Source organism: Bacteroidota bacterium (genome assembly GCA_018698135.1).
GTDB lineage: Bacteria > Bacteroidota > Bacteroidia > CAILMK01 > JAAYUY01 > JABINZ01.
Window position 1 is genome coordinate 1 of the sequence record JABINZ010000266.1, and the last position, 41160, is coordinate 41160.

Consider the following 41160-nt stretch of genomic DNA (forward strand, 5'->3'; position numbering starts at 1 on the left):
AACGATCTAATCTTGAAATAATTTGTGAGAATAAATTTATATTTGTCATTAGGGGCGGTGTTTTTGTTGTGCAACTCAAAGGTATTTGAGATACTTTAATTCTGCCCCTCTTTTTTTTAATCGTTTAGGACGCTATTGGTTCAAAAATATTAAATGAAGATTATCTGTCAAGCTAGAATCCTTATATTTGCACATGTATCAATTTGCTAAATGTGAATTTCAATACCATTCAAACAAAGTTTTCGTTTACTACAATAAAAGATCAAATTAAAACATATGGATTTACTCGATCAGGATTTTGATAATTCAGAACACCAGGATTTCAAACATGTAGCTATTGCCGGGAATATTGGCTCAGGAAAAACCACGCTTACTGAAGCATTGGCAAAACACTATGAGTGGGAGCCTCATTTTGAAGAAGTTGCAAACAATCCTTACATTGATGATTTTTATAAGGATATGAGAACCTGGTCTTTTCATATGCAGATCTATTATTTGAATTTAAGATTCCAACAGATAATGGAAATTCGAGAAGGGAGTAAAACGGTTATTCAAGATCGTACAATTTATGAAGATGCCTATATTTTTGCACCCAACCTGCATAGCATGGGTTTAATGAGCAAACGTGATTTTGGTAACTACCTCAACCTGTTCGAAACAATTGAGCGATATGTTACTCCACCCGATTTATTGATTTACCTCCGTGGAACAATTCCCGCTTTGGTGAACCAAATTCAGCGAAGAGGACGAGAATTTGAAGATTCATTGCGCCTCGATTACCTGAAAAAACTCAACGAAAGATACGAAGCCTGGATTAAGGATTTCAAAAACACCAAGAACTCCAAAATCATGATTATTGATATTGATAAATACAATTTTGCTGATAATCCTGAAGATTTAGGAGAGATTATTGATAAAATCAATATTGAGCGATTAGGACTCTTTAATATTTCTTAATCAAATTGACAAGCATGATTAAAAAAAACATACATCTACTTTTAATAATTGCTTTGATATGCTTGCTTTCCATTCCTGCCTCAGCTCAAAAGGGTCAATACATTAACCCTTACGGAATTTATCAATCAACCAGTATTAACAATAGGAAAGACTATTTTACAAGCGATGATATTTTAAACCTTAAAAACAGTTATCATTTTGCTTACGGTATTCAATACATTAATAATTTTACCGATATTTTTGGTATTGAAACAGGTTTAAAGCATTCCACTACAGGACAGAAGTATTATGGTTTCATTGATTATGATGCAAATACGCAAATTACAGAAGATATTAACTATACATCCGAAGTCCTTTTCAATTTTTATCACGTCCCATTTTTACTTCGTTTTAATAGTCCGTTGGATGAAGACAGAATTTTCCTCACTATTGCAGCAGGATTTCAAGCTGATATTCTGAGTAAAACACAAGTAATAACGGATCCTGCTCCAGTGATTCCACCAGCTGGAATAATCAATTACAATGAGTTATTCTCATCGTTTAATGTCAGTTTTGTATCAAATGCGATGTTCACCATAAGTATTACTGAAAAAATACATACGTCTATTGGTTTTCAAATGGCCCGATCAATTGGAGATGTTGAAAATAAAAAATTTGAATTTGATAAAACAATACATCCTGTGGAATATTATTTTCCAGTAAGCACGAAAAAAAATGATCGACCAGTTTTTAGTCCGAATAGCAGTAGTGGACGCCAAAAATCAAAACTCACAAATTATGGTTTATTAGTTGGTTTGTCCTTTCTTATCAAATCTTAAGCGCCTCAAAAACCATATCTTTATGGCCATGCATCCTGTCAAGTTATCAGTAGTCATCATCACTAAAAATGAAGACAAAAATATTGGCAGATGTATTGAAAGTGTTCAAAACATTGCAGATGAAATTGTCGTAATCGACTCATTTTCTACCGATAAGACTGAAGAAATTTGCAAAAAACACCAAGTAGTTTTTATCAAACATGCTTTTGAAGGGCATATTGAGCAAAAGAATTTCGCCCTCACATGTGCCAAATACAAGCATGTTCTATCGCTAGATGCTGACGAAGCACTTTCTGAAGAATTACAAAAATCTATCGTTCAAGCTAAAGCTGATTTTTCCAAAGATGGTTATTTCCTCAATCGTATGACCAATTATTGTGGAAAATGGATCAAACATTCCGGCTGGTATCCTGATCGAAAATTAAGATTATTCGACAAAACAAAAGGACAATGGGGAGGCGAAAATCCACACGACAAATATGAGCTGTTCAGTAATGGACAATCGTCCCGTTTAAGTGGAGATATTCTTCACTATTCATTTTACAGCATCGATCAACATTTGGATACAATTAAAAAATTCTCTAGCATTAGCGCTCAAACTAAATTCGATAAAGGGAAAAAAGCCTCGCTTTACGATTTGATAATCAGACCTGTTTGGAAGTTCAAAAGAAATTATTTTTTTAAAGCTGGTTTTTTAGATGGCTATTATGGATTTGTAATTTGTGTGTTATCATCATATGCTACTTTTCTGCGTTATGCAAAATTGAAACAACTTAATAAGCAAAGTCTTGGATAAAATTAAAGATATATATCAACTTTTTATCAAGTATCCTGTCATTTCAACAGATAGTCGCACGGATTTAACCAATTCGATTTTTTTTGCGATTAAAGGCGATAATTTTGATGGCAATGCATATGCCTTGAAGGCTATCGAAAAAGGAGCAGCATATGCTATTGTTGATGATCAAAATCTTACTAAGCACCCAAAACTGATTCTTGTAGACAATAGTTTGAACTGCCTGCAAAAACTCGCTACTCATCATAGGAAACAGCTCAACATCCCCATCATTGCTGTTAGTGGCTCAAACGGAAAAACAACAACCAAAGAACTTATTACACTGGTTTTACAAAAAAAATACAAGGTTTTTGCAACACCTGGGAATTTAAATAATCATATTGGGCTTCCTTTAAGTCTTCTCCAAATAAATGCTCAGCACGAAATAGCAATTCTGGAATTGGGTGCAAACCACATAGGTGAAAATAAAATGCTGATTGACATCTGTTTACCATCGCATGGAATAGTTACCAATATTGGCAAAGATCATATGGGTGAGTTTGGCAGTTGGGAAGGCATTGTTGAAGCATACAAAGAAATATTGGATTACTTTAATCAAGATGAGAGTTGCACATTTTTCCTTAACACGGACGACACTTCACTTACTAGTTTAGTAAAAAGTCAGAATGTTATTTCCTATAGCTACAAAGACCAAGTAGAAACGCATATTAAAGGCAATTTACTTAACGATGAATTGCTTTGCAAAGTTGTTGTTAAAAGTAGTATTCAAAACGAAAAATCTGTTGTGTCGAGCAAATTATTTGGCTCCTACAATATTTACAATATATTAGCAGCTTGGGCTATTGGTGAATACTTCCAAATTGAATCCAAGCTAATTATTCAAGCTTTAGAAAACTATAATCCAAAGAATAATCGGTCTCAAATTATCAAGTGGAAAAGCAATACACTGATTTTTGATGCCTATAATGCAAATCCTTCCAGCTTGAGTTTAGCATTACATGATTTTGGTAATCTGGCAGTTAATAACAAAAGCATTATCTTTGGAGATATGCATGAACTGGGTGCATATAGCAAAACTGAACACGAAAACATTATTAAACAATTAAGTAAGTATAATTTTAATCATGTTATGCTTGTGGGGAAATACTTTACAGATGCATGTAATAACGAAAATTACCTTTGTTTTCCGAATGTGCTATCTTTACAAAGTTGGATGAAAAATCAGAAATTTAAGGATGCATACATCTTGCTTAAAGGGTCACGAAGTGAACAAATTGAAACAGCATTTGAAGGCATTTTATAGCGCATGAAAAAAACTAGAAACAACCTGACAATAATCTTCCTGATATTTTGCATGGCAATGAATGTACATGCAAAAGTGGATCCCCGACCCTATCAATACGGGAATTATTTTGTTTCTAAGAAAGAAATACTCGAAGACCCAAAATTGAAGTTAATTATACGAAATGCAGGATTTCAAAAAAACGACAAAATAGCTGACATTGGTTCCGAAAATGGTTGTGTACCCGCTATCCTTTCGATGTTTTACGACCAACTTTCTTTTCACTTAGAGGATATAAATCCTGCAACCTTAAATGACATTGAGTTTAATAAAGTTCGCAACTATTATGAGAAATTAAGTGCAAGCACATTTAATTCGGATTTCACCCTTCATATAGGTCAGCAAAGTCAAACATTGTTGCCAACTGATTATTTTGATCATGTAATGCTTAATGATGTTATTCATCAAGCCTACTATCCTGATAGTTTGATGTCAGATATTTATCGGATTTTGAAAACTGATGGAAAAGTCTTAATCGGACAATATAATAATAATGGGATAAGTGAAAAAAATATTCAATTTTTTGCCCAAAGAAATGGATTTGAATTGCTTTCAAAATATCAAGAAGGCAACTACAATCTGTACATATTTCAGAAATCAACAAAGCAAGCTTCTATTCAGCTAAATATTCATCTGGCAGCAATAATTGGAGACAAGCAACTCCTGTCTGAATATGTTCAAAATGACTTTCATGCTGTAAACCAGATTGATGAATTAGGTTTTACACCTTTAATGTATGCAGCAAAATATGGACATTATGATTGTGTAGAGTATTTAACAACCAATCATGCTGAAGTTGATTTTAAAAGTGCAATATACCCTGTTACACCTCTTCTACTATCCATTCGAAATAACCATTATGAAATAACCAAGTTTTTGTTAAACCGCGAAGCTCATGTAAATCAGACTTTTTATGGAAAATCTGCATTGATGATTGCCGCTGAAAATGGAAACGCAGAAATGGTCAATTTACTTGTAAATCATACAGCCGATTTAAACTATAGCTTTGAAGGAAGAGATGTTGTTTACTATGCAGTTCAAAGTGGCAACCTTTATTTGGTAAAGTATTTCTTTACTATTTCAAAAGTAAAAATTAATAAAAAAGATAAAGTAGGACGTACTCTTCTATCCTATGCAGCAACTTCTAGTAACCCGGGTATTATTCGCTATTTGATTGAAGATAAAAAAGCAAAAAAGAATACCATGGATAAATGGGGCAACAAGCCATCAGACTATGCATGGAATCGGGATGTTGCCAACTATCTTACATCAAATGCAGGTTAAATTTTTCGAAATGAATAAGGAGCACAAAAGCCATTTATCGAATTTAATATCACTCGCATATGCAGATGGCAAATTTGTAGAGAAAGAAAAGGTACTACTTTACGCTTTCGGTCATAAAATGGGATTAAGCAAAGCTGAAATTAACGACAGCATTATCAATTTCAATGTTGATAATTTTGTCATGCCTGATTCTTGTTCAGAACGATATAACCAACTCTATGAATTAATTACGATGATTCTTATTGACGGGGATGTTCACGAACACGAAGTTAGCTTGCTTAAAAAATATGCAAACAAGCTTGGATTTTCTGAATCGCTAGTTGATAAAGTTGCTCAAAAAATTCGCGAATTTTTGCTCAAAGGTTATTCAACAAATAAAATTGCTGACGATCTGCCTAATCTAATATCAAAATTTTGACAGCTCATGTTTAACAAAGTAGTTCAATATTTAGACAAGAAAGGTTGGAAATATCAACTTGAATCCGATCAGAATCGAGTAGTATTTGGAATTCAAGCCAATCATGCCAATATTGATTGTATTGCCAATGTGAGGACAGAAAAAAAACAATTTATCTTTTTATCGATTTGTAATTGCAATGCATTTCAGGATAAATATGATGATGTGGTGGAGTTTATAACACGGGCCAATTTTGGCCTTGTTAATGGTTGCTTTGAGTTCGATTTTAAAAGCGGAACAATTCGTTTTAAAACAACGATAATTTATGACCAGGAGAATGAGATTCCAGACAATATATTAGACAAATATATTGTCACCAATTTATTTACAATGGATCATTATATTCCTGGAATTATGAGCATCATTTATGGAGACAATACTGCTTATAAAGCGATCACCGAAATAGAAGGTATTCCGGGACTAAATTTTAACTAAAATCTGGTTCCACTGGTTTTATCTCAACTGATATTTCATCTAATTTTTCTCTTATATCATTCCGCAATTCGAATATTTGTTCTTTCTCTGATTTCGAAATTCCAAATGAAAAGCGCAATAGGGCCCATATTTTTTTTGACCATTTATAATAAGAGAAAGCAAACAAACCTGTTAATGGCAAACTAAGCACATAAGCTGTTCGCCAAATAGGATCCGGTATTAACATAAAAAATACGATCGAGAAAATAAGATAAAAGATGGGAAAAGTGATCAAACCAACTACATAACGAAATGAACTGATGAACTGTTCATCTTTAACTTTCTTAGTTACCAACTCCGGAATTTTATAGGGCAAATAATTATTTATCACACCAAAAATATAAATAGGAAGCAGTGGCAATAATAGGAGAATTCTTAACCCAATATTCAAAATTGAATGCGATTTTTTCTTAAAAACCCAATCACGCAAATTCAGTTTTTCAACTCCTTTTGTATATTCTTTTACTAATTCATCTACTGCTTCAAATTCCTCTGGCTTTCTATCAATATATTCATCAAGCATCACATTCAGCGATTTATCACATATAAATTTCCCAGGTTGTTTGCACGAATTCAAATTTAAATGATCCCCTATCCTATCTCTGTAAATCTCTCTTAATGCATAACATGTCTCATAATACTTCTCCGTTCTAATATCCAACATCACTTTGGAAAGTTGTTCAGCTACTTTCAACTTAAGATCATTCATCCCCTTCTGGGGATTCTCCTTATAGGTATCATAAAAATCTGACACTTCAATGGCTGGACCATAATTAATAAATAAGTCGCTTCGGAATTTATAATAATGGGAATAATCAATACCAACAGGTATAATTTTAATACCCAATTTAAAATCAGCAGCTTCCTCAGCTTGAAACGCGATTCTAGATATGCCTTTCTGAAGGGGGCGCAATCTCCTGAAACCTGCATGATTTCCTTCAGGAAGAATTGTTAAGCGCATATTCGATTTCAGAATTTGGACTGTTTTATCAAATACTTTTTTATTCTTCATCACTTCTGAAGCGCCATCTCTAATTCGGTAGATTGGTAGAATTTTCATTAAATAAAGAATCCTGGCTGTACTCTTTTTCTTGAAAATATCAGAGCGTGCAAGAAAGACTATTGCTTCTTTATGGTTATTCGCAACTGCCAATGCATCCATTAAAGCGTTCTGATGATTAGGTGCCATAATAATTGCTCCTTCAGGAGGAACATTTTGTCTGTTGTGTGATATTATCCTACGATAAAACATATAATTACCTAAAGCACTATATACTTTCATCAAAAAATAACCCACAGAAAATTTCTCCACATTGTGAAATGCCATACTTATAATTTACTAGTTTATTATTTTGATTTTTAGTTAATCTTAGCTCTCGACCAAAAGAATGCAATGGTTAAACCGGCTAAAATATGCCATATCCCCCACCAAGCTGTAATAAATGCCATACCACCAACTGCTAATTCTGGTGGAAATATTTTTTCGTTAAACAGCAATACCAGACCCAATCCTGAATTTTGAATTCCCGTTTCAATGGTAATAGATCTCCGGTCCAGTTTTGGTAATTTGAAAATTGAAGCAATGGTATATCCAGTAGTCAGCGCAAAGAAATTATGAATTAATACGATGATGAAAACATACTTAATGTAGGTTACAAAATGAGTCTTGTTATTCATAAAGGAAACAATGACAATTGCTGAGAAGAATAATATTGAGAATATTTTTATCGGCTTCACGATTTTCAACGTGAGCTTTGGCATTTTCCACTTAAACAATATGCCCAATAATACAGGCAATCCCAGAATCAGGAATACAGTAATAAACACCTGATTAAGAGGAATATCAAGAGGTCTGACTAAATCGGTACCTATGGAAGATAAGAATCGGGTATACATTCTTCCATAAAACATAAAATTGATAGGTGTAAGAAATAATGAAGCGACTGTTGCAAAAGCTGTTAAGCTTACCGATAAGGCAATATTTCCTTTTGCCAATGACGAAATAAAATTAGAAATATTACCGCCAGGACAAGCTGCGACCAATATCATTCCTAAAGCCACTGTTGGAGTAATCCATTTGTGAAGTAAAACAGCTACTAAAAAAGTAACTAAAGGAAGCAATACAAACTGAGAAACAATTCCAACAATTGCAGATTTTGGACTTTTAAATATATTTTTAAAATTTTCAGGTTTTATCTCAAGTGCTACTCCAAACATGATAAAGGCTAGGGTCACATTAAGAACCATCAATCCTCCGGGATCAAAATTTAATCGGATAGTATCTAACTGTTGTAAAGTTTCAAACATAGTATATTATTTAGTTAAACAAAAAGTTTAAAGAGCCGCATTAATACCGTAAATTTACTAAAACGAATTGGAGTAAATCTAAATTAAAATGAAAAACATATTGTAAAAGTAAAATATATAACACTATTGTCTCCACTGGCATATTTTATGCAAAAAAAGATTGCAAAGCAGATTCATGAGAAGTAAAATCAATTTCTTATTTAATAATTAGTATTTTTATTTATTTAGCAAAATTTGCAATTATCATTAGATTCGAATAAACACTAGGATTCAATTAAAATTTATGCGATTTGTAATATTTTTTCCAACTTCGCACAGACAATTTAAATCAATACGCATGAAGAAAACCTTATCTATACTCCTGTTATTAATTCCATTTTATATTTTTTCACAAAACGATCAAGTTAGAGAGCAAAGCAGTAAATACAAACTTGGAGTTAATATTGGAACCGTTTGGGAAGTTGACGATGTTAGATGGGAATCTGGTAGAGGATGGGGCGTAAGATTTCATCGTATTTTAAACCCATACATTGATGCCCCCCTTCACTTTTCACTTGGAGTGCGTTATTTAAAAGGTGAAAGCATAGGAATCGACTGGCAAGTAGATTCAGCTTTGTCCAATAATCTTACATTAAACGGTGTTTACGAACCCAAATTGGATTACAATAACTCAATAGGTTATGTTTACCAAAATCATTTCACAGAATTTAAAGAATGGGCTTTTGAAGGGGAAATAGGATTCAATAAATTAAAAATAAATCACAATATCGATTTATATCTTTTTGGAGGGCTGGGAATAAGCAGTTATTATTCTTATACCAATCAATTGAATTCAAGTAGAGATCAGTATACTTATAATGATATTATTTCCACAGAAAAAAAAGCAGTGTTGCAACAATTAGAAGCATTGCGTGATAATTCCTACGAAAGTCCATCTTTTGGGAGTTCAGGACATGAAGTAGTATTTACTCCAAGTGTAGGAATTGGATTAGGTTACATGCTTACTAAAAATATTTCTATCGGATTTGAACATAAAATTTCGTTTCCAAACACCGATTTATTTGATGGACGACAAGAATGGAACAATCAGAACATATTAATAGGTGATAACGACATTTATCATTATAGCTCACTGGGCATTAATTTATGGTTGGGAAAAGCTAAAAAAGAGAAAAGAAAAACAAGTCCAAAACCTTATAAGGCAACAGAAAATTCAAAACCAACGATAACTATAAATCAGCCTAATAAGGATCCATACTATAGTCAGAATTGTGAAGCAGATATCATAGCAACTATTACAGGAATAGAATCGAAAAGCAATATACGGGTATATAAAAATGGAACACCTATTCCAGCTAATCAATACGATTATTTTGAAACGACCAAAAAGCTCTATCTCAAACAAAATTTAGATGGAAATAGCAAATTCCGTGTTTTTGCCTATAATAGCTTTGGAAATACTGCCAAAGAATTAGAAATAAAATGTGAAGCAGTTGCTGAAAGGCCTTCAGTAAATATAATAACACCATCTCAAAACTATACAACTGCTGAAAATTGTCAAGCCTATATCGTTGCCACTACAACAAATATCAGCAGCAAAAATCAAATAGAAGTTAAGGCAAATGGAAAAATACTTTCTCCAGCTGATTATACTTTCAGTGCCTTAAGTCAGGAAATAACATTGAATCGAAAGATGGATGAAAACACCTTGTTTATCATTCGTGTTGCTAACGATTTTGCACAGGCTAGTGATCAATTAACCATAAACTGTGGACCACAAGGAACTCCTCCTGAAATAGTGATTACCAATAGCAATACAAAAGCCGTCAATTCAACAAGTTGTGGAGCTTCAATAGAAGCGCGTATTGGTAATATGGAAAGTAAATATGGGATTACAGTTAGAGAAAATGGAATTAAAATATCTTCTTCCTATTTCAGTTTCGATCCCAGAACAAAATCCTTTGTGTTTAATAAAAACTTCAGCGAACAATCTCTATTTTCAATAACAGCACAAAATGAATATGGATATGATAGCAAAGAAATAAAATTGATATGCCAAACTGTAAGGGAAGAAGAAAAAAAACCACAGGTAATAATTACCAAACCTTTGTCTAATCCGCATCGCACTGAGGAATTTTTAGCCGATATTACTGCAACCATTTTAAATGTTCCTGGTAAATCAAGTATTTCAATTACCGAGAATGGTCAAATAATATCGTCTTCATTTTACAAATACGATCAAACAAATAAACGCCTTACACTGTCAAAAGCAATTTCAGATCAATCTATTTTTATTATAACGGCAACCAACAGTGTAGGAAGTGCCAGTGATCAAATTACAATCATAGGATATTCCGAGGTTATAATTCCTGAAATCCTGATTCTTTCTCCAAACACAAATCCATATAATACAAAAGAATGCTCTGGAAATTTAATAGCAACTATTAATAATATAAGCTCAAAATCTCAAATAGTACTTATTGAAAATGGGCGAGCTGTATCTTCTTCGCTTTTCAACTATCAACCAGCCAATCAACGGTTTAGTTATTCCTATCTAGTGAATGGAAAATCTGAACTAGTGATAAAAGCAACAAATGAGGCAGGCGGTGTTACGAAAGGGGTAAGTATTAATTGTTTAAAAGGAGTTACTCCTCCTCCCCCATCTACAAAAAAACCAGAAATTACCATAATTTCTCCTAGTACAAGTCCATTTTTTGCTACCGATTGCCTGGCAAACATAAAGGCTAAAGTTTATAACATAAGTTCAACATCACAGCTTAAAGTATATGAAAACGAGAGCTTATTATCGACTTCCTATTTCAACTTTAATGCGCAGAGTGGAGAATTGCATATAAATAGGCAAATTAGCAAAATAAGTGTTTTTAAAATTATTGCTACTAATAAAGCCGGAAGCGCCTCTAAAAGCACCACAATAGATTGCAAACAGCTAGTTAAACCAGAAATAACAATAATTTCCCCAACGTCTAATCCATATGTAGCCAACAATTGCATTGCCGAAATTAAAGCAAATATCAGTAATATGTCAGTGAGTGATAAGTTGTTGGTTTATGAAAATGCAAGACTATTAACTCCCTCAAACTATAGCTTTAATGCAATAAATGGATTATTTACCATTAGTAAATCAATATCAGCAACTAGCACCTTCAAGATTAGTGCGAGTAATAAAGCAGGGAGTGCAACTGTAAATCGCACAATAGAATGTAAACCAAAACCAACTCCCAAAATCACCATTATTTCGCCTAAAACAAGTCCTTCAATAGTTACAAATTGCAACATCAGTATTCAGGCAAAAATTGATAATATCAGATCCAAATCACAGATTATCGTTTTAGAAAATGGAAAACAATTAACAAGTAATTTCTACAGTTGGAATTCAACCACATCCATCTTGACTCTGAATAAGAAAATTGAAGGAAAAAGTAACTTTCAAATAAAAGCTACAAATAGTGTTGGAAGTAATTCAAATGAGGTTGAGATTAAGTGCCTTCAAGCTGTTATGCCACCATCCGTAAAAATTATATCCCCAACTAGAAATCCATTCCTAACAGTTGATTGTGAAGTTGAGATAATTGCTCTGACCACGCAAATAAAATCTTCAAGTCAATTAAAAGTTACTGAGAACGGAAAAATAATCAGTGCAGAATCATATGATTATAATCCCACTACACAAACACTTAAATTAAGAAAATCGATTTTAAGCGAATCGAAATTTGTTATTACAGCAACCAATGAAGGATTAAGTAGTTCTGATAATGTGACAATCAAATGTCAAAAACCAATACTTAAGCCAAAAGTGAATATTAAAATTCCTGCGACAAATCCTGTGACCATTACAAGTGATAAATTAAATGTGACAGCAACCGTTTTAAATATTAGCAGTAAATCACAAATTACAGTATTATTAAATGGAAAAGAAATCAGTTCTTCATCTTATACATTTACTGCTTTTACAAAGGAGCTTAAATTAAGATTGAACATAAGTCGTAATTCCACCCTTATTATAAAAGCGACCAATAAGGCAGGAAGTGCAAATGATCAATTGTCGATTATTTATGATGTTGTAAAAAATCCTCCAATAATTACCATCATTAGCCCAACGGCAAATCCTTACAATTCTTCAAATTGTGTAGCGGATATTACAGCAAAAATTGAAAATATCAACGGTTTAGAGAATATTACTATCCTTGAAAATGGGAAACCATTGGAAAGCGATTTCTACACATGGAATGCGGGAAATAAACAATTAAGGATTCAGCAAGATGTTCAAAGCATCTCGAATTTCAAAATCACCGCTACAAATAAGGATGGTAGCGATTCAAAAACTGTGACAATAAAATGTGCAAGACCATAAAAAAAAAGGCATCCGAATGGATGCCTTTTTTTTTATAAATTGATTTAATTTATTCTTTTATTTTCACATCTGTTGGTGCTACTTCTGTTTCGCCTCCAACAATGGTTAATTCATCAATGATATTGTAAGCTTCTGCATATTTTTCAATCACAAATAATACATAGCGGATATCGACATTAATTGTGCGTTGAAGTTCTGGCTCAAAAGCTATATCACCACTCATTGCTTCCCAGTTACCATCAAATGCAAGTCCAATAAGATTTCCTTCACCATCAATTACTGGGCTACCTGAGTTTCCACCAGTAATATCATGATTTGTAAGGAAACAAACTTTCATTGTCTTCACTCCATTTTTATCAACATCACCATATCGACCAAAATCTTTAAGTTCATATAACTCCTTCAATTTATCCTTTACTTCAAACTCCCAATTGTCAGGATCTTCTTTTTGCATAATTCCATCCATCGTGGTATAGTAGTTAAAATGGACAGCATCAGCAGGATAATAGTCCAGAACAGAACCATACGTAACACGCATTGTAAAGTTGGCATCAGGATAATAGTTCTTATCCGGATTCATTTCTCTTAGGCCGGCAATAAACAATCTTTCGGCTATCATTTTCTTATCAGCTGCTTCGGATGTCGCTTTGCCATTATCGAGATATACATTGAGAAATGCAACCATCATTTGGAAAATAGGATCTTTATCCAATACTTTTTTTGATGGATTAGCTAAATACAATTCCATCTTTTCTTGCGATGAAAGAATAGATTTTCCAAATGCATATTCTGTTAGCTTTGAAAAATCACCCTTATTTTTTGCTACTAATTTGCTAAAATACTCAGGTTGAAATTCTGCAGCTACATCAGTGTGATACATTTCCAACATGGATGCAAAAAGTTTTTTATCAGTTGGTAAATTGTAATCCTTAAAATAGCCAGCTAAAGAACCACTAATTGATTTAGATACATTATTTACTTTCTCTTGATCAACTTCTTCTTCAGAGAGGTAATTATATAATCCACGAAAACGATTTGCCATACCCATGACATCTGCTCCACGATAAATTGCTTCGAAAAAATATTGCCTAGGAATTTCATATTTATCTAAAACAACATAAGCATCGCTAATATCAGAAATGACATTTCCATATGTTTGAATAGACTTATCACCACTTTTTTGTATCCATGACTGAAAATCATCTTCGATTGCAACTTTTTTTCCATACACATTTAGTTTTTTCAAACCTCTTGATTGTCCTTGAAAATACTTCCAATAGTTAGCAGTACGTGCATATTTTGAAGCATATTGGATTCTAACAGCATCGCTGGCGTCCATATCTTCACGCATAACTTCCAACTTTTTGGTACGAATATTAACTATGGTAGGATTTTTTAATTGCAATGCTGTGTTAATGCCATAGGACGTTAAATAACGCTCTGTGCTTCCAGGATTGCCCATGATCATGGCATAATCACCTTTCTGAACACCTTTAAGTGAAACGGGTAAATGATGCTTAGGTTTCATCGGAACATTATCAGTTGAATATTCAGCTGGTTTTCCATCAGGACCAGTATAAACGCGGAATAATGAAAAATCGCCAGTATGCCTTGGCCACATCCAGTTATCTGTATCGGCACCAAATTTCCCAATAGATGAAGGAGGTGCGCCTACTAATCGAACATCAGTAAATACTTCATACACAAATAAGTAATATTCATTACCAGCAAAGAAACTTTCTACACTAGCTTGTAAATGAGATTCACCAATAGCTTCTTTTTGAATTTTTGCTCTTGCAGTATTAATCATTTGAAATCGTTCCATAGTACTTAAACCATTATGAACTCCTTCAAGTACTAATTCAGACACATCCTCGATTCTAATCAAGAATTTTACCGACAAACCTGGATTAGTTAATTCCTGATCTTTTGATTTAGCCCAAAATCCATCTTTCAAGTAATCGTGTTCTGTAGAACTGTGAGATTGGATATTTCCATAACCACAATGATGATTTGTTAATAACAAACCTTCAGAAGAAATCATTTCTCCTGTACATCCACCACCGAAAATTACAATGGCGTCTTTCAAACTTGATTGATTAATACTATATATTTCTTCAGCAGTAAGTTTCAGACCCAGTTCCTTCATCTTTTCGATGTTCTTATTTAAAAGGAGAGGAATCCACATGCCTTCATCTGGTGTTGGTGATGCAAAGCCACTAAACAAAACTGACATTGCAAAAACAAATAGCAAACTTTTTTTCATCTTTATACGGTTTAATTCATTTATAAAATAGTTTGCAAAAATAAGCAAAACAATAATGAATAGTATTCTTGCAATGCATTATAAAACTTGAGTTAGCTATTAATATCGTATTCATTAAAACAATTTTAACATTTTTTATAACTGCTATGCCTGAATCAGTATTTTTGTATTCTAAAATTAAGAATTATGTCAGGTCATAGTAAATGGTCCACTATTAAAAGAAAGAAAGGTGCAAAGGATGCTGCACGTTCTAAAGTGTTTTCTAAACTAATTAAAGAAATACAAGTTGCTGTAAAACTGGGAGGTATTGATCCTGAAGCAAATCCGAGGCTTCGGTTAGCACTGCAGAATGGAAAAGCAGAAAACTTGCCTAAAGAAAATGTTGAAAGAGCAATTAAAAAGGCATCAGGAGATGATTCGACTAATTATGAGGAAGTAAATTACGAAGGATATGCTGCTCATGGTGTAGCTGTATTCGTTGAATGTACGACCGATAACAAATTAAGAACAGTTGCTAATGTCCGGTCATATTTCAATAAATACGGTGGTAGCTTGGGAAAAACAGGTTCTCTTGAATATATTTTTGATCAACAAGGAATATTTACTTTCAGTGCTGAGAATCTGGATGTAGAAGAAATTGAACTTGAACTTATTGATGCAGGTGCAGAAGATATAGAACTTGATGACAACTATATTACAGTTACCTCAGCTCGCGAAGATTTTGGGAGTATGCAGAAAAAACTAGACGAATTAAACATTGAAGTCGAGAACGCTGGTTTGAAAAGAATTCCTAATAATACGAAGGAATTAAATGTTGAGGACTTTCAATCGGTTATGAAGTTAATTGATTTGATTGAGGATGATGAAGATGTTCAAAATGTGTATCACAATATTGAACTCACCGATGAATTAATTGAAAGTATGGAATAACCATATTCCAATTATTATTAATCACTTTAGGTAAGACAAAAAAAAACCGCTCCCTGATAGAGAGCGGCCCAAAACACAATTAAAAATCAAAAATCTACTTCTTCGTACCTTTTGAAGAACAACATTTGGCTGCTGTGCTCGTTGATTTACATGCTGATTTGCAATCTTTGCTTGAAGTTGTTTTTGAACAACTTGACTCGCATTTACTTGTTTTTTTGCTTAAGTCAGCTTTTTTCTTTGTTTCTGCTTTTTTCTTTTTATCATCATCAGGAGTTTTATCCTCATCAGCTGATGAAATCATTTCGGTATTTGTTTTTGTTATCTGAATGGCTTTTACACTTAAAGTTGTTATAAATGCCATGACTAACACTATGGATAATATTCTTATTACTTTCATATCTTTATTTTTAATTCCTTTCAAATATAAGACACAAAAGCTATTTGTTCCAAATTTATTTTTAGATTTATTCTTATTTAGGAAACCGCTCTATTAGTACTGTTTGATTACCTAATAATTAAGGAAATAATATTGTAAAATCAGTTCCTTCATTGATTTGAGATTTTACATCAATTTTAAAATTGTGTGCATCTAAAATGCGCTTTACAATACTTAGTCCAAGGCCGCTTCCTATTTCACCAGCTGTACCAACTGTGTGACCTTCAAAATGATCTTTGAATAGTTTTTTCAAAGCATCAGGCTTCATTCCTACTCCAGAATCCTTAATGCTTAAACTTGTAGACCCTGATTCGTTATTTGAAGCAGTAATTTTTATTGAGCCATTCTCGGGAGTAAACTTAATTGCATTGCCAACTAAATTATTTATTGCCTGATTTAATAGTGTTTCATCTGCTTCAATAATTAATGTTGAAGGTACACTTAATTCAAGGCTTATGTGTTTACTCTTCAGATCCATTATAAAAGTGTTCTCCACTTCTCTACATACATAATAAAGATTAATCTTTTGCTTGGTTAGCTTGAACTTTCCTAACTCCAAATTTGACCAATGATAAATTTTCTTGGTGTAATCAAGAAGTCTTTTAACGCTAAGGTTGATAAATGAGATTATTTCTTTTTGCTCAATGTTTAGCTTTTTCTGAAATTCTTCATCCCTCATTAATAAGTCTGAAAAACCTGATATGGCTGTTACAGGAGATCGTAAATCATGTGAAATTATTGAAATAAATTGTTCCTTAAACTTCAACACTCTTTCAAGTTCCCTCTCTGCTTTTAACAAGTATTCATAATCAAGGTTCTTTCGCCTGGCTTTTTGCAGAATGTTAACCTCACTATCTTTTGAGTAATCAATCATTTTAATAAACAGAATATCTCGTTCTTCAATTGAAAGAGCATATGCCTGCAAATAATACTCTTTTCCTTGATTATTTACTTCTGTCCATAACTCCGAAGAAATTAAGTTGTTTTCCTTCTTTTTCCATAATTCTCTAGCTTCTTCAAGAAATGTTTCAATGAAAATAAACTTTTCCTGAATTGCAATAAACGCTTTTTCTACCTCTTCTTCTGAAAAAATATCTGAGAACCAAAATGGCTTATGACCTATTAACTTAAATTTTCCTTTTTCTATTCTTTCAAAGGAAACAATATTTATGGAAGCCAATATCATTGAGAGTAGATGTTGGTCAAATATGCAATTTTCTTCGCTATTCATTTTTTCTCTTAGAATTTTCTCATTAATAGGTTGGACTTTGTGTTTTAAATCCAAACTCTCAGCTAAAGAGTTGAAATAAAGCACGAATACATTTTGACCGTCCTTAACCAAATGGATATCATACACTTGACTAGCTGAAATCTCAATTTTAGGTAAAATTAACTTTAGTGACTGAAGAGGGAAATAGCCAACTAAATAAGGAGCAATATTCAAAATTTGTTCTCCAATACTTGATTTTAAATCTATATTATTTTTAAAACTGCCTGCTTCTAATATTCGACTTTCTTCACTTAACAGGAAATAGAAGTCAAGTTTATTTTCTACTTTATTAAAATCAATGTATTCACTTATTTGAGATGGAATTATTGTCATTTCTAAACAGTCATAATCTTTTCAACAAGGATTTTAAATGCATCTTCAACACCAGTTCCTCCTTTTGCACTTGTTTGGATAACTTGCCAGCCTTGATTCTGAAGGCTAACGATATCTTTTTCCTTAACCTCCCACTTGTCTATTAAATCAAGCTTATTAAGTAAAACGACAAAAGGAACATTCCCTATCGTTTCAATAACACGATTATGTAGCTCTTTTAACTTATCCAAGGTATTTTTTCGTGTACCATCAGCAACTAAAAAATAGGCTGATGCACCTACTAGATAAGATGTTTTTATCTTTTGAAAATCGTCTTCACCATGAATATCCCACAGTATAAGGTTTACATCTTCTCCATTATGAATAACGATCTTCTGATCTATTTTTACACCAATAGTGGTCATATATTTTTCAGAAAAAATACTGGTAACATAGCGTTGTACCAAGCTGGTTTTACCAACAGCAAAACTACCAATCATACAAACCTTCTTCTTAATCATATTGTTTATTCTATCTCCACTAATTTTATAGAAACTCTACGCATTAAACTATCTGAAACATCTTCTTTAGTTGATGTTACTGATTCAATCATGAAATATTCTTCCAGAATATCCCTATTAATCAGACTTCTGATGACTGCTTTAGCTCTGGCGTTGCTTATGTAATTATTTGCTGAAACAGTTCCATATTGATCAGAATATCCCAATACCTCAAAATAATACTTGTTTTTGAATTCCTTTTCTAAATTCAAAAACTCATTTATGTATCCCGATATCTTAGCCAATACTTCTGCATGAGATGAATCAATAATATACCCACCTCTGTTAAACAAAACATTGCATTTTGCCAGCTTTTTATTTAATTCTTCAGCAGAAAAATAGTAACCAATTTCTAATTGTTCTGTATTAATACTTTTCAAACCCGTTATTTCAGGTAAAACATTCACTATTGAATCTACAAAAGCCTGACTACGTTTTCCTGTTAATAACACCTCACCTCTACTGACTTCAATTCCATTATTGATATCATCGGTAAGCTGAAGTTTATGTAACAATTTGAGATATAAAACTTCTTCATTTATTGAAACATAGTTTTCTAATCTGATAATAATATCAGATGAATCAATTCCAAAATTTGAGTATATAAGGTCAACATCAAACACTTCAGGATCCTTTAAGCCATGCACATAATATATTCCTTTATGCTTAGTAATGTCGGTAACAACAACGCCAGGCAGGCTATCAATTTCATTAAATACCTTTTCCCAATTATTCTTTTTTTGTGAAGCAGAAAAAATCCAATAACTAATTAATGACGCAATTATGACAAGTAAAATCCATAATACAATAGATTTTTTCTTTTTTGGAGCTTTTCTTTTCTGAATGACACATTTCTCTAGCGAATCAATCGTTTTATCGAATACTGATGTATCTCCATCAAATGTTTTAAGTTCTTTTGAAAACAATTGTGAAATATTTTCAATTTCATTTTTTAAAACGTCTCTGTATGTTTCAGCTACATTTCCTTGTACAACAGCAGCAAGAATAACATGAGGTCCTTGCTCAATCCAGACATTAACATCTCCAACTTGTATGCTGCCTAACTCTTCATTTTCATCAAGGTGAAAAGAATCAAGAACAAAATCCTGAATTGCTTTAAGCATGCCTGAAACCATATCAGCCTGAATATCTTCTTGTTGATTAGCAACAATATGATTCAAAAGCAAACCTGTTTTTCTATGGATTAAAAACACCTCTGAAACACGGTACTCAAGGTTATTGAGCATTACAATTTCTGCAAATGACTTACCTGTACGAATTGACTCCATTCGCCATTTTAAGCTTTTCAGGGAGAAACTATTTTCAATGCTCTGATTCATAGACTGAATCATTTTTCGAAATGCATCACTGATTGCTTTTCGAATGGCAGGCCCCATAATTGGGAACATGGCTTCTGCAAGTGGATTAGGGTCTCTGCTAACACTTTTAAGTATCGACTCTTCAACAATTGGGAATAATGTGTCGCTTAATTCTCCAGAATTATCGTGTGATTTACGCTTTATTGCATCCGCAACAATTAGGCTCACTTCCTGTGCAAAATTATCTGAATCATCCAAGCGATTTTTCAGGGCTTGCAATTCAGTAATTTCCAAACCAAGAATTAATTCACGTAACTCTTGAAGTTTAAAAGACTCAATCTTGGCAATATTTTTATCCTTTGCCGACAAAGAAAAACTGCTTATTTAGTATCCTCATGAGAATCACCACTTATTTTAAGAGCCATTTCAGTTAAATAAACAGCTAATGCTGAACGATCAATTTTACTTTCATCCAACTGACTCACGCTTTCGCTGATCGAATCCTTTAATTCTCGATGAACAGTTTTTAATTCATTGGCTTGTTCCTTGGATTTATCAAGTACCAATTTGCGCAAGTCCTTTGATGTTTCTGAAAGCTTTTCTTTCTGATTCAGCAACTTATTTGCAAGATTCTCATTTTCTTTTGTCAGCTTTTTGATTAACTGATTCCGCTCTGTTTCCTCTTGTTTAAGTTGACTGGAAATAGATTTAAACTCAGCCTTAATGAATTGCTCTAAATCATCTACTCTTTTTTCAAAATCACGCTGAATAGAAGCAACTTCAGAATGAAGTTTAGTATCCAAAGAATGAAACTTCTTCTCATATTCAGTCATGTTATTCCCAAAAAGAATATCACGTATTTTAGAAATGCTTTCACCTTCTAAATTTTCACGTGCTTCGGTTTGGACCTTTTTAAGTTCATCTGCACTCATAAAACTCTGATTATATATTGATAATAAAACAATCTACAGAAAACATTCTATTTCCCTAACTGCTTCATAATCTTTTTATATTAAATATTAAATAGAGACAAGCTCTATACAACTCAAAACTAATACCATTAAAGAAACTAGTGCTTTATCAGTTGCTTCATCCTAATTCCAAGTAGGGGTATAAGGTATATCATTCCTTGTGTTACTTCTCCACTTTCATAATTCAGTTCTGAACCAAACATACTATGGGGAATAGAATAAATAAGAAGCAATACGACCGTAGCCAATATGGTTAATAACCTTCTTTCCTTTTTCAAATTACCAATAACGGCAATTAACCAAAAAATGAAAGCAATGAGTGTTTTATTATCTGTCAAATCCCATCCAAAAGGGATACCTGTCCAAAACTCGCCAAAGGCATATTTCTGCACAAATGGTCCCAATATCATTCCTCCAACTAAAAGGAGGAAAAATGTTATGAAGGTATACACTCTAAAGTTCTTATTTCTAAAAATTGCCAATATGCCTGACAATGTAGCGATTAACATCGCAAAGAACATAAAGAAAATATGCGGTATTAGTACTTTTGATGGCACTGCACCTTTATATCGAATTACAATTGGCTCATCTTTAAAAATTGTTTGAGTCCCATTTTCATCGGTAAGCTCAATATAGTATTGTACTTTTCCAGCGGCAGCTTGTTGTTCAATATCAGCAAACAAACCCTCCTCTTCATGAACCTTAAACACTTTATTCATTAACCATGAATCAATTGGGTATTTTTTATAGCTAAAATCAGCTTCCTGATAATCATCCTTTGTGGGATAACGTTTAAAGAATAGCTTAGCAGTAACATCAGGGTCACTAATTTTCAGTTTAACTTCAGATCTTTCGTCTAGCCCCAAACTTCTCACCAATTTAAGATCGATTTCTTCCTCATTTAAATTTACAGTGATTTTCTTTGGATAAGTTGGCCCAGTGGTTCTTTGGTAATAAGCAGCAAACAAAGTAATTGCAATAGCAATTACCCAATAGATAAACATTTTCCCCATTATACTTATTTTAAATATTTAAATTCAAAAATATAATATAAACTTCATTAATTCAAGATTAACTATCATTCAAACTTAATTAAATACAAAATCAAAATAATTAAATTGAAATAATTTTATAAATTCGCTCAAAAATTTTGAATTTGTGGATAAACTTGAACTGAAAGCGGCACTCATAAATAAGTGCATTAATTTGCTGAATAATAACGCAGAAATAGCTAAAGAGGCTATGGATGAGGCACAAGCAAGTGCGAATGAACATGGCTTACCACGAGATCGTTATGATTCATTTCGAGCTCAAGTTTTGAAAAAGAGAGATCTGTTTGCTCAACAATTCCAGAAATGTCAGAATGATCTTTTAATTTATCAAAAAATTGATTTAAAAAGTCGTCCAGAAGCCATTGGCTTTGGAAGCCTTGTCATAACAACGAAACATAAGATTCTCATCGCAACAGGAATTGGTAAAGTAGTCGTTAAGGATGATAGTTATTATGTAATTTCACGACAAACGCCACTCTATCAGAAAATGCAAGGATTAGCAGTTGGAGATTCTTTTGAATTTAATGATGGGATAATTAAAATACTTGAGCTATTTTGATTTTGTTATTTTTACACCAATAAAAAACACAATGTATGCAGCACTATTCGAGTCATTTTAGAATCCTCTTGATTTCATTTTCTTTATTAATTAGTTTCAGCCTCTTTGCACAAAAAGAAAACAAATTGCTAATTGCCGCTGCTGATGGTAATATCGATAAGGTAAAGCTTTATCTATCAAAAAACATAGATGTTAATGTTAAGGGGAATTATGACAATAGCCCACTCACGATAGCTGCAAAAAACAACCATTTGGATGTGGTTGAATATCTTGTTGAAAACAATGCAGATATATTGCATAAAAACGATCTGGGTTATACTGCTTTACTTTATATGATTGCTTCTGGAAATTTATCAGGAGTTAAATTATTAGTTGACAATGGAGCTAAAATTAACGATTATAGTATAAATGGGGCAAGCTCATTAATGATTGCAGTCGAATCAGGAAATTTTGAATTGGTGAAATTTCTGATTTCAAAAAAAGCCTCCATTAATGATTTTGAAAAAATATATGGCGAAACTGCACTGATGTGGGCCATTATTAATCGCAATGTTCAGATTGCTAAACATTTAGTTTTAAAAGGAGCTCAAATAAATGCAACAGAAATTAATGGTTATACAGCGCTAATGTATGCATGCGATTTGGGAAATTTAGAGCTAGTGGAATTACTGGTAAAAAAAGGTGCTGACGTGAATGCCCGCGACAAAAATGGCAAATCGGCAATCATGCATTTTCCAAAAGAAAATGGGAATATTGAAATTATAAAGTTTCTTGCAGCATATAGCGAAAAGGGCAAAGAACATGATCCCTACATTAATCTAAATTCCTTTCAAGGATACATTGCACTAAGCCATGCTGCCAAACAAGGAGAAACCAAACTACTTCAGTATATAATGGAAAATAGGCAGAATAAGGATGTCGATTTTTCAACCGCTTTGTTGTATGCTTCAGAAAATGGACATTTAGCAACTGTCAAATATTTAATAAACGAACAGCATGTAGATGTAAATATCCGATCAGATAGAGGAGAGACTGCCATGTTATTTGCTGCAAAAAACAATCATATTGAAGTTATTCGGTTTTTATTTGATAAGAAAGCCGATGCTGAACTCCGCCAATCAAATGGTCGTAATCCTTTGATCATGGCCATAATAGGTGGGCACATGGAAACAATTCATTTTTTGGTTGAACATGGTGCTCTACTAAATGTGATGGATGAATCATCCATATTAAATGATGAGGAAGCTGCTTCAGCACTTATGCATGCTTGTGTTAGAGGTTATGTTGATATTGCTAAATACATCATTGACAAAGGTGCAGATTTGAATTTAAGAAACGACCAGGGAAATGATGCGTTAATCGTTTCCATAAATCATAATCATTTTGAATTAGGTGAATATTTAATCAATAAAGGTGCAAATGTTAATGCTAAGAATAAAAGAGGTTTTACCCCTTTAATGATGGCTACATCTAAAGGAAGTTTAAAACTAACTAAAATGTTAGTCGAAAGAGGGGCAATTGTAAATATGATAAACAAAGATAAAGCTGCAACAGCCTTGGATTTTGCTTATGTGGGCTGGAATCTTTCTTCCAGTTTTAAGGACAAAGTACAACGAAAAGAGTACAATGAGATAATTAAATATATCAAATTAAAAGGTGGGAAAACTGGTTGGGAAATGATGAAATAAGTTTAGTTTTTGTCATATGCTGAACATATCATTTCATGATGGCACCTTAGCACATCTTCTTGTTCAGGATCCTGCAAATGCATTCCATTGCCATGACACCATTTAAAAGAGTCGCAATTTGCGCATTTTCCTTTTTTTGTCCAGCTTCGATCGCGGTACTTTTGAAATTTAGTATCCCAAATTTCCAGAAAATTATGCTGGTAAATATTTCCTTGCACAAATGAATGATTGATATTTGGACAAGCTCCAATTGATCCATCGGCTAATACGGAAGCAATATTTACTCCTGCCCTGCAGAAATAAAATCCATCACGAACTTCTTTTTCATAATTCCCCAAATAGCCTTCGCAACCATAGCTAGCTTGTATTAATCCTTCTTTTCTAGTCTCTTTTATAAAATCCATTAATTGCAACATTTGCTTATCAGAAATATCCAAAAGTGGTTCTGCAAATGCACGTCCAATAGGGGAAATTGTGAATAATCGCCATTTCTTAACATTATTTCTTATCAACCAATTTTTCAGTTCGCCAAGCTCGCCAATGTTCTTTTGGTTGACACAAGTAACAACATCATAGACCAAATCTTTTTCAGAAGTGATAAATTTAAGTGCAGATAAAGCTTTTTTATAACTTCCCTCTTTACCTCTTAGCCAGTCATGTGATTCTTCAAAGCCATCGAGACTTAATGTAATAGATCTTAATCCAAAGTTTATCAGATTTCGAAACCTAACCTGATTTAACATATAGCCGTTGGTCACGAATCCCCAAGGATAGCCTTGATGGTATAATGCTAAGCCTACTTTTTCCAGATCCTTGCGCATTAAAGGTTCGCCTCCAGTAATAACAACCATTACTTTGTTCGGATTATATTTAGTTGAAATTTGCTTTGTGATTTCGAGGAAATCAGCAGCAGGCATGTCTTTAACCTCACTATTCTTGTGACAATCGCTACCACAGTGAAGACAGTTTATATTACATCTTAATGTACATTCCCAGAAAAGATAAGACAAATCATGAAGCTGCGACTGAGCATTCACATATTTATTAAATACATTTAATGTTATTCGTTTCCCAAGTGTAGGCTTATTATTTTTCATCCAATTCTAAATCTATTTTCAATTCAAAATTTGGATTGTTTTCAACATTATAATTAATAACACTATCTATATCGTGGTATTCGCCATTTTGCACTCCATCATTATCAAAAGTGCGCACTCTAAGTTCTTCTCCATTTAATAAATCTAAAGAGATATCAATGCTGCCAGATGAATCGGTTGCGAAAGATTTATAATCGTATGTACTTTCAATAATTACCTGAATATCTGAAATACCCATATTCGTATTTTGGTCAACAACTTCTCCAGAAATTGCCACTTCATCAAGTTTAATCTGATTCATATTCATGGGTACACCATAACAAGCTTCAAAAATGAAACAAACCGAACTAAGACCTAAGGCACTTAAAAAAAACCGAAGAAGTTTAGATTTAATTTTAATAATCCATGTAGTTATTGAACGCTTCATCATCATTGATTTATTCCATTAACAACATTAAAATTAATCATAATTAATCAATTAGAAGGCTTATTGTTTGCTGAATTATTTTGCAAAAAATTCTTTACCAATTTGCACGATAATTATTAAGTTGCATTGGCCAACATTGAAATATTGTTGTAAAAGCTATTCCAACCTTGATTTATAAGTAACGGCTTATTTAGAAATATCTTGCATTCAAGAAAGAATAATTGAATTTTCGCCTATTCACTATGATGAGGAATGAATATTACAATTGAATAATTAATACATGAGTTTCTTCGCCCCTAAGTACATCTACTGTAATTGATTCACCTACATTCAGCTTTTTCAAACGGTTCATATAATCATAGATATTATTCACAGAAAGACCATTTATTGCCGTAATAATATCGCCATCTTCCATACCCCCTTTATTTGCTGGAGCGCCTTTTCGCACCACTTCCACTTTCAAACCTTTTATATCGCCTGCGGCAAAATCAGGCATAATTCCAAGCGTAACTTTATAGGAAGTGCTACTTGCTCTTTCTTTAGGTCCTGCTTCTTTAAATGTTAGTGGATTTGATGCTGATGCTAAATCTTTAATCAAAGATTCTGAAAACATTAAAACCTGTTGCTCCCCTTCAAAGTCGATTTTATCGATATCATCCTGCCAAGTATGATAGTCAGCATGTGCTCCGGTTGAGATAAAGATCACAGGTATACTCTTGGAATAAAATGCAGCATGATCTGATGGACCATAACCTTCAGGTGAAAGTTTTAGATTAAATCCATGTTTTGAGGCATGCATATGCAGTAATGAATCACTTTCTATTGCTGTTCCAGATCCACCGACTAGCAAAGTCATGGTTTTCTTATTTAAACGGCCAATCATATCGAAGTTTATCATTGTTTTCATGCTGGAATTCTCCAGTAATTGTGATTCAACAAAATTCTTAGAGCCCAGTAAGCCCATTTCTTCACCAGTAAATGCAATAAATACAATACTTCTTTTAAGATCTTTTTTTGCTTTTTGAAGTGATCCAGCCAATTCTATAATACCAGCTACCCCAGATGCATTATCATCAGCTCCATTATGAACGGCAACTGTGTCGGGGAAACGTGATCCAGAACCATGTCCTCCCATTCCTAAATGGTCGTAATGTGCTCCAACAATAATGTATTCATTCTTGAGCAAAGGATCGCTTCCTTCAACCATGGCCAGAATATTTTGTGAATTGACTCGTATTAAATCGATATCCGTTTGTCCAGATAATTCCACATCTATTTTGGAAGATATGGGAGCCTGTATTTTGTTCATTTCATTTTCAAGTGCCAATAAGTTGTAATTCATTGATTCAAGAATCATATCGGCAATATTTCGACTAATATGAATGACAGGGATACCTGCAGTACTTTCAACCTTATCATAAAACAAATCTGTTAATTCATCCGTTTTACTTTTTGAATGCGCTGTTACGAATAATACACCCAAAGCACCATGATCTTTTGCAGTAAGAACTTTCGTTCTTAATCCAGAAAATTCTTCATACGGATTTTGACGACCTTCAAACTTTGGTTCGCCAATCATAATCAAAGCCCATCTTCCTTTTACATCAATTCCTTGATAATCATTCCAAGTAGTCTTATCTGTTTTTATATCCAAACCAAAGCCAACAACTGCAATTTTTGCATTTAAAATAGCATCTTCACTAAAAGACAAAGGCCTAAAGTCCGTATGCATGCTTAACTTCTTATTGCCTATTTGAACAGCATTATTCTCTCCCAGTTCAACACCTGTTACTAGTTCAACATGATGAAAACCATTATCACCCATCATTTTCAATCCATAATCAGCAAATTGTTTTCGAATATAGTTTGCTACAACCAAGTCTTCAGGTGTACCTGGTTTCCTTCCTTTCATTTCATCGGATGCTAAAAATGAAATATGCTTTTTTAATTCCTTTGCTGTTATTTCAGGCTTGGATTTACTACTTCTTGTAAACGAAAAGCTTACTGAAAGTAGGATGATTGCTAAGATGATTTTTGTATTCATAAATTTCTATTATTCAGACAAATTTAATAACCATTCAGAATTAAATTTAATGTTATAAAATGATTGTTATCATTTATAAATAGTTATTAAGTCAATTTGTGTTTAATTGTATTATTGGTTAAACCTATCAATTGAAAGATACAATCAATAATTTTATTGAAGGTGCAATATGAAAATTTTGTACCAATAATCCTTAAGGGAGAAGAAAAAATAATTAATGGTAATTTCTCATAATAATTTTCAATTTGTTTAACAGCACTTTCTTTGAAATTATGCCCTCAAATTGCTCTACTAAATTACCCCTATTATATATTTGGAAAAGAGGAGCTTTAATTATGTTAAGTTTTTTTGCAGTGCTCAAATCTTTTTCAATATCGATGCGAAATACTTTAATCTGATCTTTGTATTTCAATTGCACTTCCTTTATAACTGGATTCATGATATGACTTGCCCCATTCCAAGGAGTATAGAATTCGATTAATGCAAATCTATAATTTGGTAATTCATCAACTGACAACGAGGCCGTATTGTGACCTGAAACTATTGCTTCTAAATTCATTATTATAATTTTGAATAAACGCAAGGCACGCGAATTTTTATAACACTAAAAATACGATGATGAAAAATCTACATTATGAACTAGGTATGCATGTGCCTCACGTTAACAATGTGAAGTCAATATTTGTACCAATAAAATCACCATTACACAAAACGCTGATTGCATTTTACTTACAAGAAGCAATAAAATGCATCATACCTTTTTGCCTCCATTTTATTGGAGTTTCTCCAAAATAATGGAGCCTATTCTTTTGAAATATTGAGTTTTTTCATTCGGGCTTCAAGAGTAGTGGGCTTTAATCCCAAAATTTTTGCTGCACCATTTTCACCTCGAATTTTGTAATGAGTAGATAGTAGAATTTTGATAATATGCTCGCGCTCCACATGCTCTAAATCATTTATATCATCATTTAATTCTGTATGAGATTCAGAAAACCAATCTCCAATCTCAAGAACTTTGCCTTTGCTAATTATCAATGCTCTTTCAATCAGGTTTTCCAATTCTCTCACATTTCCTGGCCAATTATATTTTTGCAATGTAGCCATAGTTTTATGAGGAATTGAATCGATTTTTTTTCCAATACGCGAGGAATATTTAATAATAAAATGATTGATTAATAAAGGGATATCTTCTTTTCTGTCTCTCAGGGGCGGAACTGTAATAGGAAACACATTCAATCGATAAAACAAATCTGCCCGAAATGTTTTTAGCTTAACCTCTTTAGAAAGATCTCTATTTGTAGCTGCAATAATCCGAACATTAACTTTCATTGTTCTTGGATTACCTAATCGTTCAAACTCTCCATCTTGAATAACGCGTAATAATTTAGGTTGTAATTCCAGAGGCAATTCCCCTATTTCATCTAAAAAGATAGTTCCTTTATCTGCCAACTCAAAACGACCAATTTTTTGCGTAAGTGCCCCTGTGAAAGCGCCTTTTTCATAGCCAAATAATTCGCTTTCGATTAAGCTGGCAGGAAGAGCTGCACAATTTACTTTTACCAGTGGCCGATCCATCCAATTACTAATATCATGAACTGCTCTGGCTATTAGTTCTTTTCCTGTTCCTGTTTCTCCTAATAACAAAACTGTTGAATCAGTAGAAGCAACTTTTTCAACATTGGTTAGTACTTTTCTAAAGGTGCTGTTTTGAGTAATAATTTCATCAAAATTATGAGTAAGCTTAATCTCATCTTGTAAGTACAAATTTTCAGCTTCTAATCGATTTTTTAAACTTTCTATCTCAGAAATAGCATTTTGAATTTGTTTTTCTGCTTGCTTTCTCTCCTGAATATCACGACAAAAACTAACAATATATTCCTCACCTTCAAATAACAAGTAATTAGACGTGACTTCCATTGGAATTTCTTTCCGACCACTCGTAAAATGTGTAGTTTCATATGTGGTTACCTTTTTATCGATAACTTTTTTCCATAAAGTTTTCCAGCTGTTTTTATCGTAATTCGGATTGATATTAAAAATGGTCATATTCAGCAGTTCATCCCTACTAAATCCCAACCAACTACATGCTACATCATTGATTCGAACTAAGCTTCCTTTTTTATTGATGAGCAAAATAGCCTCAGCAGCCCGGTCAATCTCAAAATGAGAGAGGCGAGTATCCTGTTCAGACTTTACTAATTCCTCATAGGTCCTTTTCAACTCATTTTCAGACTTCTTCTTAAAACTAATGTCTCGAATATGTTCAATAACTTTAATGACATTTCCTTGATCATCCCTAATCGGATATGACCTAATATCAAGCCACAAGCTTAAACGCTCTATATACTTTTCTGCAATATGAAGATGGCCGGTTTTAAATGTTTTTAAATTAAGACATTCCTTACATGGTGCATCCTCATGAAGAAGCTCAAAGCATTTCTTGTCTTTATAATCATTTTGGGTAATACCAAATAACTTTAGCGCAGCATTATTATAATATTGAATACCAAAATCAGCATCAATAATACCTAATGAATCCGGAATTGCTTGAAACATAGCCTCTAATATTCTACTTGTTTCTTTGGATTTTCTTTCTACTTCTTTGAAGGCAGTAATATCTCTTACAAAACAGCTTACAAATTCTTTACCTGCATACTCCACATAGTTTGTCCGTATTTCAACAGGAAAAATATCACCATTTTTTCGCACATGTCGTGTTTCAAACAATAGTGTTTTTTCAATTCTAATTTTACTCCATAAATCTTCCCAACTAATATTTAAATAATCTGTACTAATATGGTCAATCTTCATCGATAATAATTCGATTTTACTATATCCCATTTGTGTACAGGCCACATCATTAACACCTACAACTGCAGAGTCAGACGCAATCCAAAATACAGCATCAGGCACTGTATCTATCTTAAGATGAAGAAAATCGAAAGCACTATTTTGATTCATAAATAAAATATTGGATTTTAACAAGGCAATATAATCAGCAGATCTGATGAACGATTATTACTTGCGAAAATAATCAATTATTCAGGTAATTAAAACTTTATATGATTCCGAACAGTATAATTTCATTTTTATTGGCATTTATTAATAACTGGCAAAATAAAAAAGTAGATATTTGGTTATTATCAAGTGTCTCAATTTTAAAAAAAAACACATCATTTGAAAGCCTTTATACTTACAGCTTGTATATTTTTATGTGCAATTCAAGGATACTCTTATGATTCATCCTTATTTGATATTGATGAAGAACGAGTTAAGTCGGAGTTAAAAGATATTAATGATTTGGAGTCTTTCTTTACGCTAAATCAAGGTTTGTCCTTTCAAGATATAATTATTCTCCCTGATTTTCAACATATCAATTTTTCACTTAATGATTCGTCTAAAACATCCGTAATCAAAGAATTGCCACTTGGCATCCCTCCTTTTTTCTGGGGTTTTTGCCTTTCAATTCCAGGCGTGATAATCGTTTATGCTATTACAGAGGATGAAGATAACCTCAAAAAAGCGATGATGGGATGTATTCCTGGAACAGCAATAATTGGAGGCTGCGTTGCACTGTCATATGGATTATCATCTTGGTAAATTTGTTTAAGAATCATATCCTATCAAGTCTTTGCTAAATTTGTTTATTAATTGCATACAGTTTAAATGCACGATATTTTTGTATTTAGCTTACGTTTTCTAACATATTGTATTTAATTGATTTTAAGTTCATGAAATACGTCACTTTATATCTATTCGTATTTGCCAGCTATTTTTTTGCGACAAAAGCATATTCCCAGTATTATTTTAGAATAGAAAGTGATATTAGTATTAAAACTAAAATTAATGATGAAAGCAGTAATTTAACAATCGGAAAAGCCTACTACAACCGAACTCTTGAAAAACTTGTATATAGTATCAGGTTCCCAGAAAATGAAATATGGTTGATTGAAGATAGCCTGATGTATACTATAGTAGATAATAACTTGATCAGAAAACAAAGCATTATTCCCCTGCTACAATACACAATATTCAATTTGGTTCTGGAAGGAAAGCTTTCTGACTTTGGGCTTGAAAAAAGCCAGTATAAAATATCCAAAGTTGAGACTGATAAAGACTTAATTATAACCACATGGACAAGTCCTTCTCATTTAAAAAAGCAATATGGGCATATTGTTACATCAACTAAAAACAAGGATTTATATGGAGTTGTTATTTTTGATCCTTCAGGAAATATATTGAGTAAACAGTTATTCAAAAAATATAAACAGATTGAAGGTATTCGATTCCCTGAAGAGATTATTCAAGTAGTTTATTCGGATGGAAAAGAGTCGTATCAACTTATTACATTTAAAAATGTTCAAATAAATAATTTGCAAAATGAAAGCTTTTATAACTATTGTCTTCCTGTTGCTAAATAGTCAGCTTTTTTTTGCATTGGCTCAATCAGAAGAGGAAATTGATTTATTAAAAAATATTTTTGAGTCTCATGTCCAAAAACAAGACTATAATTTTGTTGAAGAAAGTGATAATTCTACAGAATTTGTCTTTACACAATTGTTCAAATTTTATAAACTATTCATCTCTTCTCAGGATAATAAATCTTGCGGATTTCATCCTTCTTGTTCGGTTTATGCAATTCAATCAATTCACCATCAGGGAAGCTTGGTCGGTATCATCAACGCATTTGACAGACTAACCCGATGTAATGGTTTAAGTCCTGAGCATTATATTTTAAAGGAAGAATTACATCTTTTGGAAGATGATGTTCGAAATATTAAATATGAATATGTTAAATAGACCATTTTTATTTGTATTCGTATTGTTGTTTAGTAATCAGCTTGCGGCACAAAATATTTTTGATGAAACAAATTCAAAGAAATATGCTAATTACTTATTTCAAGCAGGTGAATATAAACTTGCAGCTGAAGAATTTGAGCGTTTAAATTTTATGAATCTCGGAAATGACACAATTCAAACCCGAATGATTCAATCTTATAGAAGATTAGCGGAATACAAAATAGCTGATCAAAAAGTAGATCTCTTTTATCCAAATCTAAAATTCAATTTAAAAACTACAGCTATTGAATATGTAATTATCCAAATCCGAATTAATAACGATCAACAAGTTAATTTTTTTATTGACTCAACTATACTCTTAAACAAAGATGAGAAATTGTTTTTGTCTTTATCAGCTGATCTGATGAATGCACAATACGAGAATGCAGCAGAACAATTAATTGATTGGAATAATGACATGCCTCCCAACATTCTTGAATACAGCGCCATAATTGATAATTACGAACATATACGTTTTAAAAGACAATTTTTAGCTGGTAGTTTGTCTGCAATTGTCCCCGGATTGGGTCAAACCTATGCAGGATATTGGAAAGATGGAGTTTTTGCTTTATTATTTACAACTTCTGCTGCTTATCAATCCTATCGTGGATTTAAAAAGAATGGAATTAAGAGTCCATATGGCTGGATTTACGGAGCATTGGGTTGTGGGTTTTATATGGGTAATGTATATGGTGCTATTAAAGCTGCTAATAAATATAATTTTATAAAAAATAAAGAAATAAGCAACAGAGTTGAAAAAGTATTTTCTACATATTATCCTTAGTATATGTTCTTTTAGTGGTTTTTCACAAGATATTCAGGGCACATTAACATTTGCAGATAGTTTGTTTGCCACGCAGAATTATGAATACGCCATTAAAAACTATAAACGAGTTTTATTCTTTGGCGATGACAAATTAAATGAGATAATTCAACCTAAACTGGCAAATTGTTTTTTATTATTGGATGATTATGAAAAAGCTTTATTCCATTATAACTTAGCATATTCTTATACTTCAAATGATAGTTTATCAAATGAATACCTCTTCAAACGTGTATTGATCTATATTATTCAAAATAAGCCCTATTCTGCATTGCAGGAACTTTACAATATCAGTGTAGACAGTTCTGCCATTCAATTCAAAAGGAGAGAGTTTTTCCATGCAGTAATCGATTTTCAAAACAATCAATTTGAAAGTGCGGAAAATCATTTTTTATATGCTCAAAATGATACAATTAAAGCAAATCAAATTATTGCACTATTCGACCAATATAATTTAAACAAACCAAAGACTAAAACAGCTCGAATATTGAGCATGTTTATACCTGGTGCGGGACAGTTATATGCTGGTGATGTTAAAAACGCAGCGAATTCATTAATACTCACTTCTGGCTTAACCCTTCTATTTATTGTAACAACAAAAAACTATTCACTACTTGATGCATTCATTAGCGTACTACCATGGATAAATCGATATTATGTTGGAGGCTTTACATCGGCTGGGCATATTGCTGCTCAAAAAATCGAAGAAAAAAAGCAAAAGCTATATCATGAAATACTGTTGTTATTTTAGTTTGGAAAAAGATCACAACAACATGTGCTATATTTATTAAACTTATTTTCACACCAATTTTGCAGAATTGCTAATTAGTGGAGCAAAAAAAAATGTTTGTGAAACGAAACGTATTCTCCTCACAAACATTTTATAAATTTAGTTATTGATTATTCGCCAGTTACAATTGTTGTATATGTGGTTGTAAAAAGGCTTCCCGTTACTTTAAAATCAACAGTCGCAATTCTTGTTATGCCACCATCTTCAGCTGCTCTTTCAATTCCTACGTCAGCATCCATGGGTACAATAAACCCAAATTTAACATCATAACTTGCTTTACCAACTTTAGTTCCAACAGGATTATCAGTTACTAAAACTGGATAACTTACTGAACATGCAGTTAAGAATATTGCTACAATACCTAGAACTACTATATTTTTAATTTTTTTCATTGTCTTATTTTTTAAAATTATTCTCCAGTTACAATTAGCGTATATTCCTGCCATAAATAGAAGTTTTTAATTTTCAAGTCGACAGTAGCAACTCTACTAATACCACCTTCATCAGCAGCATCATAAATGCTATATTTTTCAGTATTAAAACACAAACCTGAACTAGTGAGTTTCATATTACCAGGAGCTTGTAAGGCAACACTGCCTCCAAAAAGACATGTATTTGAAACAGTTCCTCTTTTGCTACCAATTGGATTATCTGTAGCAGTTAAGGGTGTTGTGACACTGCAAGAAACAGCTAAAAATGCAATGATCATTATTGCAATTATATTGTGTATTTTTTTCATATCAGTATTATTTAAATTTTAGAATTTGATGTTATTATTTACCAGCTTTGGTGCCAGTAACTTTAGTTTCGTACTTGGAAATAATTCCATAACTCTTAATCGTGAATTTAACGGTACTGATTTTATCAACTTTCCCTTTTTTTGCTGCTTTTTGTAATGAAAAGTCTAGATCTGGATTCATTGAGCTTCCACTAGCTTTACCATCAGCATCTCCCATAGGATTATTAGTAACCATCTCGTAGGTTACCGTGCATGAAGACAGAAAGGCTAAAACAATAAATGCAATAACCACATTTTTAATTTTTTTCATAATAATTAGTTTTAGTTAATTAATGAGTTTCTTTTAATCGACAATCAATTAAAATTAGATCTTACGTTTTTTGGTTAATCGAATACACAAATATAATTTAATTAATAGTTAAGCAAAACAAATGTTGATAAATTCAGTATTAGCAATCCTTGCCACATTCAACAACATCAAATTTCTATGCTAAATAGCAGTAAATTCAATTTCTGGGACAAACTGCTTTGCAAAAAACAATACATTAAAAAAATAATTGATGAGTTAAATTTTAAACTTACTTTTGCTATTCATTTATTTCAAATGAAAAAAATTCTGACTATAACATTTCTTTTTGTTCTAATTCATATTGGAACCATAGCAATTGCTACTAATTCTAAACTGCCAACTATTTCTAATGATTCTATACGGCCATTTATTTATACGGGATTTGAGAAACTGTATAATTTTGAATTTAAAAGCACCGATTCTTGTATTCAGCAGCTAAAGAAAGACTATGGTTACTCTTCGTGGACATACATATTAGAAGCAAATTACTTTTGGTGGAAAATAATTTCAGGAGAAAAAAACGATACATATATTAATTCCTTTTATGGAAGTCTCGACAATGCAAAGAAATACGTCAACCGATTAAATTCCGATGAAAAAAAATTCCTTTCCATATTAATTTATTCATTTCAAGCCAGAGTAGATTTAATGGATGAAAAATACTTGAATACAATAGTGGAGTTAAAGAAGCATATTCACATTATTAAAACCACTTTTGAAAAAGAAGATAGTTATCATGCCTATTACCTAACATCAGGATTGTACTATTATTTAACCTCAGTTGCCTATTCAAATTATTCGCTATTACGCTCTATAATGTTTTTTATGCCGAAAGGAGATAAACTAAAAGGAATTCGCTTTTTAAATAAGAAAAGTGGTGACATTGTTCTTGAAACAGAGTCTCAATATTTTTTAATGAAAATTTTTGATGAAGTAGAACACAGAGATGATTTATCAATTAAATATGCAAGTGTGCTATGCAAGAAATACCCCCAGAATTTTATTTTTCAAGAACAATATTACAAATTATTGGCACGTACACGAAAGGCACCATTAACTTCAAACGAATTAAGAAATACAAAAAAAACTATATTAAGAAATAAACAACTTAGCAAAGCCCAGCAAAATTATTTTATAAATATAACGAAGAAGTTACTTGCCTGCGATTCGTGAATAAAATTAAACTAAATAATAGGAAGCTTGTTAACGCATGGATATTTTATGATTGGGCAAATTCCGTTTTTCCTCTAGTTATTACAGCTGCGATATTTCCTCCATTTTACGAAGAAGTAACCAAACAGGCTGATGGTAGCGATTTGGTTTATTTTTGGGGTTTAACCATTAAAAACTCGGTTCTCTATTCCTATTCGTTTTCTTTCTCTTTTCTCATTACAGCCTTTTTATCACCTTTGCTTTCTGGTATTGCAGACTATTCGGGCAACAAGAAAACATATATGCGTTTTTTTGTTCTCTTGGGCTCTTTGTCATGTATAATTTTATTTTTCTTTGATGGTAGCAACATCCCACTTGGGTTATTAGGCATCATATTAGGCAACATTGGATTTAATGGAAGTCTTGTTTTCTATAATGCCTATCTGAAAGAAATTGTTACTGATGATGAGTTGGATAAAGTTAGTGCTAAAGGCTATTCTGTTGGCTATTTTGGTGGATTTATACTTTTGGTTATGAATCTGGCATTAATAATGAATGCTGATAAATTGGGTATTGAAAGCAAAGTTCTTCCATACCAACTCTCTTTTCTATCTGTTGGCATTTGGTGGTTTCTTTTTTCACAATATACTTTTTATCATTTACCAAAAAACACAGGAAATTCTACTGAAAAGGGCAATTACATCTTAAATGGATTTAGAGAAATAAATAAAGTTTTTAAGCAATTAAAACATCAGTCTGTTATTCGAAAATTTTTAGTTGGATTTTTCTTTTATAGTATGGGAGTACAAACAGTTCTATATATGGCCTCATTTTTTGGAGCTAAAGTACTAAATGTTTCCACTCAAGGTCTAATCATCTCCATTTTACTAATACAATTAGTTGCCATGCTTGGAGCTCAATTATTTGCCCGACTCTCTTTGAAATTCGGAAACATTAAGGCTCTGCTTATTGCATTGGCATTTTGGGTTATTACTTGTGTCACAGCATATTTTATTTACAAACCTGAAGGTTTCTATCTTTTAGCGGCTATGGTGGGTTTAGTTATGGGGGGTATACAAAGCTTATCTCGATCCACTTATTCGAAATTAATTCCAAAACAAACTACAGACACTGCTTCCTATTTCAGTTTTTATGAATTCTCGGAGAAGATAGCCATCGTTCTAGGAATTGCCGCCTATGGATTAATTGAAGACATTAGTGGTTCGATGAGGAATTCTATCTTAATGCTAATTCTATTTTTCGTTGCTGGATTTATTGCATTATCATTCGTGAAAATAAAAAAAGCATAAAAAAAGACCGGTGTTATACCGGCCTTAATTCAATCAATCAATACTCAACCAATCATATATTTTCCAAAATTCTATCTATCTATTTTCTTATTAAACTAATGCACAATTGCGACCACCAAACTAACAATCTGATTTTATGTCACTTAGAAACAAATGCCTTCGGCAGCAAGTTTCAATACAATAATAATTTCCAAAATATGGAAATCATGCTTACAATTTTACTTTCAAAAACTGTAATTCTGTAAAATCAAAATCTGGATTAGGAATATCAATTTTCATTTCTTCAATTGTTCCGTCCATGCCCAAATAGAAGTTTACTTTACCCGCTGGTAAGGAAGGAAAGTTATTCATTTTAACCGTAAAGGTATTGTATTGCCAATGTGCCAGTTCGCCTGTAAACAGAGGTGAAGGTAAAAGAACAACTTGAAGTTTCTTATTCACAAGCTTAATTTCGGCATCTCCATATAATTCACTGCTATAAATGCCCGAATATGATTTCAAATCCAAAGTAGGCTTAGTGCCCAAAATTCTCTCGGCATTCATCTTCTTTTTTTGCTGCTCATCGTATTCCTCATTTTTTTTGATTAAATCGAGTATCTCAATGCTCCAATCTTTGTCAATTCCTGCAATGAATTCATCCAATATTTTATAGCTTAACGGATAATAAAGTGATGAATTTTTATTCGTTAAAATCACAAATGCCAATCCTTTTTCCGGCACAAAACAAGAATAAGATATCATCCCATCATATCCTCCACTATGGCTGATAACTTTAACTCCATGGTAATCAAACATCCCCCATCCAAGGCCATAGGCTTTAAAATGAATTGTTGGGAATCTATTCTTTGAATAAGGACTAACTGCTTGTATTGTTTGAGGAGACCACATTTCCCAAGCACTTTGTTTACTGAAATATTGATGGTTATCTAATGTACCTTCACTAAGTTGAAGTTTCAACCATCTTAACATATCATCTACACAGGAGTTAATTGCTCCGGCACCTCCTATATTATCCCAATTCTGATATGAAATTGGGAGTACTTCTCCTTTAATATCATTGTGAGGGGATGCAACATTATCAACTTCAGCCAACTGACTAATACTGGTAAATGTTCTGCTCATTCCTAAAGGAGTGAAGAAATTTTCACTCAGATAAGAATCCCAGGATTTCTCGCTAATAATTGGAATTATCTCACCAGCAGTAATAAACATAATATTTGAATAGCCAAATTTAGTTCGGAAATCATATGTTGGTTTTAGAAATCTGGCACGTTTTATCACCTCTTCGCTTGAATAATTACTATTGAACCAAAGCAAGTCGCCACTAAAAGTAGCTAGCCCTGACCGATGACATAATAAATCTCTAATTGTCATCATTTGAGTCACATAAGGGTCATATAACTGAAAATAAGAAATATAATCAACTACACGATCATCCCATGAAATTAGCTTTTTATCTACAAGAGAAGCCAATGCAGCACTCGTAAATGCTTTTGTATTTGAAGCAATAGGAAAAATAGTTTGCGCATTAACTTCTCCTTTTGATGCTGAATTACGAACACCATAACCTTTTGCCATCCAAATATTATTGTCTTTAATTATGCCAATAGCCATTCCAGGAACTTCCCAATCAGTCAGGGCTTTTTCGAAATAGGCATCAAGTTTTACATATTGAGAATCTTGAGCATAAGATGCTAAACTGATAGAGAAAGATAATAGCAGTATAAACAATCTATTTTCCATTATTTGTTTTTTATAGGTCCTTACAAAGCTATGATCATTTACAAAACTTCATCATTATCTCAGTTTAATAAATCTTTATCTTTCAAAAAAATGGCGAATAATTAATTGTAAAGATTAATGCTTGGAAAGATTGATGAACAACTTACATGCATCCTAGCAAGGTCTATTCATGAATTTTAGACAAAAAAAAAGTATTCAACATTGCTGCTGAATACTTTTTAACTTTTTTAGGTTAATACTATTTTTTTCTAGATTTTATAAATCGTGAAATACCATAAACTGCACCAGCTCCTAATAGCATTAACAATCCGCCCCCAAGAGGAGCTGTAGCATTAGGTGGTATTGGCTGTGCAGATGCAGGAGTTACCAGAATGAGCACAAATAGTACACAAAATACTGCTATAAGTTTTAACGCTTTCCTTTTCATTTCATTCAATCTTTAGCAACAATGTAATATTCAAATCTAACAAAACTTTTTTTTCTAACAATAAGAATCAAAAAAATATTTTTCTCTACAGATTCAACTATTAAACTAATAAAAACTTTACTTTAATAATCCCTAGTGAACGGAATCTGACAGAGTTTGTAGACAAGTGCAAATATATAAAAAAAAAATAAAGGAGTATAATTAATAATTGTTTTTAGCTTTTCTTTCAAAAATAAATAGCCCCAATTTTACTTTTTCTAATAAATACAAACTTTGCTTAGTATATAAATCTTAATGCTTTATAATTCATCCTGTAAGTAATTGCATATTGAATTATTTCGACTTATCAATATCTTTAATCACTGAAATAGCTTCATTTATATAAGAATCTTTTTTTATTTCTTTATGCCATGCATCTGATCTAGCTTTAGCCCCTTCGCTTTCATCAATTTTCTTCTGATCCTCAGCTAAAACATGAACAGATAATTCTTCTATTTTTTTTGCAATATCATCATATTTCTTACTCTCTTTTTCAAACAAAGAAATCATCTCTTGATATTCTTTATAGTTGAGCGGATATGAACTTCTATCACTTTGTTCTTTCATCCACTTTGCACTTTCATCCATTAAGTTAAAAAACTCATTGTCTGAAATTCGATGTTCACTATTTTTTTTAATTTTATTCAAATCAATTTTTGAACTCCAATAGGAATAGTCTATCGATTTAATTTCATTCCAGGGCAAGGGATTGTTTAGTTCTCGTTCACCAATATCCACATAATTGAATTCATCGGGCAAAATGATATCTGGAACAACTCCATTAAGTTGTGTAGTTGCACCATTAATTCTATAAAACTTTTGAATAGTTACCTTAACAGAACCAAGTCCTGTATAATTCTTGCCATTTTGGTATGCAAATGGATCTAGCTCAATAAAACGTTGAACAGTTCCTTTGCCGAAGCTTGAATTCGATCCAATAATAATAGCTCGCTTATAATCCTGCATAGCTGCTGCAAGAATTTCAGATGCAGATGCACTAAAGGAATTTACTAAAAACACCAATGGGCCATCATACAAAACCTGATTGTTGTAATCTTCTAAAATGATTGGTTTACCATATCTGGCTTTAACTTGAACCACAGGCCCATTTGGAATAAAATAACCAGCAATTTTTACCACATCATTTAAAGAACCTCCTCCATTATCACGCAAATCGAAAATTAGTCCATCAATATTCTCTTTCTTTAGTT

At 32.4% G+C, this 41160-nt stretch carries 38 protein-coding genes; 18 read left to right on the forward strand and 20 right to left on the reverse strand.

The window, feature by feature from the left end; all coding sequences use genetic code 11:
* Positions 1–276: 276 nt before the first annotated feature.
* Genes HOG71_16365 through HOG71_16395 form a run of 7 tightly spaced genes read left to right on the forward strand, consistent with a single transcriptional unit; the run spans position 277 to position 6089 of the window.
* Positions 277–957 carry a deoxynucleoside kinase gene (locus tag HOG71_16365; GenBank protein MBT5992422.1) on the forward strand — a complete coding sequence of 227 codons (681 nt, stop codon included), beginning with the start codon at positions 277–279 and terminating at the stop codon, positions 955–957.
* Between the two features lie 14 nt (positions 958–971).
* On the forward strand, positions 972–1775 hold the full coding sequence (locus HOG71_16370; protein ID MBT5992423.1) for an outer membrane beta-barrel protein: 804 nt from the start codon (positions 972–974) through the stop codon (positions 1773–1775).
* A gap of 28 nt (positions 1776–1803) precedes the next feature.
* Positions 1804–2571 carry a glycosyltransferase family 2 protein gene (locus HOG71_16375; GenBank protein MBT5992424.1) on the forward strand — a complete coding sequence of 256 codons (768 nt, stop codon included), beginning with the start codon at positions 1804–1806 and terminating at the stop codon, positions 2569–2571.
* The gene (locus HOG71_16380; GenBank protein MBT5992425.1) at positions 2564–3874 is read left to right on the forward strand and encodes a UDP-N-acetylmuramoyl-tripeptide--D-alanyl-D-alanine ligase; all 1311 of its coding nucleotides are present in this window, start codon (positions 2564–2566) and stop codon (positions 3872–3874) included. The genes HOG71_16375 and HOG71_16380 overlap by 8 nt, the downstream gene beginning before the upstream one ends.
* 3 nt (positions 3875–3877) lie before the next feature.
* Positions 3878–5197 carry a methyltransferase domain-containing protein gene (locus tag HOG71_16385; protein ID MBT5992426.1) on the forward strand — a complete coding sequence of 440 codons (1320 nt, stop codon included), beginning with the start codon at positions 3878–3880 and terminating at the stop codon, positions 5195–5197.
* 10 nt (positions 5198–5207) lie between these two features.
* Positions 5208–5615, forward strand: a complete 408-nt coding sequence (locus tag HOG71_16390; GenBank protein MBT5992427.1) for a hypothetical protein — start codon at positions 5208–5210, stop codon at positions 5613–5615.
* A gap of 6 nt (positions 5616–5621) precedes the next feature.
* Entirely contained in the window at positions 5622–6089 is a 468-nt protein-coding gene (locus HOG71_16395) for a hypothetical protein (protein ID MBT5992428.1), read from the forward strand.
* Here HOG71_16395 and HOG71_16400 read toward each other — a convergent pair.
* Together HOG71_16400 and HOG71_16405 are read right to left on the reverse strand one after the other, a co-directional pair.
* Entirely contained in the window at positions 6082–7455 is a 1374-nt protein-coding gene (locus HOG71_16400) for a hypothetical protein (GenBank protein ID MBT5992429.1), read from the reverse strand. The two genes, HOG71_16395 and HOG71_16400, sit on opposite strands and share 8 nt — an antisense overlap.
* A 32-nt stretch (positions 7456–7487) precedes the next feature.
* A complete protein-coding gene (locus HOG71_16405; protein ID MBT5992430.1) occupies positions 7488–8435 on the reverse strand; it encodes a bile acid:sodium symporter family protein in 948 nt (315 codons plus the stop codon).
* 337 nt (positions 8436–8772) lie between these two features.
* On the opposite strand from HOG71_16405, the gene HOG71_16410 reads away from it, so the two are divergent.
* Positions 8773–12807 (forward strand): hypothetical protein, encoded by a 4035-nt coding sequence (locus tag HOG71_16410; GenBank protein ID MBT5992431.1) that lies wholly within the window; start codon positions 8773–8775, stop codon positions 12805–12807.
* A 49-nt stretch (positions 12808–12856) separates the two neighbouring features.
* Here HOG71_16410 and HOG71_16415 read toward each other — a convergent pair whose 3' ends face one another.
* On the reverse strand, positions 12857–15073 hold the full coding sequence (locus HOG71_16415) for a S46 family peptidase (GenBank protein MBT5992432.1): 2217 nt from the start codon (positions 15071–15073) through the stop codon (positions 12857–12859).
* Between the two features lie 186 nt (positions 15074–15259).
* Between HOG71_16415 and HOG71_16420 the strand changes: the two genes are divergently transcribed.
* Entirely contained in the window at positions 15260–16003 is a 744-nt protein-coding gene (locus tag HOG71_16420; GenBank protein ID MBT5992433.1) for a YebC/PmpR family DNA-binding transcriptional regulator, read from the forward strand.
* Positions 16004–16097: 94 nt separating this feature from the next.
* Here HOG71_16420 and HOG71_16425 read toward each other — a convergent pair whose 3' ends face one another.
* From HOG71_16425 to HOG71_16450, 6 genes are all read right to left on the reverse strand, one after another.
* Positions 16098–16400 carry a hypothetical protein gene (locus tag HOG71_16425; GenBank protein ID MBT5992434.1) on the reverse strand — a complete coding sequence of 101 codons (303 nt, stop codon included), beginning with the start codon at positions 16398–16400 and terminating at the stop codon, positions 16098–16100.
* 118 nt (positions 16401–16518) lie between these two features.
* Positions 16519–18042 (reverse strand): HAMP domain-containing histidine kinase, encoded by a 1524-nt coding sequence (locus tag HOG71_16430; GenBank protein MBT5992435.1) that lies wholly within the window; start codon positions 18040–18042, stop codon positions 16519–16521.
* A 2-nt stretch (positions 18043–18044) separates the two neighbouring features.
* Entirely contained in the window at positions 18045–18542 is a 498-nt protein-coding gene (locus tag HOG71_16435; protein ID MBT5992436.1) for a GTP-binding protein, read from the reverse strand.
* Between the two features lie 5 nt (positions 18543–18547).
* Entirely contained in the window at positions 18548–20269 is a 1722-nt protein-coding gene (locus HOG71_16440) for an OmpA family protein (GenBank protein ID MBT5992437.1), read from the reverse strand.
* An 11-nt stretch (positions 20270–20280) separates the two neighbouring features.
* Positions 20281–20832: a hypothetical protein gene (locus HOG71_16445; GenBank protein ID MBT5992438.1), complete on the reverse strand. Its 552-nt coding sequence runs from the start codon at positions 20830–20832 to the stop codon at positions 20281–20283.
* A gap of 137 nt (positions 20833–20969) precedes the next feature.
* Entirely contained in the window at positions 20970–21884 is a 915-nt protein-coding gene (locus tag HOG71_16450; protein ID MBT5992439.1) for a hypothetical protein, read from the reverse strand.
* Between the two features lie 145 nt (positions 21885–22029).
* Between HOG71_16450 and HOG71_16455 the strand changes: the two genes are divergently transcribed.
* Together HOG71_16455 and HOG71_16460 are read left to right on the forward strand one after the other, a co-directional pair.
* Complete coding sequence (locus HOG71_16455) at positions 22030–22482, forward strand: hypothetical protein (protein MBT5992440.1); 453 nt, start codon at positions 22030–22032, stop codon at positions 22480–22482.
* Between the two features lie 35 nt (positions 22483–22517).
* Positions 22518–24170: a hypothetical protein gene (locus tag HOG71_16460; GenBank protein MBT5992441.1), complete on the forward strand. Its 1653-nt coding sequence runs from the start codon at positions 22518–22520 to the stop codon at positions 24168–24170.
* A gap of 2 nt (positions 24171–24172) precedes the next feature.
* Here the strand turns inward: HOG71_16460 and HOG71_16465 are convergent, their stop codons facing one another.
* The 5 genes from HOG71_16465 to HOG71_16485 form a co-directional block, all read right to left on the reverse strand.
* Positions 24173–25267 carry a radical SAM protein gene (locus HOG71_16465; GenBank protein MBT5992442.1) on the reverse strand — a complete coding sequence of 365 codons (1095 nt, stop codon included), beginning with the start codon at positions 25265–25267 and terminating at the stop codon, positions 24173–24175.
* Complete coding sequence (locus HOG71_16470) at positions 25257–25694, reverse strand: hypothetical protein (protein MBT5992443.1); 438 nt, start codon at positions 25692–25694, stop codon at positions 25257–25259. Before HOG71_16470 ends, HOG71_16465 begins: the two co-directional genes overlap by 11 nt.
* Positions 25695–25953: 259 nt before the next feature.
* Positions 25954–27738: a M20/M25/M40 family metallo-hydrolase gene (locus HOG71_16475; GenBank protein ID MBT5992444.1), complete on the reverse strand. Its 1785-nt coding sequence runs from the start codon at positions 27736–27738 to the stop codon at positions 25954–25956.
* Between the two features lie 214 nt (positions 27739–27952).
* Positions 27953–28297 carry a thioredoxin family protein gene (locus tag HOG71_16480; protein ID MBT5992445.1) on the reverse strand — a complete coding sequence of 115 codons (345 nt, stop codon included), beginning with the start codon at positions 28295–28297 and terminating at the stop codon, positions 27953–27955.
* 242 nt (positions 28298–28539) lie between these two features.
* Positions 28540–30699, reverse strand: coding sequence for a sigma 54-interacting transcriptional regulator (locus HOG71_16485; GenBank protein ID MBT5992446.1), 2160 nt, complete (start codon positions 30697–30699; stop codon positions 28540–28542).
* A gap of 216 nt (positions 30700–30915) precedes the next feature.
* Here HOG71_16485 and HOG71_16490 point away from each other — a divergent pair, with 216 nt between their 5' ends.
* From HOG71_16490 to HOG71_16510, 5 genes are all read left to right on the forward strand, one after another.
* Positions 30916–31338, forward strand: a complete 423-nt coding sequence (locus HOG71_16490; protein MBT5992447.1) for a hypothetical protein — start codon at positions 30916–30918, stop codon at positions 31336–31338.
* A 131-nt stretch (positions 31339–31469) separates the two neighbouring features.
* On the forward strand, positions 31470–32159 hold the full coding sequence (locus tag HOG71_16495; GenBank protein ID MBT5992448.1) for a DUF4292 domain-containing protein: 690 nt from the start codon (positions 31470–31472) through the stop codon (positions 32157–32159).
* Complete coding sequence (locus tag HOG71_16500; protein MBT5992449.1) at positions 32119–32538, forward strand: membrane protein insertion efficiency factor YidD; 420 nt, start codon at positions 32119–32121, stop codon at positions 32536–32538. Before HOG71_16495 ends, HOG71_16500 begins: the two co-directional genes overlap by 41 nt.
* Positions 32522–33361, forward strand: a complete 840-nt coding sequence (locus tag HOG71_16505; GenBank protein MBT5992450.1) for a hypothetical protein — start codon at positions 32522–32524, stop codon at positions 33359–33361. Before HOG71_16500 ends, HOG71_16505 begins: the two co-directional genes overlap by 17 nt.
* Positions 33330–34151 (forward strand): tetratricopeptide repeat protein, encoded by an 822-nt coding sequence (locus HOG71_16510; protein ID MBT5992451.1) that lies wholly within the window; start codon positions 33330–33332, stop codon positions 34149–34151. The genes HOG71_16505 and HOG71_16510 overlap by 32 nt, the downstream gene beginning before the upstream one ends.
* A 149-nt stretch (positions 34152–34300) precedes the next feature.
* Here HOG71_16510 and HOG71_16515 read toward each other — a convergent pair whose 3' ends face one another.
* Genes HOG71_16515 through HOG71_16525 form a run of 3 tightly spaced genes read right to left on the reverse strand, consistent with a single transcriptional unit; the run spans position 34301 to position 35239 of the window.
* Positions 34301–34636, reverse strand: coding sequence for a hypothetical protein (locus HOG71_16515; GenBank protein ID MBT5992452.1), 336 nt, complete (start codon positions 34634–34636; stop codon positions 34301–34303).
* Complete coding sequence (locus HOG71_16520) at positions 34600–34929, reverse strand: hypothetical protein (GenBank protein ID MBT5992453.1); 330 nt, start codon at positions 34927–34929, stop codon at positions 34600–34602. The genes HOG71_16515 and HOG71_16520 overlap by 37 nt, the downstream gene beginning before the upstream one ends.
* Positions 34930–34963: 34 nt before the next feature.
* Positions 34964–35239, reverse strand: coding sequence for a hypothetical protein (locus HOG71_16525; GenBank protein MBT5992454.1), 276 nt, complete (start codon positions 35237–35239; stop codon positions 34964–34966).
* Positions 35240–35533: 294 nt separating this feature from the next.
* Between HOG71_16525 and HOG71_16530 the strand changes: the two genes are divergently transcribed.
* On the forward strand, positions 35534–36451 hold the full coding sequence (locus HOG71_16530) for a hypothetical protein (protein ID MBT5992455.1): 918 nt from the start codon (positions 35534–35536) through the stop codon (positions 36449–36451).
* A 5-nt stretch (positions 36452–36456) separates the two neighbouring features.
* Positions 36457–37740 (forward strand): MFS transporter, encoded by a 1284-nt coding sequence (locus tag HOG71_16535; protein ID MBT5992456.1) that lies wholly within the window; start codon positions 36457–36459, stop codon positions 37738–37740.
* 210 nt (positions 37741–37950) lie between these two features.
* On the opposite strand, the gene HOG71_16540 is transcribed toward HOG71_16535, so the two are convergent.
* The 3 genes from HOG71_16540 to HOG71_16550 form a co-directional block, all read right to left on the reverse strand.
* Positions 37951–39483 carry a serine hydrolase gene (locus tag HOG71_16540; protein MBT5992457.1) on the reverse strand — a complete coding sequence of 511 codons (1533 nt, stop codon included), beginning with the start codon at positions 39481–39483 and terminating at the stop codon, positions 37951–37953.
* A gap of 238 nt (positions 39484–39721) precedes the next feature.
* A complete protein-coding gene (locus HOG71_16545; GenBank protein MBT5992458.1) occupies positions 39722–39910 on the reverse strand; it encodes a hypothetical protein in 189 nt (62 codons plus the stop codon).
* A 333-nt stretch (positions 39911–40243) separates the two neighbouring features.
* Positions 40244–41160 (reverse strand): carboxy terminal-processing peptidase (locus HOG71_16550; protein ID MBT5992459.1); only part of this gene is annotated, 917 nt, incomplete at its 5' end.

Bases quoted from the DNA above. Each gene is read 5' to 3' on its own strand.
- HOG71_16365 (MBT5992422.1), top strand. From the start codon at position 277: ATGGATTTACTCGATCAGGATTTTGATAATTCAGAACACCAGGATTTC.
- HOG71_16370 (MBT5992423.1), top strand. From the start codon at position 972: ATGATTAAAAAAAACATACATCTACTTTTAATAATTGCTTTGATATGC.
- HOG71_16375 (MBT5992424.1), top strand. From the start codon at position 1,804: ATGCATCCTGTCAAGTTATCAGTAGTCATCATCACTAAAAATGAAGAC.
- HOG71_16385 (MBT5992426.1), top strand. From the start codon at position 3,878: ATGAAAAAAACTAGAAACAACCTGACAATAATCTTCCTGATATTTTGC.
- HOG71_16390 (MBT5992427.1), top strand. From the start codon at position 5,208: ATGAATAAGGAGCACAAAAGCCATTTATCGAATTTAATATCACTCGCA.
- HOG71_16395 (MBT5992428.1), top strand. From the start codon at position 5,622: ATGTTTAACAAAGTAGTTCAATATTTAGACAAGAAAGGTTGGAAATAT.
- HOG71_16400 (MBT5992429.1), bottom strand. From the start codon at position 7,455: ATGGCATTTCACAATGTGGAGAAATTTTCTGTGGGTTATTTTTTGATG.
- HOG71_16405 (MBT5992430.1), bottom strand. From the start codon at position 8,435: ATGTTTGAAACTTTACAACAGTTAGATACTATCCGATTAAATTTTGAT.
- HOG71_16410 (MBT5992431.1), top strand. From the start codon at position 8,773: ATGAAGAAAACCTTATCTATACTCCTGTTATTAATTCCATTTTATATT.
- HOG71_16415 (MBT5992432.1), bottom strand. From the start codon at position 15,073: ATGAAAAAAAGTTTGCTATTTGTTTTTGCAATGTCAGTTTTGTTTAGT.
- HOG71_16420 (MBT5992433.1), top strand. From the start codon at position 15,260: ATGTCAGGTCATAGTAAATGGTCCACTATTAAAAGAAAGAAAGGTGCA.
- HOG71_16425 (MBT5992434.1), bottom strand. From the start codon at position 16,400: ATGAAAGTAATAAGAATATTATCCATAGTGTTAGTCATGGCATTTATA.
- HOG71_16430 (MBT5992435.1), bottom strand. From the start codon at position 18,042: ATGACAATAATTCCATCTCAAATAAGTGAATACATTGATTTTAATAAA.
- HOG71_16435 (MBT5992436.1), bottom strand. From the start codon at position 18,542: ATGATTAAGAAGAAGGTTTGTATGATTGGTAGTTTTGCTGTTGGTAAA.
- HOG71_16445 (MBT5992438.1), bottom strand. From the start codon at position 20,832: ATGAGTGCAGATGAACTTAAAAAGGTCCAAACCGAAGCACGTGAAAAT.
- HOG71_16450 (MBT5992439.1), bottom strand. From the start codon at position 21,884: ATGGGGAAAATGTTTATCTATTGGGTAATTGCTATTGCAATTACTTTG.
- HOG71_16460 (MBT5992441.1), top strand. From the start codon at position 22,518: ATGCAGCACTATTCGAGTCATTTTAGAATCCTCTTGATTTCATTTTCT.
- HOG71_16465 (MBT5992442.1), bottom strand. From the start codon at position 25,267: ATGAAAAATAATAAGCCTACACTTGGGAAACGAATAACATTAAATGTA.
- HOG71_16470 (MBT5992443.1), bottom strand. From the start codon at position 25,694: ATGAAGCGTTCAATAACTACATGGATTATTAAAATTAAATCTAAACTT.
- HOG71_16475 (MBT5992444.1), bottom strand. From the start codon at position 27,738: ATGAATACAAAAATCATCTTAGCAATCATCCTACTTTCAGTAAGCTTT.
- HOG71_16480 (MBT5992445.1), bottom strand. From the start codon at position 28,297: ATGAATTTAGAAGCAATAGTTTCAGGTCACAATACGGCCTCGTTGTCA.
- HOG71_16485 (MBT5992446.1), bottom strand. From the start codon at position 30,699: ATGAATCAAAATAGTGCTTTCGATTTTCTTCATCTTAAGATAGATACA.
- HOG71_16495 (MBT5992448.1), top strand. From the start codon at position 31,470: ATGAAATACGTCACTTTATATCTATTCGTATTTGCCAGCTATTTTTTT.
- HOG71_16500 (MBT5992449.1), top strand. From the start codon at position 32,119: ATGAAAGCTTTTATAACTATTGTCTTCCTGTTGCTAAATAGTCAGCTT.
- HOG71_16505 (MBT5992450.1), top strand. From the start codon at position 32,522: ATGAATATGTTAAATAGACCATTTTTATTTGTATTCGTATTGTTGTTT.
- HOG71_16515 (MBT5992452.1), bottom strand. From the start codon at position 34,636: ATGGCAGGAATATACGCTAATTGTAACTGGAGAATAATTTTAAAAAAT.
- HOG71_16520 (MBT5992453.1), bottom strand. From the start codon at position 34,929: ATGAAAAAAATACACAATATAATTGCAATAATGATCATTGCATTTTTA.
- HOG71_16525 (MBT5992454.1), bottom strand. From the start codon at position 35,239: ATGAAAAAAATTAAAAATGTGGTTATTGCATTTATTGTTTTAGCCTTT.
- HOG71_16530 (MBT5992455.1), top strand. From the start codon at position 35,534: ATGAAAAAAATTCTGACTATAACATTTCTTTTTGTTCTAATTCATATT.
- HOG71_16540 (MBT5992457.1), bottom strand. From the start codon at position 39,483: ATGGAAAATAGATTGTTTATACTGCTATTATCTTTCTCTATCAGTTTA.
- HOG71_16545 (MBT5992458.1), bottom strand. From the start codon at position 39,910: ATGAAAAGGAAAGCGTTAAAACTTATAGCAGTATTTTGTGTACTATTT.